Consider the following 57,671-nt stretch of genomic DNA (forward strand, 5'->3'; position numbering starts at 1 on the left):
ATCATGTCCCAGTAGCGCGCAAAGCGCACCAGCCGCTGCATCGTTGCGAAGTCGATGAGGTCGTTGGCGAGGATAGTGTACGGTGCATACGGATCGAACACGAGGCCGTACGTCTGCGTGTGCCGGATGACCGGCGTGCCGCGCAGGCGCTTGAGGATGCCGAACTGGATTTCGTGCGGATTGATTGCGACCAGCTTGTCGAAGCCGCGCGCAAAGCTGTCGAGGTCCTCGCCCGGCAAGCCGGCGATCAGGTCGACGTGCAGGTGTGCATGCGACTCCTCGCACAGCCAGCGGATATTCTCCGCGGCCTTTTCGTTATTCTGCTTGCGGCTGATCGTGGACTGCACCTCGGGGTTGAAACTCTGGATGCCGATCTCGAGCTGCAGCGTCCCTGGCGGGAATTGCTTGATGGCTGCCTTCAGTGCATCGGGCAAGTGATCCGGCACCACCTCGAAATGCGCGAACACCGGATCGTCCGGATGCGCGGCAAGCTTGTCGAGTAAGAACTGCATGATGCGCAGGCTGGACTTGATGTTGAGGTTGAAGGTGCGGTCAACGAACTTAAACAGGCGTGCGCCGCGTACATACAGCGACTCGATTTCGGCCATGAACAGGTCAAGGTCGAACGGCCATGCGGTCTTGTCCAGCGACGACAGGCAGAACTCGCACTTGAACGGACAGCCGCGCGATGCTTCCACGTAGAGCGTGCGGTGTGCGATGTCCTGCTCGGTGTAATACGCATACGGCAGCTTGATATCGGCCATCGGCTGCTGCACGCCGGCATGAATCTTCATCAGCGGCTTGGGGCCGTTGAGGATCTGGCGGCACAGCGACGGGAAAGTGATGTCGCCCCAGCCGGTCACGACATAATCGGCCATCTGCGCGATCGGTTGCTCCTGCGTCTCATGCGACACTTCCGGTCCGCCGAGCACGACAGCCACCTCGGGCGCGACGCGCTTGAGCACCGCGACCACGCGAGTGGTCTCCTCGACGTTCCAGATATACACGCCAAGCCCGATGATGCGTGGCTTGTACGACAGCAGGCGTTCGACGACATCGGTCGTCTTTGTCCCGATCACGAATTCATGCAGGCGTGTGGAAGCTTGCAGATCGCCCATATTGGCAAGCAGGTAACGCAGACCAAGTGATGCATGGGTGAAACGGGCGTTGAGGGTGGCAAGCAGGATGGTCATTGGAGCAACGAGGCGGGTCAGCAAGTCGCCATTTTACGCTGCACATGGCGTGCGGGCGACAAGGGATCAGGCAACAGGGCTGGTGATCAGTTGTTGCCGGTGAAGTCTTAGTCACCGAACGCCAGCGGAAAGGAAGAGTCATCCGGCAAGGCAGGGCGCACCATTTTCATGATGGCTGTTCGCGGGAGCTTGTAGCGGCGCGCCAGGGAGCTGATGCTTTCTCCGAGTGAATAATCGGTCACGATGGCCGTGCGCATCCTTCCCGGGACTTCGGCCGTCCGTCGGCCGGAGCGCGGTGCACTTTCGGCGGGACGTTGCAATTGCTGGCGTAGATGCTGGCGTTCGAGCGCAGCGAAGGCGTCCACGGTGTTGAGGATCAACCGCCCGTATTCCGTGCCAAGATCGACGTCGCCGATCTGGCGTACGAAGAGCCGCACACCGCGTTTCAGGACAAGCGAGATCGTCGCCCCGATTTCCCGCGCGTCGGTACCGAGGTCATCGAGGCGGTTGACGATCAACGTATCCTTGCCGGTGATTTCGCCGATCAAAACCCTGAACTGCGGGCGCTGCACCCATTCGTCACGCTGGCCGTCGTTTTCGTCCGAGAAGTATCGGACCGGTGCGTCGCCGGTATCGAATGCGAAAGGCAGGTCGTCCTTTCCGGGCGGGGTGTGCCTGCCGGCATGCGCGTAATGAGCGTAAACAAAGATTGTCATTCAAGCGGCCTGCGTGCGGATCTCTTGTTCATCCATGACTGGTCGTCTGTCAGGAAGGTGTAGCGCCATTCTCGGCGACCACTTCCGCGCTGCTCAGATAGCCCTCGACGGCATTCACCGGCTGGCGAACGACTCGCGTCGGATGCGCCGACACCATGCCGGGCGACATCCTCTTGAGCAAGTCGAGGGGGATCGAGGGGGCACATGCTTCGATGATGCGCCTTGCTTCTGCGCTGACGGCATCGTTCGACCCATCCGCGGTGTTCCGCACCTCGAAGCGTTTGCGGGCTTCGCCGAAGAGAAGATCGCGCATGCGCTCGGACCAGGCGTTGGCGAGAGACGCCTCGGCCAGATCTTCGTGGTTGATGACGGGACCGGGCACGCTGCCGGTGCCGGACCGGGTGAGCTTGAAAGGATCAAAGCCGGACAGGAGCGAATACTCCAGGAAACGGAAATGCAATTCGCCGTGCGCAACGCCATCGAGGGCAAGCGCATGAAAGGATGGGCCGCTGCCCTCGTTGTACGCAGTGGCGCCCTTCTCGGCCAGCGACTTCAGCTTGTTCCATGAAAAGGATTGCGGATTGCCCTCCCATTCTTCAGCGTAGGCCAGGAATTCCCCGGTCAGCCAGTTGATATCTGCGTCATCGTGTCGATTCATAGAACCATCCTGTTGGCGTTTCGGTTGAGATCCGGGAAGCGAGTCTGAGGTTGGCGGCGTCGCGCCTCTCCTTGCTTTCGGGCTGAAGCGTTACAATTTTTCGCCGATAGTCGATGCAACGCTCCTATTCCATACAGACGACATGACCAAGAATCCGCCGCCCAAGAAGCTCTCCAAGTCCGACTACGAGGTCATGGCGAACTTTCGCTACCAGATCCGGCGCTACCTTCGCTTCAGTGAAGAAGTCAGCCAGGAGCATGGCATCACGGTGCTGCAATACCTGTTGCTGTTGCAGCTGAAAGGTTATCCGGGCCGCGAGTGGGCGACGATCGCAGAACTCGCTGAGCGTCTGCAGGCGCATCACCACGGCACCGTCAATCTCGTGACCCGCTGCGAGAAAGCCGGGCTCGTCGAACGCCGCAAGGGTGAAGGCGACCAGCGTTTCGTGCAGGTCGTGCTGCTGCCCAAGGGAGAAAAGCTCCTGAGCAAAATCGCGCAGCGACACCTGGACCAGTTGCTGCACCTTGATGGCTCGCTCACGGTACCCGACGTATCCATGTTCTCCCGCGACGACTGACTACACCGCCTTTGCATTCCGCCGGATCACGCGCTGTCGTCATGGCAGCGCAGAAGCGAACCGGTGACCTGCCTCTCATGTCGCACCCCATACACCTCATCCGGTAGATCACGCCTCAATATATCACAACATGATATATAATCAAGCGCACGGGCATGCGCTTTGCTCGTCCGTCTGTGTTGCGAAGCCTTGGCACTCAACTTCAACTGCGTGGCAGGCAATCCCGATGCCTGCAAGGAAGGAGCCGGATGCGCAAGCACATCCAGCTTGTCTGGTTGCAAGCCTTCGGCTCGCGCCGTGTCTCTCGCCGTACACGGAGTGTCACTGCTTGCGCTCACGTTCAATCCTCACGGAGCATGGTATGAATGTCAGCAACCAAGTCGCCCCTTCTGCAGACCTGATCCTCGCGCAGCTGGCAGAGGCGGTGATCTACGCCGACCGCGATGGAATCATCCAGCGCTGGAACCGCGCCGCGGAATCCATGTTTGGCTTTGCTGCCAGCGAAGCCATCGGCAGCAGCCTGGACCTGATCATCCCGGAACACCTTCGCGCAGCGCACTGGCGTGGATTTGACGCTGCGATCAAGAGAGGGTTCACGCGGCTGGAAGGCCGTCCGACCGTCACGCGCGGCCTGCACAAGTCCGGCGACAAGCTGTACGTTGAAATGAGCTTCGCCCTGGTGGCGGACGAGAGCGGGGTTCATGGTTCGGTAGCCGTTGCCCGCGATGTCACTGAACGCATCAACCGGGAACGAGAAGCAAGGAAAAACAGCAACCCGAACGGTGAAAATCCATGAGCAAGGTCACGGGCAAGCACATGAGCAACAATCAGAAGACGGCCCTGGCGACACGCGCAGTCCATGGCAGCGCACACAAGGACGCGTTCGGCAGCCCTTATGTACCGCTCTACAACACGACGACGTTTTCCTTTCCGTCCAGTGCCGTCCTGCTCGACGTGGTGGAAGGCCGCACGCCGGGCTCCCTGTACACGCGCTACGGCCACAACCCGACGGTGTTGGCGCTGGAGGAAACGCTTGCCGGACTGGAAAGCGCCGAACATGCGCTGGCATTCTGCTCCGGCATGGCGGCCATCAGTGCGCTGTTCCTGGCACATGGCCGTCATGGCATCGCCTGTGTCGGCGACGTCTATGGCGGAACGATGGAGCTGCTGTCGTCGCAGCTAGGCCTGCTAGGCATCAAGTCGCATTTCCTGCTTGCGAACGAGACAGGCCGTCTTGACGCACTGCTTGCCGCAGGCGTCAAACTTGTTTATTGCGAAACACCGGGCAATCCGACGCTGGAAGTGGTGGACATCGGCGCCATCGCGGCGAAGGCGCATGACAGCGGCGCGTTGCTGGCCATCGACAACACCTTTGCGTCACCGGCCAACCAGCGCCCGCTGGAACTCGGCGCGGACATCGTGGTGCATAGCGCAACAAAATTCCTGGGCGGCCACAGCGACCTGACGGCCGGCGCCATGATGGGATCGCGCGCGTTGCTCGCGCCCGTCGCCGACTGGCGCAAGAATCTCGGTTCCATCCTCGCTCCCGAAACCGCCGCGCTCCTGTCGCGCAGCCTGCGCACCTTGGTTGTGCGAGTCAGGCAACAGAATGCTTCGGCACAAGCCATTGCCGAAGCCATGGCACGGCATCCATGCGTGTCGCGCGTACTGTATCCGGGCCTTCCGGATTTCCCCGGGCACGCACTGGCACAGCGGCAGATGGACGGATTTGGCGGTGTACTGACGATCGAGGTCAAAGGCGGCGGCAACGCAGCGGCACAAGTCGCCGACCGGCTGCAACTGTTCACCCTTGCACCGAGCCTGGGCGGGGCAGAAAGTCTTGTCACCCAACCCTGCACGACCAGCCACCATGACCTGAGTGCGGAAGAACGGCAGCGGCGCGGCATCTCTGATGCCATGCTGCGATTGTCGGTCGGGCTGGAAGACTGCAACGACCTTCTCGCGGACCTCGACCAGGCTTTGCTGGCCGTGGACGAAGGCCGATAACAGGCCTTGTCCTGACCGACGTGAGGCGTCCGGTATAAGCAGACAGAAACGCTGTCTCGCCTCTACTTCCCTTGGCGCATGGAAGACCGCACATCCCGGAGCGGGCCATCTTTCAATGCCGGCAGTGGATGCATTCCAGACAATATGCCGGCAGCCAACGACCGACCGCTACCATGCCAAGATTTTCGGCAACACGTCATTTTTCTAGTAAGCTGGTACCATGCCACGCGCATCCTGTCCCTATGGGAAGATGACGCACGGAACCCCACATCGGTCGGACTGTCCGACTGGCATAACTGTTTTCCAGAAAGTTACCAAGTGAGCGACACTTCTCTTTTCCCAGATCTCGAGTTTTCTGAAGAACTGGTTCGTCGATTCGATAAATCCGGGCCGCGCTACACCTCGTATCCGACGGCAGACCGTTTCCATAACGGCTTTACGGCAGACACGTATGCGTCGTATCTGCGGCAACGCGCCGGGCGCAAGGACAATCCGCCGTTGTCGGTGTACGTCCATCTGCCGTTCTGCGAATCGCTGTGCTACTTCTGCGCTTGCAACAAAGTCATCACGCAGGACCATTCGCGCGTCACCGAATACCTGCGGCACCTAAACACGGAGATGGAACTGGTTGCCGCCCAGCTTGGCCCGGACCGCCGCACCACCCAGCTGCACCTTGGCGGCGGTACACCGACGTTTTTCAATTCGGAGGAACTGGGCGAGCTAATGGCGATGATCCGCCGTCATTTCGAGTTCACCTCGGATGCGGAGCTCGGCGTGGAGATCGATCCGCGCACGGTACGGCCCGGCACGCTGGAAAGACTGGCCGAACTGGGCTTCAACCGGAACAGCTTCGGCGTGCAGGACTTCGACCCGGCGGTGCAGCAGGCCGTCAATCGCATCCAGCCATTGAACATGGTGGAAAACGCCGTGACCGAGAGCCGCAAGAATGGCTTCGTCTCCACCAATGCCGACCTGATCTACGGCCTGCCGAAGCAGACGTTGGCAAGCTTCAGCCGCACGCTGGACAACCTGATCGCGCTGTCGCCGGACCGCATCGCGCTGTACAACTATGCGCACCTGCCGAACCGCTTCAAGGCGCAGCGGCTCATCGTCGCCAGCGACCTGCCTTCTGCCGAAGAGCGCTTGCAGATTTTCCTGATGTCGACACAGCGACTGCTCGACGCGGGATACGTGTACATCGGCCTCGATCATTTCGCCAAGCCGGATGATGAACTGAGCCGCGCGCGGCTCGATGGCAGCCTGCACCGCAACTTCCAGGGCTATACGACACGTGCGGAAGCGGACCTGATCGGCTTCGGCGTATCGGCAATCGGCAAGGTGGGCGATTCCTACAGCCAGTCGTCGCACTCGATCAATGCCTACTACGAGCACCTTTCGGCGGGCAGGCTGCCTGTCGAGAAAGGGTTCGAACTCAGCAAGGACGATGTGCTCCGGCGCGACGTGATCATGACGATCATGTGCAGCATGCCGCTGCCGTTCGAGAGGTTCGAGCGCGAATATGGGATCGACTTTGCCAGCTACTTTGCCTCGGAACTGGCTGCGCTTGCCCCCTACGCCGATGCCGGTCTGGTGGAGGTGCAGCGAAACGCGCTCAGCATCCTGCCCAAAGGCCGGCTCTTCGTGCGCGCAATCGGCATGGTCTTCGACCGCTATCTCTCGCAGCCGACAGGCTCGACGTACTCGAAGCTCATCTGATCCTCGGCACGCGCCTGTCCCACAGGGGCTGGCGCAATACCGCTGGAAGGAATCCCCTGCACATTCCTTCCAGCTTTCCGCTTCCCGATCTGCTCGATCAGAAAGCGGATTCAGGAGGTGGGTTCAGGAGGCGAATTACTATGCCGCCCGCATGCCGCCTATACGGAACACACCGACCACCCGCGCCAGGTTGCGCGCCTGATCCTGCAATGCTTCCGATGCCGCAGCAGCCTGCTCCACCAAAGAGGCGTTCTGCTGCGTCACTTCATCCATCTGTGAAATGGCCTGGTTGATCTGCTCGATGCCGGCGGTCTGCTCCTGGCTGGCGGCAGAGATCTCGCCCATGATGTCGGTCACGCGACGCACGCTGGCGACGATTTCCTGCATCGTCGCACCCGCCTGATCCACCAGTTTTGCACCGGCACCCACCTTGTTTACCGAGTCATCGATCAGGCTCTTGATCTCCTTCGCGGCGGCGGCCGAGCGCTGCGCGAGGTTGCGTACTTCCGACGCCACCACGGCAAAGCCGCGCCCCTGCTCGCCGGCGCGCGCCGCTTCCACGGCGGCGTTCAGCGCGAGGATGTTCGTCTGGAAGGCGATGCCGTCGATGACGGAGATGATCTCGACGATCTTCTTCGACGATTCATTGATGGCGCCCATCGTATCGACCACCTCGGACACGACTGATCCGCCTTTTCCGGCGACATCCGACGCGGACGTGGCGAGCTGGTTGGCCTGCCGTGCATTGTCTGCGTTCTGGCGCACCGTCGAGGCAAGCTCCTCCATGGACGACGCGGTTTCTTCCAGCGAGCCGGCCTGCTCTTCGGTGCGTGACGACAGGTCCTGGTTGCCGGCGGCGATCTGACCGGATGCAGTGGCGATGGTGTCGGTGCCGTTTCTTACCTGCGCCACGATCTCCGCGAGACTGTCGCGCATGAGACGCATTGCATGCAGCATGCTGGTTTGGTCGCCCTGCTTGACTGCCACGTCCACCGTCAGGTCCCCCTCGGCGATGCGCGCTGCAATGCCGGCGGCGTAGTCGGGCTCGCCACCGAGGCGCTTCAGCAGGAAACGCGTCATGCCGAAACCGATCGCTGCTGCGATCAGCAGCGCCACCACACCAAGCGCGATCATCAGCGTACGTGCCTGCGCAAAATTGTCGTTGGCCGCCTTGCCGGACGCTTCCATCAGTTCCACCTGAAACTGCACCATGCCGCGCAATGCTTCCTTGTACTTCTTCAGTATCGGACGCAGTTCGTTTGAAAGAAAGGCGCGTGCTTCCGGGTGTTTTTCTTCATTGATCAATGCGATCAGCTTGTCCTGACCGGCAAGGTATTGCGTGCGTGCTTCGGCCACCTGGCGCAACAGCTCTTTTCCTCTGGGCAGAACGATCAGCGCGTCCAGCTTCTCCACGTCCTTCGCGATGGCTTTCCTGGCATCCAGGATGTCATCGACCTGTTTCCGCCGGTCTTCCAGGTTATCGGTCAGCATCATGTTGCGCAGTGCTAGCGCGATGCGGTCGGTCTGCATCATGATTTCCGTGGCCAGCTCGATTTTTGGCCAACGGTCGTGCACGATGGATTCGGTGTCGTCGTTGAGCGCCGAAAGTTTGCTGATACCAATGGCGACGATCACCCACAGCAGGAAGCAAACGCTCCCGAAGCTGATCGCCAGACGTGTTCCTACCTTCATGTTCTTGATGTTCATGTCACCCTCCATTTATGAAAATTCCTGTGAATCCGTGATACTCAATGGGCGACATTTCCTGCTGTTGCCATGAGACAGACGGCTTCACTGCGCCAGGAGCGATCCGACACAAATTGAATACCGCCATCGTCAATAATGGATCGACTTGTCGAGGCGGGCAAGCAATGCCTGCTGAAAATTCTTTCACCGCCGCACGATTCCAACATAGCTGATTAATCCGGCAAGACAAATGGACAATTCATACGCCGGCGGGACGGGGAACCAATTCACTTTTGCCAATGCCTACTGCATCCCAACGCAGTGCAGCATGATTGCAGGCGACTGCCCATGCGTTGCCCCGCACCTTCAACACTGCAAACAAATGGACAGGAAACTTGACGCAAAGGACCGTCCGCGCGTGGCCCTAGTGCTGCAGGGAGGCGGCGCGCTCGGCGCTTACCAGGCGGGTGTTTACCAGGCCTTGCACGAACACGGACTGACGCCGGACTGGGTGGTCGGCACCTCGATCGGCGCCGTCAATGCGGCAATCATTGCCGGCAACGTCCGCGACATGCGACTGGCGCGGCTGCGCGCATTCTGGGACGAGGTCGGGCATCGCGACCTGATCGACATGCGCAAGGTGCCGGACCCGACGCGGCGGTTCAACATCATGCTGAGCACTGCGGATTCGATGATGAAGGGCGTGCCCGGATTTTATTCGCCACGCTGGCTCAGCCCGTTCTTCATCGGCTGGCCCGTGCCGCCGGAAACGGCATCCTTTTACGACACCCGCGCGCTGGAGGAAACGCTTGTGCAGCTCGTCGATCTCGACTGCCTCAACGGCCACAGCGGTATCCGCATGACCGTCAGCGCCATCAGGGTCACCTGCGGCAAGCTGGAAAACTTCGATACGGCGCACCAGAGGGTGGACATCAAACATGTGATGGCGAGCGGTGCGCTACCGCCCGGCTTTCCGCCAGTGCGCATTGATGGCGAGCTATACTGGGACGGCGGCCTGTATTCAAATACGCCGCTGGAGGTCGTACTCGCCGAGGAGCCGCGCGTGAACACGATCTGCTTCATGGTGGACCTGTGGAGCGCGGAAGGGCCGGAGCCGGATACGCTGGAACAGGTGCATACACGTCAGAAGGACGTGCTTTTTGCCTCACGCTCACGACGGCATATCGAGGCCTACCTGCGCGGACACCGGCTGCGGCGCCTGGTACGCACGCTGCGTGAAAAAGTGCCCGATCACCTGCTCAGCGAAGAGGAGCGCCGCGAACTCGACAAGGTCGGCACGGATACGACCATGCACATCGTGCGTCTCGCGTATGCGGGACGGGACTGGCAGATGGCGTCGAAGGACATCAACTTCTCCCGCGGCTCCATCGACTGGCGCTGGGAGCAGGGCTATCGCGACGCCATGCGGGCGATCGACCATGCCGCCTGGCTGCGTGAAGCACCGGAAGGTGCCGGCGTGCTCGTGCACGAAGTGGTGCCGAGTGAAGCGGACCGGGTGATCTAAAGCTTGCGCTTTCTGGCCAGCGTCAGGCCATCGCCGACGGGCAGCAGCGACAGGTCGATGCGCGCATCATTCAGCAGCTTGCGATTGAACGCCTGTATCGCCGCAGTGTCCTCATCCTCGGCGGGCAACGTGACCCGCCCATTCCACAGGACGTTGTCGACGACCACCAGGCCGCCATCACGCAGCAGCGTCAGGCAGCGCTCGTAATAGACGTCGTAGCCGGTCTTGTCGGCATCGATGAAGGCGAGGTCGAATTCTCCGCCCCGCCCCCGTGCAATCAGCATGTCGAGCGTGTCAAGCGCGGGCGCGATGCGCAGGTCGATTTTCTGCTCGACGCCGGCCTTGCGCCAGTATTGGCGCGCGATATCCGTGTACTCGCGGCTGATATCGCAGCCGATGATGGTACCGTCCTCCGGCAAGGCGAGCGCCACGGCAAGCGTGCTGTAGCCGGTGAAGACACCGATTTCAAGCGCGTGCCGTGCCCCGACGAGGCGCGCAAGCATCGCCATGAACTGCCCCTGCTCCGGCGCAATCTGCATGCGTGCGAGCGGGTGGTCGCGCGTGGCGGCACGCAGCTCCTGCAGGACCGGATGCTCGCGCAACGAAACGTCGAGCAGGTATTGGTAGAGCGTGTCATCGAGGGTCAAGCTGCGGTTCGACATCAGGATCCTCCGTTCGGCAAGGGTAGAAGGCGAGGCTGGTGCCCATCTTCCCATATTCATGGCGTGCCTGCGGCAGCCGTCGGGCATGGGTTGCGCACAGCTGTTACCGGAATGCATCGCAGGCATTGAAATCATCCCACGCACCGCCGCAATGATGGCCTGCAGGGAACTTGTCGCATAAACTTGGCTCCAGCATCCTGCCGGGTCAACGCAGCGAATCGGAGGCAGTGCTGCCGCGCTCGCCCGGCCTTAGAGCCTGTTTGAAAACTTACTGCGCAGCCCGATTTTGGCTCTGCGATGCTCGCCGTACCTCACGTACGACTGCGCTTCTCCAACCAAACTCGGACCGCTCGCTACAGTTTTCAAACAGGCTCTTATCTCCTTTGGCAAACATGAAAACCACACACATCGGCCTGATCTCGGATACCCACGGCCTGCTGCGCCCGGAAGCACGCATTGCGTTGCGTAGTGTGGACTGCATCATTCATGCCGGGGACATATGCGATCCGCATGTGCTGCATGAGCTTGAAATGATCGCGCCTGTCCATGCCGTACGCGGCAACAATGACCGCGGCCACTGGGCGGAGAACTTGCAAGAAAGGGAGCGTCTGGAGATTCAGGGTGTCGGCATCTACGTCGTGCATGACCTGCATGACCTCGACATCGAACCGCGCGCGGCGGGCATCAAGGTCGTGGTGACCGGCCACTCGCACAAGCCGCTCGCCAGGATGGAAAACGGCGTCCTTTACGTCAACCCCGGCAGCGCCGGCCCGCGCCGTTTCAAGCTGCCGATTTCCATCGGCTTTCTCGAGATCCGGGACGGCATGGTGAAGGCGCGCCTGCAGACGCTGGAAGTGGATTAACTCCTCGTTGGTCTAAGAGCCGATCCGGCTTTCTGCTTCAGCCAACACACGCCGTGATTTCACGGCAGCGAAAAAGCAGAACAGCGACGCAACAGAGACGACGAGCAGTACCGACAACAGGCGTGAAGGCGTCGGGTCGGCTTCGACGAGCGCTGCCGCCACCAGCGGCCCGGCCGCCTTGGCCAGCAGCGATGGACCGGCCAGCGCACCGGAGATGGCGCCGTAGTTATCCCGGCCAAACAGCGTCTGCGGCACGGTGCCGCGCACGATGGTCAGGACACCATTGCTTGCGCCATACAGCATGCAGAATGCCGCCACCGCGAATTCGCGCTCGCCATAGGCAAGCAATGCCAGCAACGCTGCCGGCAAGACTGCGAACGTCAGCTTGCCGACTGTCTGCGGATGCATGCGTCGCGCAAAGGCCATCTCGCCGATCCGCCCCGCCACCTGCATCGGGCCGATCAGTGTCGACACCAGCACCGCCGTCCCCAGCGAATGACCGAAGCGCTGCAGCAGCGGAATCAGGTGCACCGACAGCGCGGAAAAGATGAACATGTTTGCCGCAAAAGCAAACGCGAGCTTCCAGAATGCCGGCTCGCGCATTGCCTCATGCAATGTATGGCTGCGCGCGAGCCGGGCGTCACTGCTTGCTGCCGGCGCGCGTTGGCGTGCGCGCCCCAGCATCGCATGCAGCGGTGCGCACAGCGCGATATGAACAACGCCATACACGAGGAAAGTATCGCGCCAGCCCAGCGCGCCATTGAGCTGCAGCGTCAGCGGCCAGAACACGGTGCTGGCCAGCCCGCCGAACAGCGTCAGCACGGAAATACCCTTGCGCGGGCTATGCAGGAACTCGCGGTTGATGGTCGCAAAGGCCGCTTCGTACAGCACCATCGCCATCGCAATGCCGACTGCGCTCCACGCGAGGAAGTACATGGCGACGGAATGCGCCAGCGCAATCCCTGCCATGCCGGCGCCAGCAAGCACCGAACCACCCGCCATCACCGCGCGCCCGCCGTAGCGGTCGATCAGCATGCCTGCCGGCGTTGAAGCGAGGCCTGCCACCAGCAGGCTCCAGGAGAATGCGCCGAACACGATCTCCGTGCGCCAGCCGAGCTCGCGCTGGATGTCCGGTGCGACGATGGCAAAAGCATAGTAGAGCGAGCCCCAGGAGATGATCTGGGTAAGAGCGAGCAGTCGGACGATCTTCCACGGCTCGACGCGGTTCATTATTGGCGCCCGCGCGAGGTGGATTCGATCATGATCGCGATGCCGTATCAGTAGTCCTGCGGCCCGGACTGCGTGCCGCCGTGTGCTTCGCCGCCGACCATGCTGAGCGCAACCGCCTCAGCCACCTTGATGCCGTCCACACCAGCCGACAAAATGCCGCCTGCGTAACCCGCGCCTTCGCCTGCAGGGAACAGGCCACGCACATTCATGCTCTGGAAGTTGTCCTGGCGCTTGATGCGCACTGGCGACGAGGTGCGTGTTTCCACGCCGGTCAGCAGCGCGTCTTCCATCGCATAGCCCTTGATCTGGCGGTCGAATGCAGGCAGCGCTTCGCGGATCGCCTCGATGGCGTATGCGGGCAGCGACGTGGCGAGGTCCGTCAGGTGTACGCCGGGTTTGTAGGAAGGTTGCACGCCACCCAGTTCCTTCGACGGCCGGCCCTTCAGGAAGTCACCGACCAGCTGGCCCGGCGCATCATAGTTCTCCCCGCCGAGCACATACGCATGCGACTCCAGCGCGCGCTGCAGATCGATGCCGGCCAGCGGATGGCCCTCGCCGCGGTCCGTCGGAAAGTCGGCCGGCGTGATGCCGACCACGATGCCGCTGTTGGCATTGCGCTCGTTGCGCGAATACTGGCTCATGCCGTTGGTGACGACGCGCCCCGGCTCCGACGTGGCCGCGACCACCGTGCCACCCGGGCACATGCAGAAGCTGTACACGGCGCGGCCGTTCTTTGCGTGATGCACCAGCTTGTAGTCGGCGGCGCCCAGCAGCGGATGGCCGGCAAACTTGCCGAAGCGCGCACGGTCGATCAGCGACTGCGGATGCTCGATGCGAAAGCCGATCGAGAACGGCTTTGCCTCGACATACACGCCACGGTCGTACAGCATCTGGAAGGTATCGCGCGCGCTATGTCCCACCGCGAGCACCACATGGCGCGTTGCAATCGTCTCGCCGTTCTGCAGCATCACGCCGCGGATTTGACCCTCGTCGATGTCGAGGTCGGTGACCTTCGCCTCGAAGCGGAATTCACCACCGAGCTTTTCGATGGTTTCGCGCATTGCCTCCACCATCTTCACCAGGCGGAAGGTGCCGATATGCGGCTTGCTCACGTACAGAATCTCTTCCGGCGCGTAATGCTTCACAAATTCGGTCAGCACCTTGCGGCCGTAATGCTTCGGATCCTTGATCCCGCTATGGAGCTTGCCGTCGGAGAAAGTGCCGGCACCACCCTCGCCAAACTGCACATTCGATTCCGGATTCAGCTCGCGCTTGCGCCACAGGCCCCAGGTGTCCTTGGTGCGCTCGCGCACCACCTTGCCGCGCTCGAGGATGATCGGGCGAAAGCCCATCTGCGCCAGGATCAGTGCCGCGAAGATGCCGCAGGGACCGAAGCCGATGATCACCGGACGCTCCGTCGTGTTCGTCGGTGCCTGCGCGACGAACTTGTAGCTCGTATCGGGAGCGATGTTCACATGCGGCACGCCCTTCAGTTGTGCCAGCACGGCAGCCTCGTCCTTTACTTCCACGTCCAGCGTGTAGACCAGATTGATCGCGCTGCGGCGGCGTGCGTCGTAGCCGCGGCGGAAGATGGTGTAGGCGATCAAATCTTCTGCGGCGATTTTCAGGCGCGCGAGGATGGCGGCGGGCAGATCGGCTTCTGGATGGTCGAGCGGAAGTTGGACGTTGGTGAGGCGAAGCATTGCGGAAGTTCCGGGTGGGTTCGTGCGGGGCCAACCCGAAGATGGGAAAGCGCTGGGCTGGCTGCGCGGTATTTTACTCTACCCGGACACCGGCAATGGCACTGCTTCCGCAGCTTTCCGTTTGCCGCGGCCAGTCTGGCGTTTTTGGCATATATGCCAAAAACGCCGTATGGAATTGCCATACCCTTCCGTCAGAAGTCGGCGCTGGAGAGCAGGTAAAGTCGCGGCGACGACTGGTACGAACCGAAGCCATAACTGATTGCGATCGTCCCGCCCGGCCCCGGCACGACGTCCCTGATGTCCCACCCGCTAATCGAAGAATTCTTTGCCGATAGCGTCACGAAGGTACTGGTGTCGTGCACTGTTATCTGCGAGGTACTGTCGCCGATGGAAGGCGTACAAACCGTTCTGGCGCCATCTAGCAATGGGCGGCAAAGCGACATGTTTTGCTTAAACTGACCGAGCAAGGAAAGATCAGCGGCCGAATAAAGCCGGGAAGCAATATAGATCTTCCCATCCTTGTACTGGAAGTTCTGAATACCGAACGGCCCGTCGGTCGAAACAACCATGCTCTGGGTGAGCCCGTCTGGCGCTACTGTCATTTGGCGCAATCCGAATTCGGTCGATTCATCGTTGATTCCATAAAGAACCGTACCGTCTGCCCCAAAGACAATGTGATTGCTTCCGGTATGGCTTTGGGTTGACTTTGGCGCAATCACGGTGCCGTTCACAAGAATAACGCCGGCATGGCTCGGGCTCACGCCCTTCCTCTTTAAGGAAACGGCAAAAACATTCGAATCTGCAGGCGACACTGCGATGCTGTTTGCGAAGTAGGTGCCATAAAAGGAGTCGGCGCCCAGATTGATACGGGCCAGTACTGACATGTTCGGCAATGACAGCTTGACGACTTCGCCCGCGCCGTCGAGCCCGACATACAGATACTCCCCATCCGGCGAAATGCTCAAGGTTTTTGGTTCCGAGCCGATAGCCTGCGAATACGCGATGGCGCCGCTGTGCGGATCTATCGTGGCGATGGTGTTGCCGTTTCCGACCACGGATGACGGTACCGATGCGTAGTAGCGATTGCGCAGCGCGTCATAAACGAGTTCATTGTGCGCCAGATCGACTTGCCTGGATGTGATCGCCGGTGCCGGCGCGGGCGGAACTGGTACAGCGTATTGAGTGCCGTTCACGAACGCCGTTTTGATCGCATACGTCCTGGCAGGCTCCAGAACATTTCCGAAAAGATCATCGATTCTTATGACGGCTTTGACCCATCCGATATGCCTGGCACCATACTCCTCCTGGGTTGAGATGTAGCCGTAGACCTGACTGGGCGTCTTCGAGGTGGTAACCGAAATACGCGTCGTGCTGGTGAACTTTGCAGTGTCGGCTTCGGCCTCCCAAGGCAGCGAAAGCTTGACCAGCCCGTTGTAGATCTGGCTGTACTCGAACCGGAATCGTTCGAACTTGCCGTCGCCATCCAGATCTTCGTCCCAGGTGCCCTCGCGCAGGACAACGCGCTTCTCGCCTTCGGCATACGTCGGAAACGCGTACTCCCTGACCTGCCCGATCAACCGCGCCGCACCCGGTGGATAGCCGGAAATGTTTGAATAGTCCGAGTACAAGCCGTTCGCTGTTTTCCGGTAGGTGTAGAAATGCGTATTACCGTTTTCCTTCGTCGTGATCCCAAAGATATCCGCCGTTCCGTCCGACGGCAGCTGCGCGAGCGACCGTTCCAGGGTTCCGGTTTCGTTTCCATAGGCATCCTGAACGCTGTATGTCCAAGCGGACCCATTCACCATGGGTAGGTAGCCTGCTGCCTGCAAGTCAATCTGCGGACCGACCGGCGACGACTCGGTTGCAACATCAGCGGCTACCGCTGGAGGTGGAGTGTCAGCCGCTCCACCGGCACCGGCTCCTGGCGTGCCGCCTCCCGTCGTAGTGTTTACTGCTTGATCACCGACAGGCATACTGCCTTCGGTCGCGACTCCACCGACTGTCACCGTTCCGGTATCTCCGGTGCCGCCACCTCCCCCGCCGCACCCTGCCAGAAGAAACATTCCGCAGGCTATGCTCCGTCGAATCGCGTTGCTCGCCCTGTTCCACACCCACATTTGCTCCCCCTGCTTTTAATCAAAACATGCTTGTTGATTTTTTATTAATAAAGACAACTTGCATTCCCACGTCATTGCCACTGAACTAAAGATGTTTCGGGATTTCCCCGACGGTCGGGAATGTCTGCTCGCGCCGTGATATCGGCCACGGCTTTCAAATGCACAAGATCGACTGCAGCCCCTTTTAACCGGCATGTGCGTGGCACGCGCCGTGGTCAGGAACGGGGAATAACAATCGCGCAAGGATCGGAAGAAGAAGGAGATGCGTGCACACCTCAATGCGTGCGCACCTCAAGCGCATCCTGACACTTGGCCAGCTTCGCCTGCGCGGCTGGAGCCGGCCGCATCGTGCCCTCCTGGTCCTAATGGAGGGCAAATCTTCGGTACTGGCCCATTGCCAGAAAGGAACTCTATTCAGCCCGGGCGCCGTACAGGAAAACTGAAAAGTCAGTTTAGCCAGTAACTAATGGTGAGCATTTTGCCTTTACTCAAACCGCTGCCGGACTGGCTCTTCCGGGCCTCGTCTGTGGACCTATAGGGTGGACGGCTTCTTTACCCGGACGCCTGCGTTGCTTGCGCTCGTCGGCGAGCTTGCGCCGCCCTATAGCGCGGCCTGCACATGGAGAAAGTCGGAAAGCCGCTGGTCCCGCCCGCATTCATGTAAACCATGCGAGCGGCGTCATGGCGGACTTGGCCGCATGAGACAAGTGGATGGGGTCGAACTGCAGATGCCGCCGGTGTTCACTGTGTTGGCTCCGCTGCCCACAGAAGCGGGCGAGAGGGGTCGCACGGATTTACGCGCGATACTTGTCGCTCATCCGCCTCATACCATCCTGGTTCTGCCCCCCTGGTACTGCCGCTCCACGACGATGCGCACGTGGTCCGGCAAGGTGCGCCCCAGCGCGCGAGGATGGCGGCGGGCACGTCGGATTCGGGTGGTCGAGAGGGAGTTGTACGTCTGTGAGGCGGAGTATGGGGGCCGGGTGAGTTCTTGCGGGGCCGGTTGGCTTTGGTGGGATTGGTTGGCGGTATTTTACTCTAGGGAGTATTTCTGTTTGCGTGCTTTTCTTGGGTGCTGCAACGCGTATGCCGCTTCGTGGAGGCTTGCCGGGGGCGGCCCGGCGGCCGCTCACTTTTCTTGTCTCGCCAAGAAAAGTAAGCAAAAGAATGGGGCCGCCGAGGTGCGACCGCGCAGCCGCTGCCCCTACGGGGTGCCCCGAAAGAGCCAAGCTCGAGTCGGCAGCGTCAGGAGCGGAAATACAGAGGAATACCCATCCCCACCCTAGCCCTCCCCTTGAAGGGGAGGGAATTGCGCAGCGCGTGGCATGCGAAGCCACAAATATTCGCTGTAGTAATGCTTCGTCGTTAATTTGTAGCGATCAAGTTATGCAGGAGCTGTTGTCGTTTCCGCTGTGAGCTGCCGAAAAAATGGGCGGCAAGGCGGAAAAAGAAGCGAAACATGTCTGAGCCGCAGGCGAGTTGGTTTTGCTTCCCGCCTTGCCGTTCATTTTTTCGGGCACCCGAAGGGCAGCTCACCGGGGTCGCCTTTTTTGCCTACTTTTTTGGCGACGCAAAAAAGTAGGTGGCCCGCCGGGGCCAGTCCCGGCAAGCCTCCACGGAGAACCTGCGGCATAGCACTTCCGAAGAAAGAAAGAGAAAAGAAGCAAGACCACCAGCATCGCCACTAGCGATACCGGTCCCTCAACTTCCTGACATCCTCATGATTGCGCAATACCCCCTGGTACTGCCTCTCCACCACACTACGCACATCCGCCGGCAAATTCCTCCCCAGCGCCCGCTGGTAACTCGACACAGCAAAATCCTCGCCGCGCTCGCATTCCAACAGCACTTCCCGGTCATCCTTGCCGGTGATGAGCGACTTCACATCGATCCAGCGGCGGTGCACGGCCGCGCCGAGCCCGCCGCTGGTCTGGGGATCGCCGCCGTAGGCGCGCACGAGCTCCTGCAGTTCGACGACAGCCTCGCCGCAACGTTGCGCCCGCTGCGAGAAGAATGTCTTGAGCTCGGTCGCGCTGGCGTCGTCGGCACAGGTCCGGAACCCTTCCTCGCCATCCTTGCTGGTTTCGATCAGGTCGTTGAGTGTGGAGATCACGTCATCGTTATCCATCATCGCTCCATCGAATGGCAAAGATATTCCGGCCTGTGTACGGCAGCTTGCTTGCCAAATTACTTGCCGGAGCCGTCCTTATCGGAAGAACTGGTTCCGGATGAACCCGGCGTACCGGAGCCCGTGGTTTGGCCGGCTGCTTCGGGAGCGGTAGAACCACTCGTGCTGCTGCCACTGGTGCCGCCGCTGCTGCCGGAAGAATCCGGCGTGCTCGAGGTGCCGGCCGGTCCCATCGACGAACCCGATGCCCCGGAAGAACCGGAAGAGCCGGACGAACCGGTCGCCGTGCCTTTACCGCCCTTCATGTCCTGCGCCATCTTCATGTGGTCGGCCACGACCGGCTGCATCTTGGTCACCAGTGCCTTGAGTTCCGGATCGGTTGCGCGCTTCTCGGCGCGGTTCAACATCTTGTGCGTGTCGCGATGGTCCTTGACACCGCCCTGCGCCATGTACTGCTTGTCGAATTTGTCGCCTTCCAGCGCGCCCAGCTTCTTCATCATCGCCTGGTGCTTGCGATCGGGCTCGGTCGGCAAGGTGACTCCCTTGGACTGCGCCAGCTGCTCCAGCTCCTGCTGCGCCTGCGTATGGTCGTCGACCATTTTCTGCGCATAGGACTTCACCTGGTCGCTCTTCGACTGGCTCTGTGCCAGCTTGCCAGCCTCGATCTCGGCCATGTTCGAGCGTGCCAGTTCACGCATGATGTTCTGATCCGCTTTACTTAATGCCTTGCCGCTGGCGCTGCTGTCAGATCCGCTTGCTGCGGCACCGGACGTGGCTCCTGATGTGCCAGAAGCGCCGGATGCATCCGAGGAGCCCGATGTCCCGGAACTGCTCGGCGAACTCGATGCGCCCGAGCTTCCCGAGGCGCCTGACGTCCCCGATGTTCCCGACGATCCGGCTGCGCCCGACGTACTTGTATCCGACGACCCAGAGGAACCCGACGTGCCCGATGTTCCTGATGTTCCCGACGATCCGGACGCGCCGGACGAATCCGACGTGCCCGAGGTCGACACGCCGGCGCCGCCAGTGGAAGTGCCACTGGTACCGGAGGTAGCGGTCGAGGTCTCGTTCTGGCCGGTCGGACTTGCCTGGCCGGACTTGTTTTCCTGCGTCATGCCGGCTGCGTCCTTGGCCGACTCGGTCTGGGTCTGTGCATAAACGCTCGGGGCACCAAACAAGATGGCCAGCGAAGCGATCCCGAGCAAACGGTGAAGTGTCTTTCGTTGTTGCATATCAATTCTCCTTCCGGAATGTGATGGCAATAGCCAACGGAATACATCGTTAGGATGTAGGCGGCTGATAGGCAATGTGTATGCCAGAAGAGGATTTCCATTGCATTGAATGGAAAGGTGCAGGAATTCGCGCGCGAAATTAGAAGAGACTACAGAGAAGAGGAAAAATTTACAGGCCGCTTTCACGCATCGGAAAGCCTGTTCAAAGAAGAAAAATTCTTCACGCAAACGAAGAACCGCAAAAAAAATGCCAAAGCAAATCGCTTTGGCACATGCTTGCCAGCTTCCGCTGGCGAGCTTCCATGCAACATGGTCGGATCACTAGTAACGCTGCCGCGCTTTTGAGCGCACCCCTTTCTGAGCAGCGTCGCCTGCAGACCCTTTTCTATCTCCCTGCCTATCCTTCCCTTCTCAGGTGCTACTCCCGCGTGTCCTTTTCTCGCACTTGCACTCGATCGTATCGAGCACATTGCCTTCCGGATCGACGGTTTCCAGCAGTACGTCGAAGCCCCACAAACGCGCGACATGCTTCAATACTTCTTCCGTCTGGTTGTTCAGCGGGCGGCGCAGGTACTGGTTATGGCGCAAGGTCAGCGAGCGATGGCCATGCGTGTCGACCGACCACACCTGGATGTTGGGCTCACGGTTGTGCAGGTTGTACTGCGCTGCGAGCTGCTCGCGCAGGTAGCGGTAGCCGGCTTCGTCATGGATCGCGGAAATGCTCAGCCGCTCCTTCTTGTCGTCGTCCAGTACCGAGAAGAAGTGGAAGTCCCGGATCAGCTTCGGCGACAGGTATTGCGCGATGAAGCTTTCATCCTTGAAGTTGCGCATCGCAAAGTCGAGCGTCTTCTTCCAGTCGCTGCCGGCAATGTCCGGGAACCAGCGCTTGTCTTCTTCCGTCGGCTCTTCGCAGATACGGCGGATGTCGCGGAACATCGCAAAGCCCAGCGCATACGGATTGATGCCGTTGAAGTACTTGGAAGTCACCGGCGGCTGGTACACGACATTGGTATGGCTCTGCAAGAACTCCATCATGAATCCGTTGCCGACCACGCCTTCGTCGTACAGCTGGTTGAGGATGGTGTAGTGCCAAAACGTGGCCCAGCCCTCGTTCATCACCTGCGTCTGCCGCTGCGGATAGAAGTACTGCGAAATCTTGCGCACGATGCGCACGATCTCGCGCTGCCACGGCTGCAGCAGCGGCGCATGCTTTTCGATGAAGTAGAGCAGGTTTTCCTGCGGTTCCGGCGGGAAGCGGTTGGCCTTGACTTCCGCCACCGCCTCCTCGCGGCGCGGCAGCGTGCGCCACAGGTCGTTGACCTGCGACTGCAGGTAGCGCTCGCGCTCTTCCTGGCGCTCGCGTTCCTTCGTCAGCGACAGCTTAGCCGGACGCTTGTAGCGGTCGACGCCGTAGTTCTGCAGCGCATGGCAGGAGTCGAGCAGCAGCTCCACTTCCTCGATGCCGTAGCGCTGCTCGCACTGTGCGATGTACTTCTTCGCGAACACCATGTAGTCGATGATCGCGTCCGCCTCGGTCCAGGTGCGGAACAGGTAATTGCCCTTGAAGAAGGAGTTGTGGCCGTACGACGCGTGCGCAATCACCAGCGCCTGCATCGTCAGGCTGTTCTCTTCCATCAGGTAGGCGATGCAGGGATTGGAGTTGATCACGATCTCGTACGCCAGCCCCATGTGCCCGCGCCGGTAGCTCTTTTCCGTCGCGAGGAACTGCTTGCCGAACGACCAGTGGTTGTACGACACCGGCATGCCGACGGACGCATATGCATCCATCATCTGCTCGGCGGTGATCACCTCCAGCTGGTTCGGATAGGTGTCGAGTCCGAAGTTGTTCGCCACGCGCCGGATCTCGTCGTGGACCTGCTCGATCAGCTCGAAGGTCCACTCCGATTGCTCCGGCAGGCGGAACGGCTTGGCCGCGGCCTTCTTGCGCGGAGCGCGCTTGGTTGCCGGCTTCGCAGCAGGCGTCTTCGTCGGTTCTTTGAGCTCGGTCGTCATTTCGGTTGCTTCTTGAAGAGTTCACGGAACACCGGATAGATGTCGGCCGGCGACTCGATTTTCTGCATCGCGAAGTGCGGATGGGCATCGGGAATCTGCGTGTACTCGTGCCACAGGTTCTGCGGCTCGCCGTCGGTGATTTCGACGTAAGCGTAATACTGCACCAGCGGCATGATCTTGTTAATCAGCAGCTGGCGGCAGGTGATGGAATCGTTGTCCCAGTTGTCGCCGTCAGATGCCTGTGCGACATAGACATTCCAGTCGCTGCTGGCGTAGCGCTCACGGATGATCTTCTCCAGCAGAACCAGCGCAGAGGACACCACGGTGCCGCCCGACTCGCGCGAGTTGAAGAAATCGTTCTCCGTCACTTCGGTGGCCTGCGTATGGTGGCGGATGAACACCACATCAATCTTCTCGTACGCACGCTCGAGGAACAGGTAGAGCAGGATGAAGAAGCGCTTCGCCGCGTCCTTCTTTGCCTGGTCCATCGAACCCGACACATCCATCACACAGAACATCACCGCCTGCGACGACGGCTTCGGCACCTTGATGCGGTTGGCGTAGCGCAGGTCGATCGGGTCGATGTACGGGATCGCATTCAGCCTGGTGCGCAGGTGGTGGATTTCCTTCTTCAGCGCGAGGATGCGGTGGTCGTCCTCGAATGCCGTTTTCTGCAGCGCTTCCAGCTCCGCTTCCGCCTCGCGCAGGCGCTTGCGCGATTTCGCGCCGACGGCGATGCGCCGCCCGATCGCGCCGCGCATCGAGCGCAGCACATGGATGTTGGTCGGCGTACCGGAGATCGTATAGCCGGCGCGTTGCTGCTTGAATTCCGTGATCGACGTCAGTTGCGTCTTGACGAGGTTGGGCAGCTCGAGGTCCTCGAAGAAGTAGTTCATGAACTCTTCGCGCGTGAGCTCGAAGGTGAAATCATCCTCGGTGATTTCCTCGCTGTTGCCGGCCTTGCCCTTGCCGGCGCCGTTGCCGCCTTTCGGCCGCTGGATCTGGTCGCCCTTCTGGTACTCCCGGTTACCGGGACGCACGGTTTCCCACACGCCGCCATGGGTATGGCCGAATGTCGGTTCGTTGATATCCTTGACGGGGATTGATACTTTCTCGCCTTTCTCGACCTCGGTGATCGAGCGGCCCTTGATGGCGCGTTGTACTGCGTCCTTGATCTGCCCTTTGTAACGCCTGAGGAAGCGCTCGCGATTGCCCGCAGACTTGTTCTTGCCCTGCAGACGCCGGTCGATGAGGTAAGCCAAAGTGCCTCCTGCTTGTAAAACTACGTTGGCGTAACTGCCAGCTTGTTCACTTCAAATCTAACTTGTGCGGAGCTCATTTAGTGCCATGCACAAACAAAATGCCACCTACCGATTCCTTCCCCCTGTGAGGGGGAAGGTTAGGATGGGGGTACGGCACGTCGAGCAAACGCATGCGTTTGCCTAACCACTCAACCCCCACCCTAGCCCTCCCCCTGCCAGGGGGAAGGAACAGGTCGGCTGGTTACGACGACTTCCGCACGCGCAGATACCACTCGCACAGCAGACGCACCTGCTTTGCGGTATACCCCTTGGCCACCATGCGCGACACAAACTCCTGGTGTTTGTTCGCGTCGTCGGCGCTGGCCTTCGCATTGAAGGAAATCACCGGCAGCAGCTCTTCGGTATTGGAGAACATCTTCTTCTCGATCACGGTGCGCAGCTTCTCGTAGCTGGTCCACGCCGGGTTCTTGCCGTGGTTCTGCGCACGCGCGCGCAGCACGAAGTTGACGATCTCGTTGCGGAAGTCCTTCGGGTTGGAAATGCCCGCGGGCTTCTCGATCTTCTCCAGCTCGGCATTCAGCGATTCGCGGTCGAAGCTCTCGCCGGTATCCTGGTCGCGGTATTCCTGGTCCTGGATCCAGTAGTCGGCGAAGGTCACGTAACGGTCGAAGATGTTCTGGCCATACTCGGAATAGCTCTCGAGGTATGCCGTCTGGATCTCCTTGCCGATAAACTCGACGTAGCGCTGCGCGAGATACTCCTTGATGTACGACATGTACTTCTGTTCCAGCTCGGGCGCGAACTGCTCGCGCTCGATCGCCTGTTCCAGCACGTACAGCAGGTGCACCGGATTGGCCGCGACTTCGGTATTGTCGAAGTTGAAGACCTTGGACAGGATCTTGTATGCGAAGCGCGTCGACAGGCCGTTCATGCCTTCATCCACGCCGGCGTAGTCCACATACTCCTGGCGTGACTTCGCTTTCGGGTCGGTGTCCTTCAGGTTCTCGCCGTCATACACCTGCATCTTGGAGAAGATGCTGGAGTTTTCCGGATCCTTCAGGCGTGACAGCACTGCAAACTGCGCCATCATCTTCAGCGTACCCGGCGCGCACGGCGCCTTGCCGAGTGACGAACTCTGGATCAGCTTGTCGTAGATCTTGATCTCTTCCGACACGCGCAGGCAGTACGGTACCTTGACGATATAGATACGGTCGAGGAAGGCCTCGTTGTTCTTGTTGTTCTTGAACGACTTCCATTCCGACTCGTTCGAGTGCGCCAGCACCACGCCATCGAACGGGATCGCGCCGAAGCCTTCGGTGCCCTTGTAGTTGCCTTCCTGCGTCGCGGTCAGCAGTGGATGCAGCACCTTGATCGGCGCCTTGAACATCTCGACGAATTCCATCAGGCCCTGGTTGGACAGGCACAGCCCGCCGGAGTAGCTGTACGCGTCCGGGTCGTCCTGTGAATAGTCTTCCAGCTTGCGGATGTCGACCTTGCCAACCAGCGAGGAAATGTCCTGGTTGTTCTCGTCGCCCGGTTCGGTCTTCGAGATGGCAACCTGTTTCAGCACCGACGGATAGCGCTTGACCACGCGGAACTGGTTGATGTCGCCGTTGAACTCGTGCAGCCGCTTCACTGCCCACGGGCTCGGGATGGTCTTCAGGTAGCGGCGCGGGATGCCGTAGTCTTCTTCGAGGATGGCGCCGTCTTCATCGGCATCGAACAGGCCGAGCGGAGATTCATTGACCGGCGAACCCTTGATTGCATAGAAGGGCACATGCTCCATCAGCGCCTTGAGCTTCTCGGCGATGGATGACTTGCCACCACCGACCGGGCCGAGCAGATACAGCACCTGCTTGCGCTCCTCCAGGCCTTGGGCCGCATGCCGGAAATAGGAGACTACCTGCTCGATGACTTCCTCCATTCCGTAGAACTCGCGGAATGCCGGATAGATCTTGATCACCTTGTTGGCAAAGATGCGCGACAGGCGCGGATCATGGCGCGTATCGAGCATCTCGGGTTCGCCGATCGCTTCGAGCATGCGCTCGGCGGCGGTGGCGTAAGCGAGGCGGTCGCGCTTGCACAACTCCAGATACTCCTGCAGGGAGTATTCCTCTTCCCGGGTCCTCTCATACCGTGCTGCGTAGTTGTCAAAGATTTTCATGTACTGGTCCTTTGAATGAATCTTCCGGGGAATTGGATGGCGGATACCGAGATAAGTTTCCAGCCCGCAATTTCATATTACGCAGAGATATCGCTGGTCGCTAGGAAATTTTCAGCTTTTTTGCGCCCATGAAAACCGTTGAAAAAATGTCTTTCCACTTCATGTATTCAAAGCTATATTTCTTTGCGTCTTTTCGGCAAAGATTGCCGTTTTCGTTTGGAACTTTTTCAAATCAGCCTTGTCCCGTAAGGCCGAAAAGCGACATGATGCATTCGCCGCCATGTGCATAAATGCGACACGCAATCGTCCTGGCGTGGCATTCACGCAATAAAGTTCGCAATAAAAAACGGTAGTGCAGTTTCATCCGCACCACCGTTTTCATGAGATTGCTGCACTGCCGCTTGTGCGGCACAACCAACGCGCTATATTAAGAAATTCTGCTGCCTATTTTCCGAGCAGCCCCTTCAGCCGCTCCTGCAATTTCTCCTGCACTTTCGCTTTCACTTCTTCCTTCTTCTCGTCGACTTTCTGCTTCGCCATCGCACTTGCCATGCCGGCGAAATCGACGTGCCATGCGATAGCGGTGTAGGGCCCGGTCAGGCGCACGGGAACGGTGAGTCCCTTCAAGGACTCCAGTTCCGGCCCGCCTTGTCCCTTCAGGGTCGAGACCACCGTCGTTTTCGCCAGATAGTCGAGCCGGTCTTCGCCGAGGTTGACTTCGCCGGAGCCGCCGATGCGGATCAATGGCGATTTGATATTGAGGTCGTCGTTGCGCGCAACACCGTTGGTGATGCGGAAGCTGCCGGTCATTTCGCTGAAATCGGTCTTTTCGTTGGCCGTTGAAGTACCAGTCTCCTGCGTTTCCTTGCCGCGCAATTCACCGATCCTGGCCTTGGCGTTGCGGACCACCTGCGCGACGTTGACGCCGCGGATGGCACCGTCGTGCAGCTCCAGGCGCGCAGTGCCGTTCAGCCCCTTCTTGATCTGCGTGACCGTCGCGCCCGTCGATGTCACATCCAGTTGCACATTGCCGCGGCCTTCGATCTGCGCCTTGCCAACCGCATCCTGCAGCAAGGGGCCGATGTTGATCCCGGAGAGTTTCTGCTTCACGACATAACGTGCCGGATTGCCAGCCGCCACCGACAGCGAACCTGCGACGCTGCCGCCGTACAGGTTCGCGGCGAGCGGGCTGATGTCGAGCTTGCCGCCTGCAGCCTGCATGTCGACGCGCACATTCTGCGTCTTGATGTTGGCCACCTTCAGCGCACCGACGCGCAGGCTGCCGGTGGCGCGCAGATTTTGCAGGGCGGACAGATCGATCGGCTCTTCCTTTGCAGGTTTGCTCTCTGTCTTGGCAGGCGCGCCGCCTGCCGCAGGCGTCTTGGCCTTGTAGCGGTCCAGGTCGATCTGGTCGATGCCGATGTCGAAGGTGTACGCCATCGGCGAGAAGCCGGCCACGCCGAGTTTGGCGTTGAAGGCGCTCTGGTCGAGCGTTCCCTTCAGCGCGGCATTGACGCTCTCCTTGTCGAGATTGACATTGGCGTTGCCGCCCGCCTTGAACGTCAGCGTGCCACCGCCGGGATTGGGCAAAGTGAAGTCGGCTGCGAGCTTCGATAATTCGATCAGCTGCGTCTTCAGGTTGGCCGACAGGGGCGTCGTCAGCGAGCCGTTGAGCGCTGTTTCGCCCTGCTTGCCGGACAGCGTCAGCGACAGTTGCGGCGATGTGAACAAGAGCTTGTCGATGTCGCCGTTCAGCGCACCGGACACCTTCGCCTTGGCATCGAGCTTGTCATCCTTGACTGCTGCATCGAGCACCATCGCGGGCAACTGGAAGGCCTGCGGTGTGCCCTCAAAGGCGGGAATCGCGATATCGGCTGCGACCGCGCGTGCGCCATTGTTGAGCCGCGCTTCGGCGCTCAGTTTTCCGCCGGTGACCTTGTCATCGGTCATGAGCAGCTTGGGCAGCGCAAACCGAAGCTCGATGTTGTCTTTGTCGCGGCGGCCAGTGGCAACGAGGTCGATGCCATCCAGCGCATACTGCCGGGTATCCGGCTTGAGGTCGGCATCACCGTCGAGCGTCAGCGCAAGGCCGGTGAAGCCGACGGCGGCACCATTGAGCTTCGCATCCAGATCCTTGAGCACGTAGTGCTTCTTTTCCAGGTCCAGCGTGAAACCGGTGTTGACATCGACCTTCGCATCGATCGCCGGGCTGTTGCCTTTGACATTGGCCGCCAGGCTCAGCTTGCTGGGCACGCCGTTGGCGATCTTGCCGGTGTCGAGATCGAGGTTGGCGATGTCAAACCTGCGCGCCTGCTGCATGTCGTCATACACGATGTGCGCGTTGCCGAGATGGACGCTGTCGATGTCCAGGGCAATCGGCTGGCCGCCATCCGAAGCGCCTCCCTGCGGCTCCTCCTTGGCCAGCAGGTCGTCATAATTGGTGCGTCCGTCCTTGTAGCGCTTGATGTTGGCGCGCAGGCCCTCGACCTGCACCCGGTCGACCACCAGCTGCTTCGACAGCAGCGGGATCAGCGCCAGCGAGACTTTTGCGCTTTCCACCGCGGCGAATTCCTCCGTCCCCTTGTGTTCGGAAATGCTGACCTTGCCCAGCTGGGCACCGATCTTCGGGAAGAAACTCAGCTTGATGTCGCCGGGAATGGCTAGCGTGCGCTGCTTCTTTTCCTGCACCAGCTTGATCACCATCGGCTTGTAGTCGTTGGGGTCGAAGGTCGCGGCAATGATCGCGGCAGCGGCAACCAGCAGGACAAGCAGCGCCGCAATCGCGATGAGGGTGTATTTGATGATCTTGTTCATATCGCTCCTGCAATGAATCGGCGGGCACCGCCGAGGGGGGCGCTTTCATTGTAGCGATGCCAACACAGGGAGGCAAAGCGCGCCGGGCTTGCGCTTGCGTCAACTCTGGCGTGAAAAGTCGTGTATAAGAATGTCTGCAAGAATTTGTCTCCTCATTAATTGCTACACCCCAAATCACGTCACGATGAATCAGTCCAGCAACACCATCTCCGCCGAACGTCCCGCCTTCGCAGTCCGCAATTCCCGCGTCCACGGCATGGGCGTGTTCGCGACACGCAAGATTCCGGCCGGCGCGCAGATCATTGAATACGAAGGCGAACGCATCACCTGGAAGGAAGCCGTGCGCCGGGAAAACCGGAAAGCACCCGATGATTACCACACCTTTTTCTTCAGCTTGGAAAGCGGCAAGATCATCGACGGCGGCAGCAACGGCAACGACGCCCGCTGGATCAACCATTCCTGCGCCCCTAACTGTGAAGCGCGCGAAGAAGATGGCCACGTCTACATCTATGCGCTGCGCGATATTGCACGTGGCGAAGAACTGAACTACGACTACGGCCTCTTGCTGGAAGAGCGCCACACGCCCGCCTTGAAGAAGGCCTACGCCTGCCTGTGCGGGGCACAGAACTGCCGGCATACGCTGCTGGCCCCGAAGAAGAAAAAGAAAGCCTGACCGGCCGACTCCATATCGGCTTTTGCAGGACGGCAATCAACGCCCGGCGATATGTGATCGAAGTTGCTCGCTGGCGCGCGCGGCGGGCATGTCACCTTGCGAGGGCGCCTGGTGCGCCCCATACGCCCCGTACGCCGCCTCCGCCAATGCTGCCAATGCCTGCGCCGATTCGCCTTGTTGAGTGTTCTCGGCATTTTCCAGCGAACGGGCACAGCCCGCCGGTGCCGCGCACACGACCCGGTTTCCGCCGGCCGCTCTTGCGTCCTCCCGCGCCTGCTTCACGCGCTTGACGGTTTCTGCCAGTGCCTCGCGCTTGCACAGGGTGGCCAGTCCAATGCTGATGCTGCAGTCCGGTTTGTCCGGGTGCGAACGGGCACGCCGGATCAGGGCAAGCAGGCGGTGTGCCGTCGCGACGGCGTGATCCTGATCTGCGTCGGCCAGCAGTATTGCAAACTCCGTACCGCCGATGCGGGCAAAGCTGTCCCGCTGCCGAAGCGCCCTGTCTGCCGCCAGCGCGATATCCATCAGCACCTGGTCGCCGACGGCGTGGCCGAACCTGGCGTTGATCGATTTCATGTCATCCACATCGAGCATCAGGAGCGCCAGTTTCCTGCGCGAGGTTCCGGCTCGTGCCGATTCGCGCTCGAGCAGTTCGTCAAACGCCTTTCTGGTCAGTGCCCCGGTCAGGAAGTCGCGCCGCGACGGATGCCCCGTGCTTGCGAGCGTCCGGTCGTGCGCCATCATCACGGCGCCAAAGGTCAGCAGCGGCAGCACAAACGCGCCGGCTGACATGAAGACAATGCCGGAGGCGGAAGGTTGCAGCAGCGATGTCACCTCGCCGGCCTGCCATATGTGGACCGCCGCCCGCACCACGTTGGCGGCCGCGTACAGCACGGCTGCGATCGCCGTAAACAGGTACGGGTAAGGTGCGTGCCAGCGCTCCCGGGCGCGGAAGATCGTGAGCGCCATCGCGGACAGTATCGCGACCTGGAACGCCGAGACTGTCAGCGTGCGCAGCACAAAGGAGTCGTACGCGTAGTGAAACAGCGCCACCGTGACCGAGTACACCGTAAGTCCTGCCGACAACGCAGCCACCGGCACAGGACATGAAAAGAAGCGCCGGAATCCTGCCAGCGCCAGTGCCCCGGACAAGGCATACGTCACGTTTGCCGCCTCATACGCCAGCCATGGCGGCAGTTGCCTGCCCAATGCATACAGGATGAAGGAAACGAAGGCAACGGCATTGGCCGCCATCCATTCCTTGAGCCCGGGCGTTTCATGGCGCAGTAGCGAGGCCAGGGCCGACAGCATCAATATGCAAAAAACTGCCGAGACGAGAAAAATCCAGGAGATGACCGTCATAGCGCACCGGCACTGGCGTCCTCGACGCTGTCATCATTTACCGCCAGCATGCCCAAAAACGCATCCGGCGGCATCGGACGGCCGAACAGGTAGCCCTGGAAGTTGCGGCACTTGTTGGCGGTGAGGAAGGCAAGCTGTTCATGGGTTTCGACACCTTCCGCGATCACCTGCAACTGCAGCGTGTGGCTCATGTTGATGATGGTCTGCACGATGGCGGCGTCCCCGGCGTCGGTCGCAATGTCGCGCACGAACGACCTGTCGATCTTCACCTGGTCCAGCGGCAGGCGCTTCAGATACGAAAGCGAGGAGTAGCCGGTGCCGAAGTCGTCCAGCGCAAACGTCACGCCCAGCGCGCGCAGTTCGTGCATCTTGCCAATGGTGGTCTCGATGTCGCCGATGATCATCGATTCGGTCAGCTCCAGCTTCAGCCGTGTGGCATGCGCACCGCTCTTCTCTAGCGCCGTGCGCACCATCTCCACGAAGCCCGGCTGGCGGAACTGCTTCGCACTGACGTTGACCGAAATCGCCAGGTGCCTCGTTTCCGGCAATGCGCTCCACGCCGCCAGCTGCACGCACGCGGTTTCCAGCACCCATTGCCCGATCTGCAGGATCAGCCCGGTTTCTTCGGCCAGTTCGATGAACTTCGCTGGCGGCACCGGCGGTTGCCCCGGCGGGTGCCAGCGCAGCAGCGCTTCCGCAGCGACGATGTCATGCCGGTCGTCGACCTGCGCCTGGTAGTACAGCTGGAACCCGCCACTCGCGAGCGCCTCGCGCAGGCCGGCTTCGAGAAGCGCCTTTTCATTCAGCGCAGACTGCATCTCCACGCTGTAGAAGCGGGCGGTGTTGCGCCCGGCATCCTTGGCCTGGTAAAGGGCAATGTCGGCCTGCTTGAGCAGTACGTCGAACGGCTCGTCATGTCCCTGGAACTGGCTGATGCCGATGCTTGGTGTGTTCCGGTGCCCGTATTCCCCGCCGGCCAATTCGTATGGTTCGTTCAGGGTGGCGAGGATCTTTGCGGCGACGGTCCTGATTTGCGTAGCAGCTGCCGTGCCCTCACCGCTGAGGTCTTGCAGCATCACCACGAACTCGTCGCCGCCCAGGCGCGCGACGGTATCGCACTCACGCACAGAGGCGCTCAGTCGCTGCGCCACCTGGATCAGCAACTGGTCGCCCACGTCATGGCCGAGCGTGTCGTTGAGCGTCTTGAAATGGTCGAGGTCGATCAGCATCAAGGCGCCATGGCGCCCGTTGCGCGCGCTGGCAGCCAGCGCCTGGGTCACGCGGTCCATCAGCAGCCGCCGGTTGGGCAGGCCGGTCAGCGGGTCGAAGAAGGCGAGGTTGCGGATCTGCGCTTCGGCCTCCTTGCGTATCGTGATGTCGGAGAACGCGCTGACGTAATGGGTGATGCGCTGCCGGCTGTCCTTGACGGCGGTGATGACGAGCCACTCCGGATACAGTTCGCCGCTCTTCCTGCGGTTCCAGATTTCGCCTTCCCAGTATCCCTGCTGCTCGATCACCTGCCACATGCGATTGTAGAAGTCGGGCCCCTGGCGGCCGGACTTGAGCACTGCGGGTGTCTTGCCGATCACCTCCTCCGCACGATAGCCGGTCAGTTCCTCGAATGCACGATTGACGCGCAGGATCCTGCCGTGGGCATCGGTGATCATCATGCCTTCCTGCACATTGAAGGCGGCTGCCGCGATCCGCAGGTTTTCGTCGGCCAGCTTGCGTTCGGTGATATCGGTGACGGCGCCATGCCACAGGGTGCTGCCGTCCTCCAGCCTTTCCGGCCGCGCATTGCTCAGCAGCCAGCGTACGCCACGCACCGGCAGCACGACGCGGTACTCATGGTGCCAGGGCTCCAGCGTCCTGGCCGATTTCAGGATCGAGGCCGTGATCCCGTCCGCATCGTCCGGGTGGTTGCGCGCAGAGATCAGCGATGCATCGTCGCGTACCTGCTCCGGGCTGATCTCGTAGATATCGCCAAGCGACTGGCTGGCAAACGGCATGCTGGAACGTCCGTCCGGATACAGCCGGTACTGATAGATCACGCCGGGAACCTGTGCCGACAGCTTGGCCAGCATGTCGTGGCTCTGCTGCAATGCGTTCTCGTTGCGCTTGCGCTCCGAGATGTCCTGCTTGACGCCGACAAAATGCGTGATGGCGCCGGTGGGCGATTTTACCGGCGCAATCACCAGCTCCTCGTCATACAGGCTGCCGTCCTTGCGACGGTTGACGAGCTCGCCACGCCAGGTCCTGCCGTCGAGGATGGTCTGCCACATGTGCCGATAGAATTCGCGCGGCTGCAGACCGGAGGACACCAGCTCCGCCGGTCGGCGCCCGAACGCCTCTTCCCGGCTGTATCCGGTCAGATCCTCGAAGGCGTGATTGACCCACTCGATCTCCGCATTGGCGTTGGTGACGACGACCGCATTGCCGACCGCTTCGAGCGCAGCCATCCGCAGACGGTTGCGCTCCTCGCTGGACTGCATGGCGATGTGCGTGCGTGCGCGCAACCGCATCAGCAGGATCAGTGCAAACACCGCCAGCGAGGCGGTTGCAAAGGCACCGCCAAGCAGCAGTATCCTGCGTTGCTTGTAATAGGGGGCGAGAACGCCTTCGACAGCGTCGGCAACGACCACCACCAGGTCGAAACCGTCCACCCGGCGCCAGGAGAAAATGCGCTCGATCCCGTCCGTCTGCGCCTTGTCCCGGTAATTTCCCGCATTGCCGGAGTCGGCCGCAAGGAATGGCCGGCCGGTCAGGCGCATGCCAGGCTGCTGATGCGGCTTGAATGGCGGCGCCAGGATCTCCCCCGTGCTCCGCACCAGCGCGACAAAGTCGCTTTGATGCGACTCGGCCCCGACGTAGAAACGCGAAAAATACTCCGGTGCCACCGACAACATAACCACCCCGCGGAGTCGGCCGTCGCTGCCAAGGATCGGCCGCGTGAACTGGATCGACAGGCGATCCGACAACCGTTCGATGACCGGCTCGCTGATGATCAGCCGGTCCTGTTTCCCGTCGCGATGCGACTGGAAATACGCGCGATCCGCGACCGACACCGAGCCCGGGTGTCTGGTCAGGTTGCTATAGACGATCTTTCCGTTTGCATCGATGACGGCGAGCTGGAAGCTCGCCTCCCGCAGGAAGTAGTTGTGCTGGCGCAGGACGGCATCATGAAAGCGGTCCGGATGCTGGTCCCACTCGTCACGCAGCGACAGCAGCGACAGGTCGATGCCGAGAACGGAGGCCCGGACCTGTTCGGCAAATGCGCGCGACAGGTTCCCACCGTCGCGAACGGCGTTATCGGTCAGGTTCTCTCGCGCCGACTGCAGGTAAATCAGGATAGAAACCCACATGCCGAGCAGCAGGATCACCACCAGGCTGAGCAACTGGTAAGTGGGATTGAAGAAAAGGCTGACAGCACCGGGCGCTTGTTGTCGACGTGTGTTGTTGGAGACGTCTGTCATTCAGTCCGTGATCGAAGCATTTTTTATGGGTCGCGAGGAAGGCCGTTCGGGAATACCTCACACTCCAGCGCAAGGCGGCCGGATATTTGCTTTGTAGCAATTTTTAGATGCTATGGGCGGCGCGACGCAAAATACTTGACTTAGGTTAAGAAGTTCCAAGGCGCGTGCGCCTCAACTGTCGCAACTCGCGCAGTACTGAACGTAGGGCAGTTGCAGAATCAATGAGTTGAGGCGGAAACCGCCATTCAAATCTGGATCCGCTATTCCTCTATCTCTGCACTATTTCGAGTTCTGTTCGCTTTTCGCTGAATATTCGCGACGGCCGTCAGAGCATTGCCCGGTTTCGATCCACAGCCGTTGGTCGCGTTTCTCCAAAGCGGACAATCAACGTTGGAGATAAGTTGATGAGTAGGCCGGCGAAGTCGGCCGATAGGACGTCCGGGTACCCGCTACTGGAGGGCCTGGCGCTGGTCTTTCAGGAAGGGTCTGTCGATATGCTGCGCCAGCTCTTCAAGTGTGGCCTCTGGCAATCCTCGGGCGGCGAAGTGCGACTGCCAGCCCCCGACCACACGGGCGACCTGCCGGGCCTCTGCCAGCGCGTCCTGGGGCGTGAGCCAATACTGGGTAGCTGCGGAAAGCGCATTCTCAATGGTCGACTCTGCCCCCCGTTCCCCGACCACTAACGACTGGTAGCCCAGGGACTGGCCCATGGGCAGGACATCGAAGGCAGGCGCCAGCACGTACTGCTGATCCTCCCGCATCAGGATCACATGGTTCTTCTCGTGGTCGTCGGTGTTGTCGATGAGGATGTTGAATACCGCCCGCCGGAACATTTCCCGCATCTGAGCCCGGTGCAGCTCGATTGGGCCGCGTCGTCGCAGCAGTAAGGCCAGGTTCGGGTAGGAGAGCTCGGCACCTGCCGCCCGCAGCGCGACATTGGCCGAGATCGCGTGCAGTCGCCGGCCGGCACTCCGGTCGAATCGGCGAATGGCCAGCGCAACCCCGGTCTTGAAGGGGATGGGCCGGGTTTCGGCAACGTTAATGCCGGCTTGTGCCGCGAGCGTCAGCGCAGCGTGTTCCATCAGGGGCTCGGCGGGTCGGTCTTCCTCGGCGAATTTGAGCACCCACTCCTGGCCGTCCAGCTGAAACAGCGCCTTGGGCCGGGCGCCACCCATGGTGACGCCGGGGGCGATCAGACGCTTTTGACGCGCATCGACCGGCTCTCGGGCGAGCACACGGCGCACCACTTCGTGCACCGCGTCAACGTCGACGAGCTTGGGCAGCGGGCCGATCTCCCGGGGCTCATAGATCGTGTCGGACAGGGACACCCCGAGAGCACCGAAGCGATCGTCGCCCGCGTAATACAGGTACTCCAGCAGGGAGAGCCGGGGCGGACGGTCGAGCAGGCGGATGACTCGCTCGCCCCACCGGTCGGGGCGCGCATCATCGACGGCGCCTGCGGCCGTATCCTTTTCAGAAGGGATGTGCTCCAGGTCGGTAAGCGGCAGGTCTTCGCTCAGCGGGAAGCCGGACTTGATCCAGGACTCAGCGTACTTCAGCGAGACCCCGCGCCGGCTCATCACGAGGTTCAGCTCGCCCACCAGCGTAGGGGCGTCGGGCCTACCGAGAAACCAGAGATAAAGCGTGTCAGGAGGGGCAACGTGCACGATCAGCGCTCCTTCTTCTTGGCAAGCCGCGCCATCCCGGAAGCCCTTGTCCGGGCAGCGCGCAGTTGGCTGGCCTGCCGCACATCGGACTCCAGCGCCCGCAAATCCTTGACCGGATCGGCAAGTTCAGCGAGCCCGTCCGACAGTCCGAGAAGCCAGAGCGCCGAGGCGTACACTCCCATGCTCACGGAAGGGTCGCCCTTCTCCAGACGGATGAGCGTCGGGACCGAGACGCCTAAACGGGAGGCCCAGCTGCGCTGGGATTCCTTGCGCCGCAGACGAGCCAAAGCGAGGTGCTCGCCCAGCGCCTGCAGTGCGTCAAGCGCTTGGGGCGGGACCGATGAGAGAGCGAGGGAGGACTTAGACATAACATAAAATTTACCATGAACCGCGCTTTTGGTAAAACTTATGTAATGCCGTTTCTTCTTGCACCTAAGGCAGCAACTCAACCGCCTCAAGCTTCGCCTTCGAACACTGCGCCAAAGTGTCGGTTTTTCCCGTCAGCTAAACGCGCCGTAGCAGTCGTAGCCCAACTTTCAGTAGAGAGGCTCGACCCGACCGAGGCTGTGTGATAACGCATTAGTCAGTTCTTAGAGACGCCCGTGTTCCTAAAGCGGTGATTCTAGGATTTGATTTAAAGCCGGCCTACCCCGTCATCGCCGCAATCAGTCTTTGAATCCCCATTATTTGCATCATCCGCTTCATGTTATACGCCAGAACATGAAGACTCATTTCCGTGCGAACCCTCGGAAGCGTTTTGGTCAGGAAGTGGGTAGCCCCCATCCAGGCTTTCAAGGTGCCGAAGGGATGTTCGACGGTGCATCGGCGGACCATTGCCAGTTCCGGCCGCGCGTCCAACCTCCGCTGCATTCGCTCGAGCACGTCTTCGTGCTCCCAGCGGGCAATTCTTCGATAGTCACCAGTTGTGCACTGCGGTTTCATCGAACACGTCGGACACGATGAGGACCAGTACTTGTCGAATACCATGCCGTTCTCTACGGCCTGAAACCGCCACCTTGCATGCTCCCCCGCAGGACACAGGTATTCGTCGCTTTGCTGGAGGTAAGTAAAGTCGCGCTTGTCGAACAGACCCTTTGCCCGGTTGTTGGATGTAATCGGCTTGGGAACGAGCGGCGTTATTCCTTGCTCTTCACAGGCCAGGATTTCCACGCTACTGAAATAGCCACGATCAGTAATCACGGTGATCTCCTTCCGGCCCAGGGTTTGCTGCACCTGCCTGGACATCGGGGGAAGCTGGGTGCGGTCATGACCAACATTTGTCACCTCATGTGCGACGATCATGTGGTGGGTGGTATCGACTGCGGTCTGAACGTTATAGCCCACCATGCCTGTACCGCGTCCACTGGTAGCCATGGAGCGTGCGTCCGGATCGGTCTGGGAGATCTGCTGATCGGGTTCATTCTGCAATTGTCGATCTAACGCGTTGAACTCGGCGATCTGGCGTTTGAAGGAGGCGATCTTGTCCTTGATATGTTTGATGCGCAACCGAGTGGAGAATTCCAGCTGCCGGTCGGCACGATCCAGTTCTTCCATGTAACGCGCAATGCTTTCCTCGACCTGCTCGATCCGTGCCTTGAGCTTACGTTGAGTGAAGTTCTTGTCACGGTTGTTGACCGCCTTGAACTTGCTGCCGTCGATCGCTACTTCGCCGCCCTCGAACATGTTCAGGCGATGACAAAGCTGAACGAACTGCCTGCAGACACTGCGAATTGCTTCGCCATTGTCCTTGCGGAAGTCGGCAATCGTCTTGAAGTCGGGCGCGAGCCGGCCGGTGAGCCACATCAGCTCGACATTGCGCTGTGCCTCGCGCTCCAGGCGTCGGCTGGATTGGATACGATTGAGGTAACCGTAGATGTAGATCTTGAGCAGGATCGACGGATGGTAGGAGGGTCTTCCCGTGTCGGCAGGCAGGGCACCATCAAAACCGAGCCTTTCGAGCTTGAGCGTGTCGACAAACGCGTCGATGACGCGCACCGGATTGTCTTCGGCAACGTACTCGTCCAGCGACGCAGGAAATAGAATCGTCTGGCTGCGGTCGGCTCCCTCTATAAAACGCTTCATCCGGATCTCCCAATGTGTTTGGTCGTATCCGTTTGACGCTTTAGTGAGAACTTCGTTTACTAAAAAACCATGTTTTCACACAGCCTAGGCCGGTTGCTGTCATCGCAGTTCAGAGATAAGTGAACAAAGCTCAGAGATAAACGGTGTTCGACATCAACGTCGAAACAACGCTGACGTGCGCAAGATGTGAACGCAAATGGATGTGACCGCACGGCGCATCGTTCCGGCGCTACGCGTAACACGTCCAACGGGCAATAAACGGGAGAGAACGAGAGAAAGCGAGAGAAAGGGCTGACGGCTGGTCAGCCCTTGTTATTGAATAGGAGATGAATGCGAGGCAAGCGCCGACGACGGATCGTTGTCCACGGCGATTCGGCCATCACAATTTAGCCAAGAAACTTCAGACCTGCAATGCCTGTCAGGATCAATCCGACACACACCACCTGCGCCGCCGACATCGGCTCCCCCAGCAGGAAGTATCCCAGCACGGCCGTTCCCGCGATGCCGATCCCAGTCCACACTGCATAGGCGACGCCCATGGGCAGTGACTTCACCGCGATGCCGAGAAGGACGACGCTTGCCACCATTGCCGTCAGCGTTCCCACAGACGGCCACAACCGCGTAAATCCTTGCGTGTATTTCAGGCCGATCGCCCAACCGATTTCCGCCAGCCCTGCCAGCACAAGAACAATCCAGGACATGTTTCCCTCTTTGCGTGGCCGTCCACCTTGGTCATGAAGAGGCGGGGCCGTCCCCGCTTTCGATTAGGAAAAAGAAATGCCGGACGCGCCGGCAGCAGAAACTTTACGCGATTCCGGGCGCCTCTGCTGAAAGCGGCGCAATCTCATAACGGTTGCGCCCGCTGTGCTTGGCGATGTACAGCGCGGCATCGGCCCGGTTCACGGTGTCGGAGATGCTTTCGCCCGGTCGGTGCTGGGCGATGCCGAAGCTGGCGGACAAGTGCAGCGGCACGTCGCCCATCCGGATGTCCATGGTGCTGATGGCGCCGCGTATGCGCTCGATCACGACCGCGCCTTCGACATCGCGGACCTCGGGCATGACGATCATGAATTCCTCGCCGCCCCAGCGCCCGCAGATATCGTAATCGCGCATGCTGCCCTTGATCGCATTGGCGATCGCGATCAGCGCCTTGTCGCCGGTTTCATGGCCGTAGGCATCATTGACGGTCTTGAAGCGGTCAACGTCCGCCAGCGCGATGGTCAGCGGACGACCGAGGCGTTCGGCACGCGCGGTTTCCGCCTTGAGCGCATCCATCAGCATGCGCCGGTTGCCGATGTTGGTCAGCGCATCGGTGGTGGAAGCCGACTTCAGCGCTTCGTTCAGGTCGCGCATCATCGACTGGTAGCGGTCGGAGATGCGGGCGATCCGCTCCAGCTGCCGCAGCTGCTTCTGATAGCGCTCGGTCAGCGACAGCGTCGCTTCGCGGCTCGCGTGCTGGTAGCGGTCCGAGATGTGGGTGATGCGATCGATCTGGTGCAGCAGGCTGCGAAACTCGGTGTACAGGTCGTCCAGCGCCTGGCGCAGCGGATGCCCGTTGTACGCGGGATCGGCCAGCAAGGCCTCGATGCCTTTTTCCAGTTGCCGGTCGTCGTGCACCATCACGCCACCTGGGCCGTAATCCGGAACGGGAAGCTGCAGTCTTCCCTGAACTCGTCCGCGAGTTCGGCCACGCGCTCGTTCTGCTCGTCGTAATACCAGTTGACCTCTACCACGCGTCCGCCGCGATGCGCTTCCTCGAGCATGTCGAAGATGTCCATCATCGCCTTGACGCTGCTGGTATTCAGGTACAGCAGATGCAGGTTCAGGGTCAGCGGCCGGTCGGTGTCGCGCAGCCAGGACTCGATCCATTCCATGACCGGCGAGAACAGGTCGTAGGAGTTTTCCGGGTAGGAGTCGCCCCGCATTTCCACGGTCCCGGCCTGCCAGTCGGTGACGATCGCCGGTGTGGACTGGGTGCCCTCGATGTGCAAATCATTCATGTTCATTCCTTCCAATATCCTTACATCACCACGCGCAGGCTGAAAAAGGCGCGTCCGTCACCCAGCGCCTTGACCGAGCAGGTGAGCGGCTCGGAGGCCTTGCGCGCGAGGTCGATCAGGCCAAGCCCGGCGCCGGTGGTGGCACCGTCTTCGCGCGGTTTGCGCAGCTGTTCCTTGTAGCGCGCCTTCAGCTGCGCCTTGTCCAGGGAGGCGAGTCCGTCCACCGCCGAGACCAGGCCGGCGCCGTCCGTTGCATCGACGACATTGCCGGCGGAGATCACGTAGCGCCCTTCATCGCCACGGGCGATGATCACCGTGGCCGATGCTTCGCTGTCGCTCCATCCCTTGCGGGCGGCATAGTGACGGATGTTCTGCGTCATCTCGATATAGGCGCCGAACACGTCCATCGCCGACGACGGCGTGGCCTGCTCCTGCTGCATGTAGTTGCGCAGCGCATTGCCGATCTCTTCGATCAGGCTCCTGGTCAGCGGGCCGTTAAAGCACAGCATGATGCGCTGCGCGTTGTAGGTTTGCTGCAGTGTAAAAAGGTCTATCTGGCCCATGGGTTCTCCGGTGAATCAGGCGAAACGGAAACTCACAATCGTAATGTCGTCGCGTTGCGGATGGCTGCCCTGATACGTGGCCAGCGTGTCTGCAAACGCGTTGTACTGCTCGGACAGCGGGCGGTTCGCATGCTGGCGCAGCATATCGACAAAGCGCGTGTTGCCGAAGCCGTAACCTTTGTCGCCGCCGGCCTGGTCGAGGAAGCCGTCGGTGGTCAGGTAAAAGGTATGGGACGGCAGCAGCGCCTTGTGCTCGTTGCGGTACCGGCCCTGCTGGCGATCACCGAGCGAGCGGCGTCCGCCCTTGATGATGCCGACTTCATTGCCGTCGCACCAGTACAGCGCAATCTTGGCGCCGGCGAACGTCACCTGCCGCGCGGCGAAATCGATATAGGCGAAGCCGGCATCCATCAGGGTGGCGATGCCGTGCTGGTGTGCCTGCGCCTGCAGCATTGCCCGCATGGCCTGGTCGGTACGCTCGAGGATCGCGGCCGGATCGGTTGCGCCGGCCTGGTCGATCGCATGATCGATTGCGGCATGCGCAAGCATCGTCATGAAGGCGCCGGGCACCCCGTGTCCCGCGCAATCGACCACGCCGAGCAGGCAGCCGCCGTCGACTTCACGGTAGACATAGAAATCGCCGCCGATCACATCGCGCGGGCGCCACAGCACGAAATGTCGGTCGCCCAGCGTCGCCGTCAGGTGCCGGTCCGGCAGGAGCGCGCGCTGGATCAGGCTGGCATAGGAAATCGAGTCGCTGATCTTCTTGTGCGCGCTCGCCATCTCCTGGTTGGCGCGCACCAGTTCGCCTGTGCGCTCGCGCACCGTGGCTTCCAGTTCCTCGGTGTGCTGGCGGACCTTGCGTGCCATCGCGCCGAATGCGTCGGTCAGTTCGCCGATCTCGTCGTCGCGTGCGGGCGGCAGCGCCACGGCGTAGTTGCCTGCTGCCATCGCCTGCGCCGACAGCTTGAGCTTGTGCAGCGGCGCCAGCACCAGGCGGTTCACGGCAAAGGCGAAGGCGCCGACCACCAGCACCAGCAGGGCCAGCATCGCCACGCCGATCGTCTTCAGCAACCCGGTATCGACCACCTTTGCCGCGTCCAGGTCGATTGCGGTCAGCACATGCCATTTGAGTTCGGGAATGTAAGCCGCTGCCAGCAGCTGGCGCTTGCCATCCATCGTCACGTCGACCACATGGGCTTCGCCGGGCTGGCTGGCTGCCGCCGCCAACGCGGCACGCACTGCAGCCGCGTGCTGTTCGTCCTGCAGCAGCCCGAACAGCGACTGCCCGGCACCGACGGCGCTGTTGGCCGAGTTGAACGCGATGCGGCTGCTGTCCGGGTGCACCTGGATGGCGCCGCGCGCATCGACGATCATCGGCGTCACGCCCGGCTTGCCGGTGCCAAGGAAGTCGCGCAGATAGGCGGACAGATCGAGCCCGGACCCGGCGACACCAATCCGGCGTCCGCCCTCCTCCACGACCACGTTGAACCAGACCTTGGTGAGGCCCAGCTTCACGTCCGGATTGACGTTGATGCTGACCGGCTCTCCTCCCTTCATCAGGTTGAAGAACCAGGCATCGTTGGGGTCGTCCGCCTTCAAGCGGTAGCGCGGCTCGATGGCAGTCGAGGCGGCATCACTGAAGTAATAATGATTGGAGACTCCGGACACCAGGAAATAGGCCTTGCCGGCGAAATCGGTCCGAAAGCCTTCCAGCTCGCGCAGCGCCAGCGCCTTCTTGCCGGGATCGGCCTCGTCAGCCAGCCACTGCCGGACCACGTGCGAGCCGGCGAGCCGCATCGACAGCGCCATTTCGCGGGAAACCGGCGCGATAATCCGCTCGCGGTTGAGCAGGGTGAAATTGCGGGCGAATTCGCCGCCAAGATAGGATTTGATGGACGAGATGGCCTGCGCGCCGACCAGGCCCGCCAGCAACAGGATGAGGAGGCTGAACCCGAACAGTGCAAGGACCGATTTGCCGCGTAGCCCTAAGGCGCGCCCCATGTTTTCTCCGACAGCATCGCGTTAGCAAGAATGGAACTCATGGAGGACTCGCGCAGCCGTTCACGACATGCGATGGCGCACCACAATATTGACCATCGGAAATTTTGACAGCCTTCAGGAGCCGTTGCAATCGGATTTGCCGTCAGGGCAGTCTTCACAACCGCCGTGGGCCCACCGACGGCGGAAGAAAGTTAGCGAATCGACATCGGTCAGCCGACAAGTCCGAACTGCCAGCCGAAGAAGACGGTCAATGCCACCACGATGGTCAGCAACTGCTGCCTGGTCGCCGCACAGACCAGTACCGCGACAATCGCCGCCACCAGCTGCGGATTGCGCCAGGTCAGCTCCAGCCCGGCGCCATGCGGTGCAAGCACCATCGGCACGATGATTGCTGTCAGCACCGTGACCGGCACGAATCCCAGGGCCTGTTGCAGCAGCGGCGGGAACACGACGCGGCCGCCGAGCACGAAGATGGTGGCCTTGATGGCCACCGTCACCACCGCCATGCCGATGATCATCAGTGTGTAGTCCATCATGCGCGCTCCTCCTGCACTGCGACGCCGGCACGCCAGCGCGACAATGCAAGGCCGACCGCGACGCCGATCAATACCGCCGACATCAGGCCGAGCTTGTACGGCAGGTCCTTCAGCAGATAAGCAAACGTGCCGGCCGCCAGCGCCGCGCCCAAATGCGGCAGGCGCGACAGCTGCGGCACGATGATCGCGATGAAGGTTGCCACCATCGCAAAGTCCAGGCCCAGCGTCTGCAGGCGCGGGAACACCGCGCCGAACAGCAGCCCGACCAGCGTCCACGCCTGCCAGTTGGCATACATCGCGAGGCCCGACCCGAGGAAATACCAGTGGCCGAGGGGCGCCTGCGGATAGCGGCTGTAGTAGCCATTCATGACGGCAAACGTTTCATCGGTCAGCAGGAAGCCAAGCGCCCAGCGCCAGCGCGCGGGCAGCCGCGCGACGTGCGGCAGCAGCGTGGCGGCATACAGCATGTGACGCAGATTGACGATGAATGTTGTCAGCCAGATCACCAGCAGTCCGGCATGGCCGGCGACCTGGCCGACCGCAATGAACTGGCTGGAGCCGGCGAACACGCTCATCGACATCAGTTGCCCCTGCCAAGGGGCGAGCTGGCTGGCGGCAACCAGGGTGCCAAAGATCATGCCGAACGGTGCGGCGCCGACCAGCATCGGCACGGTATCGCGCGCACCGGCGGCAAGACTGGAAACGGGGGTGGAATGCGGAGGGTGGGACATGACGGCAAATTCCTTTCGGCCGCCAATGGTAATGCCTTCGCGCCGAGGCTGCTTGTACGATCTTGCGCTTGCCCAGACGACAGCCCGTCGGTGCCGACATCTGCTTGGCATGCAATCTTGCCGCGACGCCAACCCGCCACCGTATCAGGTTGGTGGGACGGCCATCACCGTACCGGGCTGGCGCTTTCCTTGAAGATCGGCGCCGACGACATCACGACCAGCCCGATTGCCAGCGGAATGGTGGCACTGAAGCCGAGATACTTGAAGCCCAGCGCGCCGAGCAGGCCGCCGATGAAGAAGGAAATCACCAGCAGCGAATGCACGCGCAGCTTCTGCCGGTTCGCCATCACGTAGAAATCCTTGTCGTCATCGGCCTGCCGGTTCCAGTAGAACAGCTTGCCCAGTTCGATCCCGATATCGGTGACCAGTCCGGTGACATGCGTGGTCCGGATCTCGGCATTGGAAATCTTGGTGACCAGCGCGTTCTGCAGGCCCATCACGTAGCAGAGCAGGATCGCCGTCAGCGACATGTCGACAAACTCCCGCGTCTGCAAGTTGGCGCCCATGAGGCCGAACACCAGCAGCAGCGCCGCTTCGAGCAGCAAGGGGGGCATGAACACATTCCGGTCGTTGTTGCGGCGCGCATAGTTGACCATGATCGCCGTCGATGCCGCGCCGCCGACAAACGATACAACCGACATGAAGGCGGTGATCACCAGCGGCAGTTGCCCCAGTACGAGATTGTCGGCCGCGGAAGACACCATGCCCGTCATGTGCGACGTGTACTGGCCGATCGCCAGGAAGCCGCCGGCATTGAGCGCCCCGGCGACGAAGGCGAGCGATGCACCGAGATGCAGGTTGGCGCGGGCGGTGCGTTCCGGCGCGGTCAAGGAAGCCAGGTAATTGATGGGCATGGAGGTATGGCTGACGGCATCACGGGAATGGAAGCGATGTGTACTGCGCCGGACAGCCTGCGGGAAGATGCAGACATCAAGGCAGCAGATGCGCAGCGCAATCCGCATTTATACCGCATGCAGCGGAAAAACACAGTGCCAGGCAGGCAACTATTGCCGATCTGTCGGCATCGCGCGTCAGAATCTGCCCGGTGGCTGCCCGGTGGCTGCTCTAAGGTTGCGCTAAAGTCGCTCAGTAGTTGCTCGTTTGCTGTTCAGCGTTGCAGGAGCAGCTTGAGCGCATCCAGGTCGCGCCGCACCATGGCGGCATCCGACGCAAAATGCTGGTCGGTCATGCCCGGTTGGCGAAACAGCGTGAAGATCACTTCGCAGCCCTCCTGGTTCGGCAGCACGCGCAGCGGCACATAGATCTGCACGCCCGGTGACGGGCTCACATAATGGTCGAGCACGCCAAAGTCGTTGCGCTCGACAAAACTCAGGCCAACCGGACCGTGCGGGGTTTCCGCGATCCAGTCGGCGCCGGCACTGTCGTCGTCGGAAGCTGGCCGCACCGACAGGCACAATCCGTTTGCCCACTGCGGCAGGTTGCGCGGATCACGGATGAATTCGTAGGCCGTCGACGGACTGCAGGCGATGGAGACGGCAAGGGTTTGCGACGGCAGCATGGCGGTTCCTTTTGGCGAGCTGTTCTGGCAGGCTTATCGAGCCGGGACGGTTGACACCAGTATACGAGCCATCCGGGCTCGATCAAGGCTTGACGGGCTGCGCCGGCGGCTGGCCGGCCATGGTGAACGCAGACAGGCAGGCCGCCTTGAGCTCATGCTCGAATACCGGTGCGAACAAGGTCCTGCTCCTGGATTTCGTCATCCGCGCCGACAGCGGCATCAGGTAGTCGCCACGCGGGCTCTCGAGCCGCTGCCACTGCAGCATGCCGTCGGTCTTTCTTATTTCCACCCGCACGCGCACCGGCGGTGACGATCGCCCGCTGATCACGACCACGTTCGCAATGCCGTTCGCCACATCGCCGGTCACTGAAGGCGCCATTCCCTCGTCAACGCGTGCTGCGCCTGCGGTCGCATACAGGTGCGCACCGCACAGCTTGTCCTGCTGCTGGTGCAGTTCGAGCACGAAGTTCGAGCACTGGCCGGAATCGCGCTTGACGCCCTCCGGGCACAGCCACGCGACCCAGGCACCGCTGAAGTCATTGTCGTTCGCTGCCGAAGCAAATGGCGGTATCAGCATGAACCCCATGAACAGGGCGGGCAGGATAAAGCGCATGATGCGGTCGTCTCCAATCGAAGTTGTCGTGATCCAGCGGCGAGTACTGCCGGTTTCCCGGATCTGTCTGATTTTCCTGATGGCGCAGGACGCTGCATCCAAAGACATTTACCAGACGAGCGCATCAGGCTGTTGATTGTCCGCAAAGATGGGGCAATCCTGATACCGCACGATGCTGCGACCTACAAGGCCAGGTTCTCCCGCAGGAATTCGAACAGCAGCTTCACACGCTGCAAATGCCGGATGTCGGGATGCGCCAGCAGCCACAGGTCCGTCTCCAGTTCCGGCACCGGGCCCTCGACGATCCTGACCTGCGGGTTGTCCTGCAACAGCAGCATCGGCGCAACACCGACGCCCAGTCCCCACAGCACCGCACCGGCAATGGACAGCACGCTGTCGCACCGGTAGCGCGGCGCCACTTTCGGATAATGCTGACGCCGCCATTTCACGGAGGGATGGTCGGGCAGCGCATCATCCAGCGCAACCCAGTCCGCCTCCTGCAGCCGCAATGGCTGTGGGCTGCGCTCCAGATAGGCGTGGGCGGCGAAGACGGCGGACGCCAGGGTGCCAAGGCGGCTGCCGACCAGATGCTCGGGCGGTTTTTTCGTCGCGCGGATCGCGACGTCGGCATCGCGCCGGCTCAGGTCCGCCAGCGCATTGGTCACTACCAGCTCCAGCTCGATCTTCGGATAGGCCGCAGTGAACCTCCCCAGTACCGGCAGAAGCAGGCCGTGCAGAATGGTGTCGGTGGTGGTGATGCGCAGCGTGCCCGATGGCTCGTCGCTGCTCTTGCAGGCGACCTCGCGCGCCTCCTGCAACTGCGCCTCGATGCGCTCTGCATGAGCGGCAAGTGTGCGCGCCAGCTCGGTTGGCAAATACCCCTGCCGGCTACGCTCGAACAGCAGCTGGCCAAGGTCTTTCTCGATGCGCTTGATGGCGCGGAACACCGTCGAAGCATCAAGCTTCAACCGCTCTGCAGCGCCACCGAGCGTACCGCCACGTACCAGTGCCAGCAGCAGTTCGAGATCAGACAGGCTGAGGGCAGATTGCATCTTTGCATAGGAAGCTTTCATGAACGCCTATTTTCATTGGTTCTGTGCACACCTACATTAGCACCACACCAACCCACCTTGAAAGGAACTTCACCATGATTGACCAACGCTTTGCTCCCTATGCTGCCGCGCTGCTGCGCATCAGCCTCGGCGTGATGTGGATCTCGCATGCACTGCTCAAGCTGCTCGTTTTCTCGATGCCCGGCTTCAAAAGCTTTCTCACAAGCCAGGGTTTGCCCCCTTTCATCGCGTGGCCGATTGTCCTTGCGGAACTCGCGGGCGGCGCATTGGTCCTGCTCGGGATACATGGGCGTGTGGTCTCCCTCGCATTGCTGCCGGTGATGCTCGGCGCCATGAATGTCCACCTCGGCAACGGCTGGGTGTTCAGCAACCCCAATGGCGGCTGGGAATATCCGTTGTTCCTGATCGCGATGTCCGGCGTGCACGGCCTGCTCGGCGATGGCGCTTTTGCGCTGAAATCCACCGAAGTGCGCCGCATGCGGATGAAGACTGCCTGAACCTTGAAAGGATGCATCATGAAACTCACCCTCATCAGCCACAAACTCTGCCCCTTCGTGCAACGCGCCGTGATCGCGCTGAAAGAAAAAGGCGTCGACTTCGAGCGTATCGATATTGACCTGAGCGCCAAGCCGGACTGGTTCCTTGCGGTGTCGCCGCTGGGCAAGACTCCGGTGCTGCAGGTCGACGGCGAGGCGATCTTCGAATCCTCCGTGATCTGCGAATACCTCGATGACACCTTCGCGCCGCCACTGCATCCTGCCGATGCGCTGCAGCGCGCACGACATCGCGCGTGGATCGAGTTTGCTTCGGCTACGCTGAACAAGCTCTGGAGCTTTTACACCACGAAAGATGCGGCTGCCTTCGACGCCGCGTCACGGACTTTGGCAGAACACTTTCAGCAGCTGGAAAAGGCGTTGAAGGAAGGGCCGTACTTTGCCGGTGAGCGTTTCAGTCTTGTCGATGCCGCATTCGGCCCGGTGTTTCGTTACTTCGACGTATTCGGCGATGCCACCGGCACGGATTTTTTCGAGACGACGCCCAAGGTTCGGGCCTGGAGCCGCGCCCTTGCACAACGTCCTTCGGTACAAACTGCAGTGGCCCCCGACTATGCGGAGCGCCTGAAGGAATATGTGATCGGACATCACAGCTTGCTCGGCGAGCGCCTTCTGGCCGAGGCTTGAACGGCGTTGATGCAGCAGCAACAGCGCCCGCAAGCCGCGCGTTGTTTGCTGCATCCCGCGCTGCCATCTGCGCATCGACCTACACTGGAGAGTGTCTTGAGCCGGAGAGCCGTCATGCCAGAAATCAACCCTACGCAACAGGTCAAAGCGCTGCGTCCCGAAAAGGAAATCATGACGCGCCAGCGCCTGCCTTATTTCATCGGCGTCTCCGCCGCGACCGCCGGTGCTACGGGATTGTCGATGCACATGGTCGTCATCCCGCCCGGCGCGCGTGCCGAACCGCACATGCACGAGGGCTATGAAACCGCCATCTACGTGCTGGAAGGACGTGTCGAGACGCGGTATGGCGACGGCCTTCAGCAGTCCGTCACCAGCGAGGCCGGCGACTTCCTGTTCATCCCGCCGGGCATACCGCACGAAGCCATCAACCTGAGCGGGACCGAACCGGCGCGCGCCATCGTGGCGCGCAATGATGCGAATGAACAGGAGCGCGTCGTTCCCTACCGGCCGGATTCCGGCGCGTAACGGTTACTTGGACGCCGGGCGCTTTCCGCCTGCCAGCTGCGCATGGCGGAAGCAATCAACGCGATGGTCGTTCACCATGCCGATCGCCTGCATGTACGCATAGATGATGGTGGACCCGACGAACTTGAACCCGCGCTTGCCGAGATCCTTCGAAACACGGTCCGACAAGGGCGTGGTTGCTGGGATCGACGTTGCCCATGCATTCTGCAGCGGCTTGCCGTCCACATACGCCCAAAGGAAAGGCGCAAGCCCGCTGGTTTCTTCCCGCAGGCGCAGGTAAGCCTGCGCATTGCTGATCGTCGCCGCGATCTTCAGGCGGTTGCGGATGATGCCGGGGTTTGCCAGCAGTTCTGCCACCTTGTCCTCGCCGTAACGCGCGATCTTCTCCGCATCCCACTGATCAAACGCGGCGCGGTAGTTTTCCCGCTTGTTCAGCACCGTCTCCCAGCTCAAGCCGGCCTGCGCACCTTCGAGGTTGAGCATCTCGAACAGGCGCGTTTCATCATGACAGGGCACGCCCCATTCTTCATCGTGATAGGCGAGGTAGAGCGGGTTGGCCGGATTGGCCCAGCTGCAGCGGGTGATGGTCATTGGGCGATGGTGCAGATGTTGGTGTAGGTAATGGGGTAAGCGCGGGAGCGTTGATTCTAAAGGAATCGGCAAAACGCAAGCGCAATGTCTGGTTCGTATCGTTCCCGGATCCACCCCGAGTCGGGCGGTCGTCGTTGGCTACGACTTGCTCGCCTTCTTCTTCGGCTTTGGCAAGGGAATTTCTCGTTCCGTCATGCGTACGAGACTGGAAATCCATTCCCGATCATCCAGGCCTTCGTCGATGAGGAAGTACGGCTTCGCGCCCGGGTAGGGCAGCGCTTCGACCACTTGCCCGATCTTTGCCCGCACGGCCTCGGTCGGCTTGAGAAAGAACTGGTTATCGCAAACCAGGGCAACGACTTTCCCGTTGCAGTAGATCGCGTAATCACCAAACATTTTCCGGAACGAGACAGAACCAGTGCTCGCGATCTGATCGCAGACATATTCGACAAAATCCTGCTCCGAAGCCATCTTTCCTCCCAATGCGTCCTGATTTCCGCTTTCTCGTCGCCTGATCACCGAGGTCTCACTAGACTCCGTTGATGGAGCCGGATTTTGGCACAGCCTCACCGCTCACACTAAACCATGCGGCTATGTCGTGGCAGCACCGTCGCCTTGTTGCGCCCGGCAGGCTGCCTGATGCGCTTCAAACTCGGCGCAATACTTCCTCAGCCTTGCGGCATCCTCAACCGAGTTCAGAAACGGTTTTCCCCTCCCAACCACCATGACATCCTTGCCACCGACAGGACTGCCCAGGGTGATGTAAGGCTGGAACATGGCGCAGTCGACGTGCGGAAGGCACACGGAGAGCTGCGCATAGGCCTCCGTTGGAAACTGGTTCGACAGCACCAGCTTCCGCAATCCGCGCAGCTTGCACAGCGCTTTAAGGCCGCCGTCCGCCACCTTCAGGTTCACGAGCCGCAACTGCTCCAGGCCCTTCAGCATGCCGAGCGGCTCAAGGCTATCCAGCTTCAACGGGTTCCACATCCCGCCCTGCAAATCCAGCACCTTCAGCGCAGACAGTGCGGATAACGGTTCCAGCGCTTGCAGCTTGGGAAAATCGTAAATCGCCAATGTCTTCAGCCCTTGAAGATGTTCTATCCCGGATAACGAAATCGCCTTTGTATTCCAGTTCAGGCACAGTTCTTCCAGCCTGCTCATCGCGCCGAGCAGAGAAAGATCAGCGACGCGCATCTGGTACACCATCAGCATGCGCGGATTGACCGCCGGCGCGATGGCATCCCACTCGCGTTGGTTCACACCGAGCACCCAAAGGCGCTCGATCACCGGCCACTCCTTCAGGAGATGCAGGCTTTTCGTCGTGCCGTTAATCGCAAGATCAGTCGCCGAGCGCGGGACGTCTGCAAGATTTTGCGCATAGGGGATCGGGCTTTTGTTGAGATAAGTCGGGATCATGTGTTTTTCCGTGCTCGCCGCGCCAAGTTAAACGATCGGACCATAAGCAGGCCGGTTGGGCGGAAAAGTGAAGCGCCTTCCGCCGCATGCGACTAGCATACTTCGCTCATGCCAGACTACGGCCTCAGCCGCGTCCCGGGCGCGACCTGCTTCTCTACCGTCACTCCTCGAACACTGCAACTCGTGCTGTCGGAGCGTATCAACTCCTCCAAGTATGGGAATATGCAGCGGGTTGGCATCAGGACTCCGTGCGTTCAGTAGAAGATATTGGATTCTTGCGAGGAGCTTGGCCTTATGTATGGACAGTCAACGTCATCACCGGAAAATGAAGCCTACCCCCAAGCCACCTTTCCAGCCTATATAGACATGCCCGGAATTCGTCTGCAATACACCTCCGACATACTTGACGGGCAGACGAATGCGGTCGGTCAATTCGAACCGCCCCTTCGGATTGGTGCCGAACACGGCAGCATCATTACCGATTACAGCCGTTATATTTCCCGTCGTTGCATTGACATGAAACTCTCGAACTGATGCCTGGTAGCCCGTCACCCGGACCAGAGTATCCGTTATGTGGAATTTTTGGAGCTCACCCGCTCCACTGACAATGAGCGTCCGGCCGGCAGCGCCAAACATCGGACCGCCCATCTCCTTCGCTCGAATTTCTGCCAATCTTGCCGGCGCACATGGATCTTTGACATCAAACAGGAACAGTTCTCCGCTTTGATCGTGGATCAAAAGCGAAGGTGCATCCGGAAAGGAGACGAAAGAATAGGCAAAGATAGGCCGGTCACTCTCCGTTTTTCCAAAAGGATTGCTGCATTTCATTCCGGCCCCATCCGAGCCGACGCCATACACCAGCAATCCCCGGGAAAACGCCGGTTTCAAGCGTCTCTCCTGCAGGTACAGAAGACTGCCATCGGGCGACAAATGCATCGTCATGAAATCGCCTTCAATCCGCTCTGTGATGACAGGTTTTTCCGGATGATCGATGTCGACAATACTCAGGCCAAACTCCTTGTCAGGCGGCGACTTGTTGTGGGATGTCTCCATTACGTAAGCACGCTTGCCGTCCGGGCTCAGGGCGAAATCAGTCACGTATATCGCGGCAAGAGTCGCAACCACCTTTGGCTGGTCAGGGTTGGCAATAGAAATCAGATAAAGACCATGCGTACCGCCTGCCTCCAGCGTATCCCAGGGATGAACCGACGCCACGAGAATATCCGGCCGTCCCGGAGCCATCGCGAGCTTGGAAACATAGCCATCAATGACGGCACTTTTCTGAATCGTGTGCTCGCGCACGGCTGGATCGGCCTCGGAACTGTATTGCGGCGCTCCAAATTCCAGGCCCAAGGACTTCAGATAGATCTCGTTGTCTTTTTTCTTCCCCAAGACGGCATAGTCCAATGCGTTGAAACCGAGGTCGTCCACAGCGTCCAATTTTGACTCTGCCTGAATCAGCAACTTGAGCATCTTGACGTCACTATGCTGAGCCGCATGCATCAGCGGCGTACGCTTTGTATGAATCAGGCCGGGATAGATGCATGCATCGCCGTCCGGTCTAAGCTCACTGGCGGATTTGTAAGCATGGTTGACGTTGGCACCGGACTGCATGAGCGCCTCGGCTGCCTTGTGATTATTTGCGCCTATGGCATAAAAGAGCGCAGTCTTTCCGAAGTCGTTTGCCGCATTCACGGGCACTTTTCTGCTCAGGAGATATTCCAGGTTCGGTTGACTGCCAATGGCAAGGGATAACAAGGGCTCCAGCTCTCTTCCCAATTGTTCGAACGCCTCCTGGGGCAACATGTCGGCAAATGAGGAAACAATCGGTAGCGGCCGGTTATGGATAAGGGCAACGCGCAGCGCCTGGTAAACCTCATCTTCGAAATACGGGTCGTAGTAGTCATTCTTGTTTTCTCCCAGTACGCGCCGGATCTCTTCAGGTGTGGTACGACCATTGCGCGCAAGCTGCACAAAAACGGATTCCGGCTGTAACTCGCTTTGTGGAAAGCTGCCAGCCGCACGCTGCACAACAAGCATCAGCGCGCCACCGGCGGCGATCTGCGCATCCGGCCTGGATAACCCGAATTTTTCCTCGTAATACCTGACAAGTGCCGGCAGCACGCGGTCAAACTCTGCAATGAAGCCCTCAAACAGATCCTGATTGAAGCGACTTCTTTCAGACCATTGTTTGAAATACTGAATGACCTGGTTATCCTCATCGCTTCCCTCTGCTCGCGCGAACGACTTCCAGTCCATGCCCGTGTGGATCGATGTCAAACGCCGCGACAGCGTATTGGGCGAGAACCCAGCCTCGGCAAGGCTGAAATGGTAATAACGCCAGAGAGCATGAACAATCGAGCCAGTACAAACCTGCGGCCCATCCTCACCTCGAATTTGCTCTGCCAGAGATAACAGCTTTTGCATGAACTTTTGCACGCTCAGGCTTTCTGGGCACCGATAGTCAACATCGATGGGAGAACCTGTTCCCGAACCCAAATCGATCCCGCCGGAAAATACGCGCTCTGGAAACTTCTTCATTTCCCCGCAAGTCAGGTTGTCGTCGGCAAAGGGATCAAGCTCGTTAAGGCGGCTCTTGTAGGTTTTTCGCAGACAGGCTGTATCGGTGCATCGGTTCCTAACGTTTCGCAGCCATCGCAATTGCTCCGCTGTCAGCCGCTTCGCTTCCTTGGCATTTGCGTCCAGCTTCGCTGCGCTGAAGGCCTCTCCAAGTTGCGTATCCAGTTTGGAAATTTCCTCGCTTTTACAAATCAGTTTTTCCTGAATGGTGCGCGCTTGATCACAATAGAAGCTTGCAGCGTTTGCTTGGGTACAGGCCAGCAAGAAGAGCAAGGCGATCGTTTTTATATCTTTCATGGTGCTTATCAGGGCGCAATGATGAAATGAATATCTACGGCATCGACAGGCAGCAGTCCAGTAGGGGCAGAAAAGCAAAGCGCCTTCCGCCGTATGCCGCTCTTCGGCACTGTGTTCATGCCAGCCTACTTCCGCAACTATCTCCCCCGGCAGGAACTGCTCCCGCCATCAATCCCCTCGATTGCCGCCGCTCCTTGCTGACGAAGGATATCAAGCCTTTCAAGCAGGGGATCGCGCAGTGGGTGGTTAAGAGTACGCATCTTTTCACCGTTTCACGCAGGCAGGAGATTACCCATACGATGGGTCGGTGGAACTGACCACCGGATAGCGCGGTGAATGGCACATGCGGCGGGAGGCGCTTCGCTTTTCTGCCCTGCGGCTCTACGATGGTACATCCGTCCCTGCGACCTGAAACATCCCATGGACATGGGAGCGGCGGGAGTCAAAGCGTTTTTGACGCATGCTGCCGAAACTCGAACGAGAGCCGTTCCGCCCATCCGGGTCTGGCCTTGCAGGGTCAGGAAGCGCCGTCGTGCCAATCCAACGGTCGGCACCTGCATGAGTCACTTCCGCCGCCCACCTGGGATTGTCACATAGACACGATCCGTGAATTTCCTTAGACTGGATTCGCCTTTCTGGCACGTGTTGACGGATGCCGCATTGTGCAGCGCAATGCACCTGGGCGGCGTGACGCAAGGGCTCTGGTTGCAGGAACGGAAAACGCAGCAACGACTTAGAGCCTGTTTGAAAACTTACTGCGCAGCCCGATTTTGGCTCTGCGATGCTCGTCGTACCTCACGTACGACTGCGCTTCTCAAGCCAAACTCGGACCGCTCGCTACAGTTTTCAAACAGGCTCTTATAACAACAGGAAGGGACAACGATCATGATCTACAAAGGCAGCTGCCACTGCGGAAGAGTGGCATTCGAAGTTGAGGGCGAGCTTACCGGCACGGTGGACTGCAACTGCTCCATCTGCTCGCGCAAGGGGGCGCTGTTGTGGTTTGTGCCGCGCGAACAGCTGAAGCTGCTGACGCCGGAAGACGCGGCCAGCACCTATACCTTCAGCAAGCATGTGATCAAGCACCGCTTCTGCCCGGTCTGCGGCATTCATCCTTACGGTGAAGGCGTCGATCCGCAGGGCAATCACATGGCGGCGATCAACGTGCGCTGCCTTGAAGGCGTGGATATCGCGTCACTGCCGGTGCTGCACTTCAACGGTCGAGAGCTATAACGGCAAGCCCGTCCGTCGATCACGCCATGCACTGGTTCTACCTGACCGTCGCGATCCTGTCCGAAGTGATTGCCACCTCGGCATTGAAAGCGGCCGAGGGCTTTACCAATCCATTGCCCACGACGCTGGTCATCGTTGGCTATGCGCTCGCGTTCTACTTCCTGTCGCTGGCCTTACGCGCGATTCCGCTCGGCGTGGCCTATGCGATCTGGTCCGGCGTAGGCGTGGCGCTCATCTCCGTCGTCGGGTGGTTCCTGTATCGGCAGGCGCTCGACCTCGGCGCCATCATCGGCATCACATTGATTGTGGCCGGCGTGCTGGTGCTGAACCTGTTTTCCAAAGTATCTGCACATTAGGCCGCACATCACCATGCCACCCACTTCCACGCCACTGCAGAGAGCACGAAAGGCGCTCCTGCTTTTTGCCCTGATCCTCGCGCTCACACTGCTGGCGATCGACCGATATGCCGCGTACATGTATCGCCCGGCAGACGACGCAAAGCAGGTTGTGATCTACACGACCACGTGGTGCCCTTACTGCAAGCAGCTGCGCGAGGACCTGGCCGCAAGCAAGGTGCCCTACGTAGAGTACGACGTCGAAAAGACGCTGCCCGGATGGCTCGGCATGTGGGCCTTGCGCGGGCGCGGCGTGCCGGTGTCGACGGTCGGATCGAAGGTGGTGTACGGCTACCGCGTCGACCAGATCGCCGCCGGGCTCGATGACATTGGTTACACCTATCTTCCGGCCAGCATCGTCATGCCTGTCGGCGAGAAAGAGGCACCGGCTGTTCGATAGTCTGCGTCCGCAATGACACACAACGCGGATGGCGCAGGCCAAACGCTGCGTTGCTTGTGCTATCTCGTATTGCCGGCACACGGGTCGTGAAAGACTGCGGCAGAAAGCGTGCGGCAATCCCGTTTCATCCGTTTTGCACTGCAGGCATCGGCCTGTATTCAAGGAGAAATACATGCATTTACTGGCAGAAGAGAGTATTCACATCAAACGCCCCGCTTCGGACGTGTTCAACTACGTCACCGACATGGAGCGCTTCGGCGAGTGGTTTCCCGGCGTGCTGTCGATTGAATCCGCCAATCAACACCAGCATGGGCAGGTCGGCAAGGAGTATCTGGAAACGGTCTCCATCCCGCTGCGCGGCGAACGAAAAATCAAGCTGGTCGTGCGCGAAGCGGAAGCCGGGCGGCGCTTTGTGACCGAAGGAAAGCTCTCGCCATTGATGCCGAGAATGGAAGTGACGTTTTCTCCGGTGGCCGTGGCTTCCTGTCAGCTGACATGGCGCATGTACAGCCGCAACAATGGGGGCTTCGTACGCCTGGCGCTGCTGCCGCTGGCACGACGAGTAATGCGCAAGCGCGCGGCAGCGGGGGTCAAGCGGCTCAAGCGACACCTGGAACAGTCACCCGATGATGTGACCACGCACGGCTGAAGTGTTGCATCGGCACGAACACCTCTTCCCGCAGTGTTCGTGCCGCGCAACCAGCCATCACTGCGGTAGCTGCCTGCCCGCACGGCATTCCCCCGTCTTTTCAATGACTTGGCCGCATCCGGGATGTTTTAACGCGGCTGGCACTCTCCATGCTCATGTTCTCGTACGCAGGACATGCTGTCCTCGCACTGAACCCAAGGAGAACTGCCATGAGCACACTGACCATCAAGGATCTTCCCCGCAACGAGGAACTGGACCGCGCCGCACGCAAGGCGATACGCGGCGGCATGATGAAGCTGCCTTTCCAGCGCTATTCCGCTGACAGCCTGCTGACCACGCCGGACGGCGACCCGGTGTCGGTCTATGTGGACGGCGTGCTGGTCAACTCCGTCACGACCGGCTATGCGCCGCGATAGCACAGAGCGTTGCTGCGAAACGAGCGAGCTTGCGGAAAATCGCGGTCGTTACGCGTGGTGGCGACGCTTTCCCGCAGTGAGGTGCTGCTGCCGCGTCAGCCGAATTTTCGCGCTGCATCCAGTGCCAGCCCGGCGCCGATGCTGCCGAACAGATCACCTTCCACGCGGCGCGCGGACGGCAGCAGTGCGGCGATCTTCTGCCGCAACAGTTGCACGCCGCTGGAGCCGCCGGTAAAGAACACGGTGTCGATCGCGTCGGCGTTGACACCAGCGTCGCGCAGCACCTTGCCGACGGTGGCTTCGATGCCGGCGACGAGATGTGCGATGGCGGTGTCGAAGGTCGCACGCTGCAAGTCCAGCACGACGTCGCTTGCGATACGGTCCAGCCGCAGCTGCGTGGCCGGCGCATCGGACAGCGCGATCTTGCCTTCCTCGGATTTCAGTGCCAGCCAGTGGCCGTCGCGCTGCTCGATCAGTTGCAGCAGACGCGCGAGCTTGTCGCGCTCGCGCGCATCGCGGTAGACGTCCTGCAGCTCGCGCCACACCTTCTGCGTGTAGGCAAAGTTGATCGTGTGCCAGGTGGCGAGGTTGAAGTAGTAACTCGACGGCACTTCGGTGCCGTTATTGAGTTGCGTGCCGAGGCCGAGCAGTGGCATCAGGCAGGACAGGCTCAGGTACTTGTCGAAGTCCGTGCCGCCGATGTGCACGCCGCCGGTGGCAAGAATGTCATTGCGCCGGTCGATCTGTTTCGCACGCTGCGGCGACAGGCGCACCAGCGAAAAGTCCGACGTCCCGCCGCCGATGTCGGCGATCAGCACCAGCTCTTCGCGGTCGATGCCAGATTCGTAATCGAAGGCGGCGGCAATCGGCTCGAATTGAAACGCGATATCTGTGAAGCCTGCTGCATGCGCAACTTCGCGCAAGGTGTCTTCCGCCAGCTTGTCCGCAGTGGCATCGTCATCGATGAAATGCACCGGCCGGCCGAGCACTGCCTGCGTGAACGACTGGCCCGCAGCCTGCTCCGCGCGGCGCTTCAATTCGCGCATGAATTGCGCGAGCAGTTCGCGAAACGGCAAGGCGCGTCCGTCCACTTCAGTCTGGCCGTCGATCAGGCTGGTGCCGAGCAGGCTCTTGAGCGAACGCATCAGGCGGCCTTCATGCCCTTCCAGGTAATCGGCCAGTGCCGCGCGGCCGAAGCGCACCGCGTTGTCATCCGCATTGAAGAAGACGACGGAAGGCAGCGTCGCCTTGCCTTCCTCCAGCGGCAGCAGCAACGGTTGGCCGGGGCGGAAAAAACCAACGGTGGAATTGGAGGTGCCGAAATCGACGCCGCAAGCGTGGGACATGGTCTTACTCGTGTAGCGCT

Annotated in this window: 51 protein-coding genes and 1 pseudogene (1 of these 52 only partly in view); 17 read left to right on the forward strand and 35 right to left on the reverse strand. The window is 60.5% G+C overall.

Annotation, left to right across the window (positions count from 1 at the left end; genetic code table 11):
- From ACYVIA_RS06100 to ACYVIA_RS06110, 3 genes are all read right to left on the reverse strand, one after another.
- Positions 1-1,193 carry the 5' portion of a B12-binding domain-containing radical SAM protein gene (locus tag ACYVIA_RS06100; RefSeq protein WP_460839708.1) on the reverse strand. 310 nt of this gene lie to the left of the window's left edge, so 1,193 of the gene's 1,503 nt are visible here — the first part of the coding sequence; it begins with the start codon at positions 1,191-1,193; its stop codon lies off the left edge, out of view.
- A 107-nt stretch (positions 1,194-1,300) separates the two neighbouring features.
- Positions 1,301-1,909 carry a recombinase family protein gene (locus ACYVIA_RS06105; protein WP_460838949.1) on the reverse strand — a complete coding sequence of 203 codons (609 nt, stop codon included), beginning with the start codon at positions 1,907-1,909 and terminating at the stop codon, positions 1,301-1,303.
- Between the two features lie 49 nt (positions 1,910-1,958).
- Entirely contained in the window at positions 1,959-2,567 is a 609-nt protein-coding gene (locus tag ACYVIA_RS06110; protein WP_460838950.1) for a hypothetical protein, read from the reverse strand.
- Between the two features lie 142 nt (positions 2,568-2,709).
- On the opposite strand from ACYVIA_RS06110, the gene ACYVIA_RS06115 reads away from it, so the two are divergent.
- The 4 genes from ACYVIA_RS06115 (at position 2,710) to hemN (ending at position 6,867) form a co-directional block, all read left to right on the forward strand.
- The gene (locus tag ACYVIA_RS06115; protein WP_460838952.1) at positions 2,710-3,144 is read left to right on the forward strand and encodes a MarR family winged helix-turn-helix transcriptional regulator; all 435 of its coding nucleotides are present in this window, start codon (positions 2,710-2,712) and stop codon (positions 3,142-3,144) included.
- 361 nt (positions 3,145-3,505) lie between these two features.
- A complete protein-coding gene (locus tag ACYVIA_RS06120; RefSeq protein WP_460838954.1) occupies positions 3,506-3,940 on the forward strand; it encodes a PAS domain S-box protein in 435 nt (144 codons plus the stop codon).
- Positions 3,937-5,151 carry a trans-sulfuration enzyme family protein gene (locus ACYVIA_RS06125; protein WP_460838955.1) on the forward strand — a complete coding sequence of 405 codons (1,215 nt, stop codon included), beginning with the start codon at positions 3,937-3,939 and terminating at the stop codon, positions 5,149-5,151. Before ACYVIA_RS06120 ends, ACYVIA_RS06125 begins: the two co-directional genes overlap by 4 nt.
- A gap of 318 nt (positions 5,152-5,469) precedes the next feature.
- Positions 5,470-6,867: an oxygen-independent coproporphyrinogen III oxidase gene (gene hemN / locus ACYVIA_RS06130; protein ID WP_460838957.1), complete on the forward strand. Its 1,398-nt coding sequence runs from the start codon at positions 5,470-5,472 to the stop codon at positions 6,865-6,867.
- A gap of 138 nt (positions 6,868-7,005) precedes the next feature.
- Here hemN and ACYVIA_RS06135 read toward each other — a convergent pair whose 3' ends face one another.
- Entirely contained in the window at positions 7,006-8,574 is a 1,569-nt protein-coding gene (locus ACYVIA_RS06135) for a methyl-accepting chemotaxis protein (protein WP_460838959.1), read from the reverse strand.
- A gap of 361 nt (positions 8,575-8,935) precedes the next feature.
- Here ACYVIA_RS06135 and ACYVIA_RS06140 point away from each other — a divergent pair, with 361 nt between their 5' ends.
- Positions 8,936-10,078 carry a patatin-like phospholipase family protein gene (locus ACYVIA_RS06140; RefSeq protein ID WP_460838961.1) on the forward strand — a complete coding sequence of 381 codons (1,143 nt, stop codon included), beginning with the start codon at positions 8,936-8,938 and terminating at the stop codon, positions 10,076-10,078.
- Here the strand turns inward: ACYVIA_RS06140 and ACYVIA_RS06145 are convergent.
- Complete coding sequence (locus ACYVIA_RS06145) at positions 10,075-10,740, reverse strand: class I SAM-dependent methyltransferase (protein WP_460838963.1); 666 nt, start codon at positions 10,738-10,740, stop codon at positions 10,075-10,077. The genes ACYVIA_RS06140 and ACYVIA_RS06145 overlap by 4 nt on opposite strands.
- A 392-nt stretch (positions 10,741-11,132) precedes the next feature.
- On the opposite strand from ACYVIA_RS06145, the gene ACYVIA_RS06150 reads away from it, so the two are divergent.
- Positions 11,133-11,603, forward strand: a complete 471-nt coding sequence (locus ACYVIA_RS06150) for a metallophosphoesterase family protein (protein WP_460838964.1) — start codon at positions 11,133-11,135, stop codon at positions 11,601-11,603.
- Between the two features lie 12 nt (positions 11,604-11,615).
- Here ACYVIA_RS06150 and ACYVIA_RS06155 read toward each other — a convergent pair whose 3' ends face one another.
- The 5 genes from ACYVIA_RS06155 to ACYVIA_RS06175 form a co-directional block, all read right to left on the reverse strand.
- The gene (locus ACYVIA_RS06155) at positions 11,616-12,833 is read right to left on the reverse strand and encodes an MFS transporter (protein WP_460838966.1); all 1,218 of its coding nucleotides are present in this window, start codon (positions 12,831-12,833) and stop codon (positions 11,616-11,618) included.
- 47 nt (positions 12,834-12,880) lie between these two features.
- Positions 12,881-14,536 carry an NAD(P)/FAD-dependent oxidoreductase gene (locus ACYVIA_RS06160; protein ID WP_460838968.1) on the reverse strand — a complete coding sequence of 552 codons (1,656 nt, stop codon included), beginning with the start codon at positions 14,534-14,536 and terminating at the stop codon, positions 12,881-12,883.
- Positions 14,537-14,727: 191 nt separating this feature from the next.
- Positions 14,728-16,599, reverse strand: a complete 1,872-nt coding sequence (locus ACYVIA_RS06165; RefSeq protein ID WP_460838970.1) for a YncE family protein — start codon at positions 16,597-16,599, stop codon at positions 14,728-14,730.
- Between the two features lie 1,738 nt (positions 16,600-18,337).
- Positions 18,338-18,781, reverse strand: a complete 444-nt coding sequence (locus ACYVIA_RS06170; RefSeq protein WP_460839710.1) for a PA2169 family four-helix-bundle protein — start codon at positions 18,779-18,781, stop codon at positions 18,338-18,340.
- A 59-nt stretch (positions 18,782-18,840) separates the two neighbouring features.
- Positions 18,841-19,482 (reverse strand): DUF4142 domain-containing protein, encoded by a 642-nt coding sequence (locus ACYVIA_RS06175; RefSeq protein WP_460839713.1) that lies wholly within the window; start codon positions 19,480-19,482, stop codon positions 18,841-18,843.
- Between the two features lie 25 nt (positions 19,483-19,507).
- On the opposite strand from ACYVIA_RS06175, the pseudogene ACYVIA_RS06180 reads away from it, so the two are divergent.
- Together ACYVIA_RS06180 and ACYVIA_RS06185 are read left to right on the forward strand one after the other, a co-directional pair.
- Positions 19,508-19,834: pseudogene (locus ACYVIA_RS06180) on the forward strand (hypothetical protein); the annotation flags it as partial.
- 284 nt (positions 19,835-20,118) lie between these two features.
- Positions 20,119-20,358: a hypothetical protein gene (locus ACYVIA_RS06185; protein ID WP_460838973.1), complete on the forward strand. Its 240-nt coding sequence runs from the start codon at positions 20,119-20,121 to the stop codon at positions 20,356-20,358.
- 66 nt (positions 20,359-20,424) lie between these two features.
- Here ACYVIA_RS06185 and ACYVIA_RS06190 read toward each other — a convergent pair whose 3' ends face one another.
- The 4 genes from ACYVIA_RS06190 to ACYVIA_RS06205 all read right to left on the reverse strand — a co-directional run bounded on the left by ACYVIA_RS06190 (position 20,425) and on the right by ACYVIA_RS06205 (position 28,266).
- Positions 20,425-22,026 carry a SpoVR family protein gene (locus ACYVIA_RS06190; protein WP_460838975.1) on the reverse strand — a complete coding sequence of 534 codons (1,602 nt, stop codon included), beginning with the start codon at positions 22,024-22,026 and terminating at the stop codon, positions 20,425-20,427.
- Entirely contained in the window at positions 22,023-23,288 is a 1,266-nt protein-coding gene (locus ACYVIA_RS06195; RefSeq protein WP_460838978.1) for a YeaH/YhbH family protein, read from the reverse strand. Before ACYVIA_RS06195 ends, ACYVIA_RS06190 begins: the two co-directional genes overlap by 4 nt.
- Before the next feature lie 241 nt (positions 23,289-23,529).
- Positions 23,530-25,452 (reverse strand): PrkA family serine protein kinase, encoded by a 1,923-nt coding sequence (locus tag ACYVIA_RS06200; protein ID WP_460838980.1) that lies wholly within the window; start codon positions 25,450-25,452, stop codon positions 23,530-23,532.
- A 444-nt stretch (positions 25,453-25,896) separates the two neighbouring features.
- Entirely contained in the window at positions 25,897-28,266 is a 2,370-nt protein-coding gene (locus tag ACYVIA_RS06205; protein WP_460838983.1) for an AsmA family protein, read from the reverse strand.
- Between the two features lie 184 nt (positions 28,267-28,450).
- Between ACYVIA_RS06205 and ACYVIA_RS06210 the strand changes: the two genes are divergently transcribed.
- Positions 28,451-28,939, forward strand: coding sequence for an SET domain-containing protein (locus tag ACYVIA_RS06210; RefSeq protein WP_460838986.1), 489 nt, complete (start codon positions 28,451-28,453; stop codon positions 28,937-28,939).
- A gap of 36 nt (positions 28,940-28,975) precedes the next feature.
- Here ACYVIA_RS06210 and ACYVIA_RS06215 read toward each other — a convergent pair whose 3' ends face one another.
- The 16 genes from ACYVIA_RS06215 to ACYVIA_RS06290 form a co-directional block, all read right to left on the reverse strand.
- Entirely contained in the window at positions 28,976-30,250 is a 1,275-nt protein-coding gene (locus ACYVIA_RS06215; protein ID WP_460838988.1) for a GGDEF domain-containing protein, read from the reverse strand.
- 47 nt (positions 30,251-30,297) lie between these two features.
- Positions 30,298-33,774 carry a bifunctional diguanylate cyclase/phosphodiesterase gene (locus ACYVIA_RS06220; RefSeq protein ID WP_460838990.1) on the reverse strand — a complete coding sequence of 1,159 codons (3,477 nt, stop codon included), beginning with the start codon at positions 33,772-33,774 and terminating at the stop codon, positions 30,298-30,300.
- 449 nt (positions 33,775-34,223) lie between these two features.
- Entirely contained in the window at positions 34,224-35,441 is a 1,218-nt protein-coding gene (locus ACYVIA_RS06225) for a type II toxin-antitoxin system HipA family toxin (RefSeq protein ID WP_460838991.1), read from the reverse strand.
- Between the two features lie 2 nt (positions 35,442-35,443).
- The gene (locus tag ACYVIA_RS06230; RefSeq protein WP_460838993.1) at positions 35,444-35,809 is read right to left on the reverse strand and encodes a helix-turn-helix domain-containing protein; all 366 of its coding nucleotides are present in this window, start codon (positions 35,807-35,809) and stop codon (positions 35,444-35,446) included.
- Positions 35,810-36,086: 277 nt separating this feature from the next.
- The gene (locus tag ACYVIA_RS06235) at positions 36,087-37,523 is read right to left on the reverse strand and encodes an IS1182 family transposase (RefSeq protein WP_460838995.1); all 1,437 of its coding nucleotides are present in this window, start codon (positions 37,521-37,523) and stop codon (positions 36,087-36,089) included.
- A 386-nt stretch (positions 37,524-37,909) separates the two neighbouring features.
- Entirely contained in the window at positions 37,910-38,224 is a 315-nt protein-coding gene (gene sugE, locus ACYVIA_RS06240; protein WP_460838996.1) for a quaternary ammonium compound efflux SMR transporter SugE, read from the reverse strand.
- 103 nt (positions 38,225-38,327) lie between these two features.
- Positions 38,328-39,143 carry a biofilm regulation diguanylate cyclase SiaD gene (gene siaD / locus ACYVIA_RS06245; protein ID WP_460838998.1) on the reverse strand — a complete coding sequence of 272 codons (816 nt, stop codon included), beginning with the start codon at positions 39,141-39,143 and terminating at the stop codon, positions 38,328-38,330.
- Positions 39,143-39,523: a biofilm regulation phosphoprotein SiaC gene (siaC, locus tag ACYVIA_RS06250; protein WP_460839000.1), complete on the reverse strand. Its 381-nt coding sequence runs from the start codon at positions 39,521-39,523 to the stop codon at positions 39,143-39,145. The genes siaD and siaC overlap by 1 nt, the downstream gene beginning before the upstream one ends.
- Positions 39,524-39,543: 20 nt before the next feature.
- Complete coding sequence (gene siaB, locus ACYVIA_RS06255) at positions 39,544-40,086, reverse strand: biofilm regulation protein kinase SiaB (protein ID WP_460839001.1); 543 nt, start codon at positions 40,084-40,086, stop codon at positions 39,544-39,546.
- Between the two features lie 15 nt (positions 40,087-40,101).
- A complete protein-coding gene (siaA, locus tag ACYVIA_RS06260) occupies positions 40,102-42,090 on the reverse strand; it encodes a biofilm regulation protein phosphatase SiaA (protein WP_460839003.1) in 1,989 nt (662 codons plus the stop codon).
- A 209-nt stretch (positions 42,091-42,299) separates the two neighbouring features.
- Positions 42,300-42,623, reverse strand: coding sequence for an AzlD domain-containing protein (locus tag ACYVIA_RS06265; protein WP_460839715.1), 324 nt, complete (start codon positions 42,621-42,623; stop codon positions 42,300-42,302).
- Positions 42,623-43,357, reverse strand: a complete 735-nt coding sequence (locus ACYVIA_RS06270) for an AzlC family ABC transporter permease (RefSeq protein WP_460839005.1) — start codon at positions 43,355-43,357, stop codon at positions 42,623-42,625. The genes ACYVIA_RS06265 and ACYVIA_RS06270 overlap by 1 nt, the downstream gene beginning before the upstream one ends.
- A 164-nt stretch (positions 43,358-43,521) precedes the next feature.
- Positions 43,522-44,379 (reverse strand): YoaK family protein, encoded by an 858-nt coding sequence (locus ACYVIA_RS06275; protein WP_460839007.1) that lies wholly within the window; start codon positions 44,377-44,379, stop codon positions 43,522-43,524.
- 146 nt (positions 44,380-44,525) lie between these two features.
- A complete protein-coding gene (locus ACYVIA_RS06280; protein ID WP_460839009.1) occupies positions 44,526-44,936 on the reverse strand; it encodes an SRPBCC family protein in 411 nt (136 codons plus the stop codon).
- 82 nt (positions 44,937-45,018) lie between these two features.
- Positions 45,019-45,549, reverse strand: coding sequence for a hypothetical protein (locus tag ACYVIA_RS06285; protein ID WP_460839011.1), 531 nt, complete (start codon positions 45,547-45,549; stop codon positions 45,019-45,021).
- A gap of 182 nt (positions 45,550-45,731) precedes the next feature.
- Complete coding sequence (locus ACYVIA_RS06290) at positions 45,732-46,622, reverse strand: LysR family transcriptional regulator (protein ID WP_460839012.1); 891 nt, start codon at positions 46,620-46,622, stop codon at positions 45,732-45,734.
- Between the two features lie 74 nt (positions 46,623-46,696).
- On the opposite strand from ACYVIA_RS06290, the gene ACYVIA_RS06295 reads away from it, so the two are divergent.
- The 3 genes from ACYVIA_RS06295 (at position 46,697) to ACYVIA_RS06305 (ending at position 48,328) form a co-directional block, all read left to right on the forward strand.
- The gene (locus ACYVIA_RS06295; RefSeq protein WP_460839014.1) at positions 46,697-47,119 is read left to right on the forward strand and encodes a DoxX family protein; all 423 of its coding nucleotides are present in this window, start codon (positions 46,697-46,699) and stop codon (positions 47,117-47,119) included.
- Between the two features lie 18 nt (positions 47,120-47,137).
- Entirely contained in the window at positions 47,138-47,803 is a 666-nt protein-coding gene (locus ACYVIA_RS06300; RefSeq protein ID WP_460839015.1) for a glutathione S-transferase family protein, read from the forward strand.
- Between the two features lie 114 nt (positions 47,804-47,917).
- On the forward strand, positions 47,918-48,328 hold the full coding sequence (locus tag ACYVIA_RS06305) for a cupin domain-containing protein (protein ID WP_460839018.1): 411 nt from the start codon (positions 47,918-47,920) through the stop codon (positions 48,326-48,328).
- Between the two features lie 3 nt (positions 48,329-48,331).
- Here ACYVIA_RS06305 and ACYVIA_RS06310 read toward each other — a convergent pair whose 3' ends face one another.
- The 4 genes from ACYVIA_RS06310 to ACYVIA_RS06325 form a co-directional block, all read right to left on the reverse strand.
- Positions 48,332-48,919, reverse strand: a complete 588-nt coding sequence (locus ACYVIA_RS06310) for a DNA-3-methyladenine glycosylase I (RefSeq protein ID WP_460839019.1) — start codon at positions 48,917-48,919, stop codon at positions 48,332-48,334.
- Between the two features lie 138 nt (positions 48,920-49,057).
- Positions 49,058-49,390, reverse strand: coding sequence for a TfoX/Sxy family protein (locus ACYVIA_RS06315; RefSeq protein WP_460839021.1), 333 nt, complete (start codon positions 49,388-49,390; stop codon positions 49,058-49,060).
- 120 nt (positions 49,391-49,510) lie between these two features.
- Positions 49,511-50,335 (reverse strand): leucine-rich repeat domain-containing protein, encoded by an 825-nt coding sequence (locus ACYVIA_RS06320; RefSeq protein ID WP_460839023.1) that lies wholly within the window; start codon positions 50,333-50,335, stop codon positions 49,511-49,513.
- A 315-nt stretch (positions 50,336-50,650) separates the two neighbouring features.
- Positions 50,651-53,212 (reverse strand): hypothetical protein, encoded by a 2,562-nt coding sequence (locus tag ACYVIA_RS06325; protein ID WP_460839025.1) that lies wholly within the window; start codon positions 53,210-53,212, stop codon positions 50,651-50,653.
- Between the two features lie 885 nt (positions 53,213-54,097).
- Here ACYVIA_RS06325 and ACYVIA_RS06330 point away from each other — a divergent pair.
- The 5 genes from ACYVIA_RS06330 to ACYVIA_RS06350 all read left to right on the forward strand — a co-directional run bounded on the left by ACYVIA_RS06330 (position 54,098) and on the right by ACYVIA_RS06350 (position 56,305).
- On the forward strand, positions 54,098-54,445 hold the full coding sequence (locus ACYVIA_RS06330) for a GFA family protein (protein WP_460839027.1): 348 nt from the start codon (positions 54,098-54,100) through the stop codon (positions 54,443-54,445).
- Positions 54,446-54,471: 26 nt separating this feature from the next.
- Positions 54,472-54,801: a DMT family transporter gene (locus tag ACYVIA_RS06335; protein WP_460839030.1), complete on the forward strand. Its 330-nt coding sequence runs from the start codon at positions 54,472-54,474 to the stop codon at positions 54,799-54,801.
- Positions 54,802-54,814: 13 nt separating this feature from the next.
- On the forward strand, positions 54,815-55,240 hold the full coding sequence (locus tag ACYVIA_RS06340; protein ID WP_460839031.1) for a glutaredoxin family protein: 426 nt from the start codon (positions 54,815-54,817) through the stop codon (positions 55,238-55,240).
- Positions 55,241-55,412: 172 nt separating this feature from the next.
- Positions 55,413-55,889: an SRPBCC family protein gene (locus ACYVIA_RS06345; RefSeq protein ID WP_460839033.1), complete on the forward strand. Its 477-nt coding sequence runs from the start codon at positions 55,413-55,415 to the stop codon at positions 55,887-55,889.
- Between the two features lie 209 nt (positions 55,890-56,098).
- Entirely contained in the window at positions 56,099-56,305 is a 207-nt protein-coding gene (locus tag ACYVIA_RS06350) for a hypothetical protein (protein WP_460839034.1), read from the forward strand.
- 95 nt (positions 56,306-56,400) lie between these two features.
- Here ACYVIA_RS06350 and ACYVIA_RS06355 read toward each other — a convergent pair whose 3' ends face one another.
- Positions 56,401-57,651, reverse strand: a complete 1,251-nt coding sequence (locus tag ACYVIA_RS06355) for an Hsp70 family protein (RefSeq protein ID WP_460839036.1) — start codon at positions 57,649-57,651, stop codon at positions 56,401-56,403.
- Positions 57,652-57,671 lie beyond the last annotated feature (20 nt).

This window comes from Noviherbaspirillum agri (genome assembly GCF_054780595.1).

Bases quoted from the DNA above. Each gene is read 5' to 3' on its own strand.
- ACYVIA_RS06105 (WP_460838949.1), bottom strand. From the start codon at position 1,909: ATGACAATCTTTGTTTACGCTCATTACGCGCATGCCGGCAGGCACACC.
- ACYVIA_RS06110 (WP_460838950.1), bottom strand. From the start codon at position 2,567: ATGAATCGACACGATGACGCAGATATCAACTGGCTGACCGGGGAATTC.
- ACYVIA_RS06115 (WP_460838952.1), top strand. From the start codon at position 2,710: ATGACCAAGAATCCGCCGCCCAAGAAGCTCTCCAAGTCCGACTACGAG.
- ACYVIA_RS06120 (WP_460838954.1), top strand. From the start codon at position 3,506: ATGAATGTCAGCAACCAAGTCGCCCCTTCTGCAGACCTGATCCTCGCG.
- ACYVIA_RS06125 (WP_460838955.1), top strand. From the start codon at position 3,937: ATGAGCAAGGTCACGGGCAAGCACATGAGCAACAATCAGAAGACGGCC.
- ACYVIA_RS06135 (WP_460838959.1), bottom strand. From the start codon at position 8,574: ATGAACATCAAGAACATGAAGGTAGGAACACGTCTGGCGATCAGCTTC.
- ACYVIA_RS06140 (WP_460838961.1), top strand. From the start codon at position 8,936: ATGGACAGGAAACTTGACGCAAAGGACCGTCCGCGCGTGGCCCTAGTG.
- ACYVIA_RS06145 (WP_460838963.1), bottom strand. From the start codon at position 10,740: ATGTCGAACCGCAGCTTGACCCTCGATGACACGCTCTACCAATACCTG.
- ACYVIA_RS06150 (WP_460838964.1), top strand. From the start codon at position 11,133: ATGAAAACCACACACATCGGCCTGATCTCGGATACCCACGGCCTGCTG.
- ACYVIA_RS06155 (WP_460838966.1), bottom strand. From the start codon at position 12,833: ATGAACCGCGTCGAGCCGTGGAAGATCGTCCGACTGCTCGCTCTTACC.
- ACYVIA_RS06160 (WP_460838968.1), bottom strand. From the start codon at position 14,536: ATGCTTCGCCTCACCAACGTCCAACTTCCGCTCGACCATCCAGAAGCC.
- ACYVIA_RS06165 (WP_460838970.1), bottom strand. From the start codon at position 16,599: ATGTTTCTTCTGGCAGGGTGCGGCGGGGGAGGTGGCGGCACCGGAGAT.
- ACYVIA_RS06170 (WP_460839710.1), bottom strand. From the start codon at position 18,781: ATGGATAACGATGACGTGATCTCCACACTCAACGACCTGATCGAAACC.
- ACYVIA_RS06190 (WP_460838975.1), bottom strand. From the start codon at position 22,026: ATGACGACCGAGCTCAAAGAACCGACGAAGACGCCTGCTGCGAAGCCG.
- ACYVIA_RS06200 (WP_460838980.1), bottom strand. From the start codon at position 25,452: ATGAAAATCTTTGACAACTACGCAGCACGGTATGAGAGGACCCGGGAA.
- ACYVIA_RS06205 (WP_460838983.1), bottom strand. From the start codon at position 28,266: ATGAACAAGATCATCAAATACACCCTCATCGCGATTGCGGCGCTGCTT.
- ACYVIA_RS06210 (WP_460838986.1), top strand. From the start codon at position 28,451: ATGAATCAGTCCAGCAACACCATCTCCGCCGAACGTCCCGCCTTCGCA.
- ACYVIA_RS06215 (WP_460838988.1), bottom strand. From the start codon at position 30,250: ATGCTGTCGGCCCTGGCCTCGCTACTGCGCCATGAAACGCCCGGGCTC.
- ACYVIA_RS06220 (WP_460838990.1), bottom strand. From the start codon at position 33,774: ATGACAGACGTCTCCAACAACACACGTCGACAACAAGCGCCCGGTGCT.
- ACYVIA_RS06230 (WP_460838993.1), bottom strand. From the start codon at position 35,809: ATGTCTAAGTCCTCCCTCGCTCTCTCATCGGTCCCGCCCCAAGCGCTT.
- ACYVIA_RS06235 (WP_460838995.1), bottom strand. From the start codon at position 37,523: ATGAAGCGTTTTATAGAGGGAGCCGACCGCAGCCAGACGATTCTATTT.
- sugE (WP_460838996.1), bottom strand. From the start codon at position 38,224: ATGTCCTGGATTGTTCTTGTGCTGGCAGGGCTGGCGGAAATCGGTTGG.
- siaD (WP_460838998.1), bottom strand. From the start codon at position 39,143: ATGGTGCACGACGACCGGCAACTGGAAAAAGGCATCGAGGCCTTGCTG.
- siaC (WP_460839000.1), bottom strand. From the start codon at position 39,523: ATGAATGATTTGCACATCGAGGGCACCCAGTCCACACCGGCGATCGTC.
- siaB (WP_460839001.1), bottom strand. From the start codon at position 40,086: ATGGGCCAGATAGACCTTTTTACACTGCAGCAAACCTACAACGCGCAG.
- siaA (WP_460839003.1), bottom strand. From the start codon at position 42,090: ATGGGGCGCGCCTTAGGGCTACGCGGCAAATCGGTCCTTGCACTGTTC.
- ACYVIA_RS06265 (WP_460839715.1), bottom strand. From the start codon at position 42,623: ATGGACTACACACTGATGATCATCGGCATGGCGGTGGTGACGGTGGCC.
- ACYVIA_RS06270 (WP_460839005.1), bottom strand. From the start codon at position 43,357: ATGTCCCACCCTCCGCATTCCACCCCCGTTTCCAGTCTTGCCGCCGGT.
- ACYVIA_RS06275 (WP_460839007.1), bottom strand. From the start codon at position 44,379: ATGCGGATTGCGCTGCGCATCTGCTGCCTTGATGTCTGCATCTTCCCG.
- ACYVIA_RS06280 (WP_460839009.1), bottom strand. From the start codon at position 44,936: ATGCTGCCGTCGCAAACCCTTGCCGTCTCCATCGCCTGCAGTCCGTCG.
- ACYVIA_RS06285 (WP_460839011.1), bottom strand. From the start codon at position 45,549: ATGCGCTTTATCCTGCCCGCCCTGTTCATGGGGTTCATGCTGATACCG.
- ACYVIA_RS06290 (WP_460839012.1), bottom strand. From the start codon at position 46,622: ATGAAAGCTTCCTATGCAAAGATGCAATCTGCCCTCAGCCTGTCTGAT.
- ACYVIA_RS06295 (WP_460839014.1), top strand. From the start codon at position 46,697: ATGATTGACCAACGCTTTGCTCCCTATGCTGCCGCGCTGCTGCGCATC.
- ACYVIA_RS06300 (WP_460839015.1), top strand. From the start codon at position 47,138: ATGAAACTCACCCTCATCAGCCACAAACTCTGCCCCTTCGTGCAACGC.
- ACYVIA_RS06305 (WP_460839018.1), top strand. From the start codon at position 47,918: ATGCCAGAAATCAACCCTACGCAACAGGTCAAAGCGCTGCGTCCCGAA.
- ACYVIA_RS06310 (WP_460839019.1), bottom strand. From the start codon at position 48,919: ATGACCATCACCCGCTGCAGCTGGGCCAATCCGGCCAACCCGCTCTAC.
- ACYVIA_RS06315 (WP_460839021.1), bottom strand. From the start codon at position 49,390: ATGGCTTCGGAGCAGGATTTTGTCGAATATGTCTGCGATCAGATCGCG.
- ACYVIA_RS06320 (WP_460839023.1), bottom strand. From the start codon at position 50,335: ATGATCCCGACTTATCTCAACAAAAGCCCGATCCCCTATGCGCAAAAT.
- ACYVIA_RS06325 (WP_460839025.1), bottom strand. From the start codon at position 53,212: ATGAAAGATATAAAAACGATCGCCTTGCTCTTCTTGCTGGCCTGTACC.
- ACYVIA_RS06330 (WP_460839027.1), top strand. From the start codon at position 54,098: ATGATCTACAAAGGCAGCTGCCACTGCGGAAGAGTGGCATTCGAAGTT.
- ACYVIA_RS06335 (WP_460839030.1), top strand. From the start codon at position 54,472: ATGCACTGGTTCTACCTGACCGTCGCGATCCTGTCCGAAGTGATTGCC.
- ACYVIA_RS06340 (WP_460839031.1), top strand. From the start codon at position 54,815: ATGCCACCCACTTCCACGCCACTGCAGAGAGCACGAAAGGCGCTCCTG.
- ACYVIA_RS06345 (WP_460839033.1), top strand. From the start codon at position 55,413: ATGCATTTACTGGCAGAAGAGAGTATTCACATCAAACGCCCCGCTTCG.
- ACYVIA_RS06350 (WP_460839034.1), top strand. From the start codon at position 56,099: ATGAGCACACTGACCATCAAGGATCTTCCCCGCAACGAGGAACTGGAC.
- ACYVIA_RS06355 (WP_460839036.1), bottom strand. From the start codon at position 57,651: ATGTCCCACGCTTGCGGCGTCGATTTCGGCACCTCCAATTCCACCGTT.